Origin of the sequence: Streptomyces sp. CA-249302 (assembly GCF_050936785.1) — a bacterium.
In the GTDB taxonomy this organism is placed as follows: Bacteria; Actinomycetota; Actinomycetes; order Streptomycetales; family Streptomycetaceae; genus Streptomyces.
Genome location: NZ_JBNJMG010000001.1, coordinates 630,402 through 684,916, shown reverse-complemented (window position 1 = coordinate 684,916; position 54,515 = coordinate 630,402). Strand labels below are relative to the sequence as shown.

Sequence of the window (54,515 nt, the reverse complement as noted above, 5' to 3'; positions counted from 1 at the left end):
GAGTAGGTGTGGATGAGGGTAATCAGTCGCCGTGAGGGTGTCCACTAACCTGATGCGGATGTTCAGCCCCGAAGGCCCCAGCCTGCGTGAACTCGCCGTCCAGGCGTTGTCGTCCGTCGAGCACGGCTACGACCTGCTCGCGCCGAAGTTCGACCACACCCCCTTCCGTACGCCCGCCTCGGTGCTGGACGCCGTCGCCGCGGCGCTGGCGCGTTCGGGGCCCTACGACACCGGCCTCGACCTGTGCTGCGGCACCGGCGCGGGCGTCGAGGTGCTCGCGCGGGTCTGCCGGAGCAGCGTCACCGGCGTCGATTTCAGCGCGGGCATGCTCACCGTGGCCCAGGAGCGGGTGCGGCCCGAGGGGCCGGAGGTCTCCTGGGTCCGGGCGGACGCCCGCGCGCTGCCGTTCCGCCCCGGCTTCGACCTCGTCGTGAGCTTCGGGGCGTTCGGCCACTTTCTGCCGGACGAGCTCCCGGGCCTGTTCGGCCAGGTCCATTCGGTGCTGCGGCCGGGCGGCCGCTTCGTCTTCCCGGTGCTGGCGCCGCCCCGACCCTCGTCGCCCGCGTACTGGATGCTGCTCGGCTTCGACGCGGTGATGCGGGTGCGCAACGCGGTCTGGCGGCCGCCGTTCGTGATGTACTACCGGGCCTTCCGGCTCGGCGAGGTACGCCGGGAGCTGGAGCGGGCCGGGTTCCGGGTCGAGCTGGAGGCGCTGCCGGAGTTCGGGCGGCGTGGTGACGGGAGCCCGCGGGTGCGGCTGGTGACGGCGGTCAGGATCTGAGCCCGGCCGATCACGGGTCGGATGCGTCGAGCACCCTGCCCAGCGCCAGCGTGATCGCCGCGTCCGGGCCCAACTTCCTTCCCTCGCCCACCACTTCGGTGAAGCGAGCGTCGCCGAGCGAGGCGCGCAGGCGACGTTCGTACTCGCGGTGGAAGACCGTGCGGTCCGGCCTGCCGAGCTGTGGCAGACCCGCCGCGTACCAGAGGCGCCGGCTGACGCCGAGGAGACGGGCCGCGAGCTCGTCCTCGCCGCACGCGGCCTGCGCGGCCACCAGCAGGTCGGCGACGGCGGCGACGCCCAGCCGGTCGTTCACCCGCCACTTGGCGGCCAGCGCCGAACGGGCGTGGTGCACCGCCTCCTCCGCGCGCCCCAGACCGATCCCGGCCAGCGACACGAAGAAGTCGCCCCAGGCCCGCATCCACAGCTCCCCGCGCTCCGCGCAGTCGGCCCGCAGCCGCTCGGCGACCGCCGCGCACCGCTCGAACGCGGCCTGGCCGGCCAGCAGATAGGCCTGCACGGCGAGCGTCAGCAACTGGAAGAACTCGGCCCCGCCGTCCCCGGCCGGCGCCTGCCCGACGCTCCCGTACAGCACCGCGGACCGTGCGGACTCGCCCCGCACGGCCAGGCTCGCGCCCGTCAACGGCAGGGCGGGGACAGGGAGCTGACGCTCCTCGGCGAGCCACACATAGGCGGCGCTGACCGACTCGGCGGCCTCCAGGTCGTCCGGTACGACGGTCACCAGCCGGTGTGCCCATACCGCGAGGGTGTGCTCGGGCCCGCCCTCCTTGGGGGCACGGCGCAGGGCCCGTTCCAGATAGGCGCGGCCCTCCTCGGCGAAGCCGCAGGCGAACCAGAAGTACCAGAGGGAGCCGGTGAGTTCGAGCGCGGTCTCGGCCTCCGGCGCGGTCAGGCACTCCTCGACGGCCAGGCGCAGATTGGCGTGTTCGGCGCTGAGCCGCTCCGCCCACATACGCTGGCCGGGCCCGATCCACTCCGCCTCGCCCTGGCGGGCGATCCACCGGAAGTAGTCCCGGTGCCGCCGCCGCACTGCCTCCTCCTCGCCCAGCCCGGTCAGCCACTCGGCGCCGAAGGAGCGGACCGTGTCCAGCATCCGGTAGCGTCCCACCGGATTCTCGCCGTCCCGGGTGACGATGGACTTCTCGGTGAGTGAGGCGAGTAGCGCCAGGATCTCCTCCGCGTCCAGCGGGCCGCCGTGGCAGACGAACTCGGCCGCCTCGACGTCCCAGCCGCCCGCGAACACCGAGAGGCGGGCCCACAGCAACCGCTCGAGCGGCGTGCACAGTTCATGGCTCCAGCCGATCGCGGTGCGCAGCGTCTGGTGCCGGGCCGGCCGCGACCGGGCGGAGGAGACCAGCAGGTCGAAACGGGAGCCGAGGCCCTCCAGGAGCCGGTCCAGGGGGAAGCCGCGCAGCCGGACGGCGGCCAGCTCCAGGGCCAGCGGTATGCCGTCGAGGCGGGCGCACACCGCGGCCACGTGCGCCCGGTTGGCGTCGGTCAGCGCGAACGACGGCACCGCGGCCGCGGCCCGCGCGGCGAACAGCGCCACCGCGTCGTCCCGTTCGCCCAGCGGCAGCGGGGCCACGGTCAGCAGATGCTCGCCCGGCACCCCGAGCGGCTGCCTGCTGGTGGCCAGCACCCGTAACTGCGGGACGTGCGCGAGCAGTTCACCCACCACGTGGGCGCACTCGTCCAGCACATGCTCGCAGGTGTCCAGGACGAGCAGCACCGGTGCCCCCTCCAGGTGCTCGCACACCGCCTGCAACAGCGGACGCAGCGTCTGTTCCGCCAGCCGGGTCGCCTGTGCCACTGCGTTCGTGAGCAGATCCGGATCGCGCAGCTCCGACAGCTCCACGAGCCACGCCCCGCCGGGGAGGCCGGAACGCGCGGCATGGGCCGCCCGCAGCGCCAGCCGTGACTTGCCCACACCTCCGGGTCCCGTCAGCGTCACCAGCCGCTCGGTTCCCAACACCTCGGCGATGACGGTGAGTTCGGTGCGCCGGCCGATGAAGGAGTTCGCCTCCGCGGGAAGGTTGCCGATCCTGCCGCCCTGCACCGAGGCCGCCATCGTCCCCCCTCACCGGAACCGATGGCGGTCACCATAGCCCCTCACGGGAGCCCTGTTCCGGGCGTACCTTGGAAGCGGTCCGCACACACAGGGAGGTGCGGGAATGTCCGTCGTACCCACCCAGAAGACCGTGGGACAGATGCGACACGGCGACCATCTGCTGCTCGGGTACGACACCGACGAGGAGCGCGAGACCGTACTTGCCGCGTTCCTACTGGACGGCCTGGCCAGCGGACACCGCGGGCTGCTGCTGCCGCCCGCCGACATCCCGGCGGGCCTCGCCCTCTCCTTCCTGGAGACGCACGGCTGCCGGGTCGACGAGGAGATCGCGGCCGGGCGGCTGCGAGTGGACCCGCATCTCGCCGGGCCCGACGGGCTGTGGGACCTGGACGAGGTGATCCGCCGCGAGGCGCGGCTCGCGGTCGGCGACGGCTTCCTCGGCCTGCGCGTGTGCACGGAGATCCTGCGCGCCCGGGCCGGCAGCGGCCTCAAGTCCCTGCACGACAGCGAGCTGCTGCTCGACCCCGTGTTCGCCTCGCTGCCGGTGCTCGGCATCTGCCAGTACGACCGCCGGGTCTTCGACGAGACGGAACTCGCCCCGCTCACGGGATTGCACCACGGCCGGGTCGGCGCCGACGACATCTGGCACGACGACCTCCTCACCATCACCCGCACCTTCGCACCCCCGGGCCTCGCGCTGGCCGGCGAGGTCGACGACACCAACGTCACCGCCGTCGCCCGCGCCCTGCAGGCCGAGACCGCCCGCGCCCACTGCCACACCGCGGACGGCTTCCGCACCCGCCTCGACCTGCACGAGCTGACCTTCATAGACGTGGGCGCCCTGCGCCTGCTGGTGTTCACCGCCCTCGGCCTGTACGCGGCCGACGGCACCCTCGAACTGTCCGGAGTCGCCCCCCACATCCAGCGGGTGATGCGCGTGACGGGCTGGGACCGGGTCCCCGGCCTGCGGATCGAACCGGAGGGAGCAGGACCATGACCGGCCTCGTCCACCAGGCGCTCCGCTACCGCTCGGAGGACGAATTCCTTTACGCCACCCCCGAGTTCGTCAGTGACGGACTGGACGCGGGCGACGCGGTCCTGGCGGTCGTGGCCGTCCCCAACCTCGCCCTCAACGTCGCCTTCGCCGGCTCCGGCCACTGGATCCTGTGCCCCTACGACACCCGGACCCTCCCCGAGGCCGTCGTCCACGGCGTGGCCCGTGCTCACCCCGAGCTCGTCCACGAGCGGGGCAGCGCCTACACCGACCCGGCGGTCTTCAGCACGGAATGCGACGCCCACCGCCCGGACCGCCTGCCCGCCGGCCCGGACGGCAGCCCCTTCTCCCGCGGCCGCTCGGCCACCGTCCGCCCCGCCCTGACCGCCTACGCCCGCCGCTTGGGCCTGCCCGAGCAGCGGACGTAGGACCTCGTGGCGGCGGTGCACGAGGCCGTGGTCAACGCCGTGCGCTACGGCGGCGGTCAGGGTGTCGTACGGCTGCACGGCGACCGCGAGTACGTGATCTGCGAGGTCTGCGACAGCGGGGCACCCGCCTCGGGACCCCGCCCGCCCTTCCCCGGCCGTATGCCGCCTTCACCGAGGGCCGTGAACGGCCACGGGATGTGGCTCGTACGGCAGTTGAGCGATCTGGCTGTCGACGCCCTCGACCCCGCGGGCTCCGTCGTACGGCTGTACTTCCGGGCGCCCGCCCCCGCTCACCCCGCCGCGGGCAGCGTGAACTCGTAGACCAGGGCGTCCTGTTGGGCGTCCACCACCAGGTCGGTGATCTCCAGCGGCCGCGCGTACTGGTCGTGCACGCGCCGCCGCACCCGCACCGAGGGCGCGTCCGCAAGGGGGGTGATGGAGTCCCGGTGGTACAGGGTCAGGCCCGCCCGGCGCATCCAGTCGTAGGCGCGGCGCAGTTGGGCCGAGGCGGCTCCGTCCGTGCGGTCACGGTACCGGGCCAGTTCCTCGACCTCCGACAGGGCCACGGCCGAGAACGACGTGACCGCCGTACGCCGTCCGCGGCCGTCGGCGCCCGCCGACTCGTAGCGGTGCACCAGTGTCCGGCGGTGCGGGGCGAGCCCCAAAGCCTCGGCGTGTTCCGGCGGGGGAGGCTCCCAGGTGACTGTGGCCCGGTCGGCGGAAGCGGCGTCCGCGGTGCGGGCGCCGAGCGGGAAGGCCGGTGTGGACGGGGTGTGCACCGGCAGTCCGGGCAGCGTGGCGTGGCTGCCCCGTCGGTCGGTGGCGACCAGACCGTCCCGGCGAAGCACCTCCAGCGCCTGCCGTACGGTCTCCCTGCTGACCCCGAAGTGCCCGGCCAACTGCCGTTCGCCCGGCAGCCGTTCACCGGGCGGGACGGTGCCGTCGCGCAACTCGCCGAGCAACTGCGTCGCGACGCGCCAGTACAGCGGCCGCCCCTCGGCCGGGTCCTGATCGTGCGGAGTGGTGCGGGCCATGCCGCGCCTCCTGTTGGTGACATGCCGTAGTCGTGCGGGTCGATTGCGTCACCAGATCTAGCATTGGTCTAAACCAGCAGGGAAGGGCGGCCCGGCGGTTCGGCCGAAACCGCACCGCCCGCCGCACCCCTCACAGTGCGCTGTACAGGGCCTCGATGAGCGCCATCTTCCGCGGGTCGTTGGCGATATGGGGCCCCATACGGTTCATCACGTAGCCCAGCGAGACGTCCGCCTCGGGGTCGGCGAGTCCGCAGGAGCCGCCGAAGCCGTCGTGTCCGAAAGCCCTCGGGTTGGGCCCGTAGGAGCCGTTGGCTCCGCTCAGCCACAGGCCGAGCCCGAGCTCCGTCTCCTCGTCGAGCCCGGCACCGAGCACCAGGTCCCGGCAGCTGCCCTGGCCCTCGCGCACGCGCTCGGCCGCCGCCTCGGACAGGACGCGGTGACCGTCGTAGGATCCCCGCCCCGCGAAGATCCCGTACAGCGCGGCGACCGCACGCGCGGTGCCGTGCCCGTTCGCGGCGGGAATCTCGGCGGCCCGCCACGCGGCGGTGTTGGCCTCGTCGGCGCCAATGATCGGATTGGTCAGTGCGGCGAGGGCCGCGGGCGTCAACTGGCTGAAGATCGCGGCCTGTTCGCTGCTCGAAGCGGCAGGCGGATGCACCAGCTCGCCCGCCCGCCCGGCCTCCGTCTCCGGCAACCCGATCGTGAAGTCGATCCCGAGCGGCCCGGTCACCTCCCTGGCCAGAAAGGCCCCCGGCCGCAGCCCCGAGACCCGCCGCACGACCTCCCCGACCAGGAAGCCGTACGTGAACGCGTGGTACCCGGACGCCGTCCCGGGCTCCCACCAGGGCTCGGTCGCCGCGAGCCGCCGTGTCGTGAACTCCCAGTCGTAGAGCTGCTCCAGCGAGTGCGGCTCACGCGGCCCGGACAGTCCGGCCCGGTGCGACAGCAGATGCCGTACGAGCACCTTCTCCTTGCCGCCCGCGGCGAACTCCGGCCAGTACTCGGCCACCGGCGCGTCGAAGTCGAGCAGCCCCCGGTCGGCGAGGATGTGCGCGGCCAGCGCGACGGGACCCTTGGTCGTCGACCACACGTTGACGAGCGTGTCCCGCTCCCACGGCCGACTGCGCGCCGAATCGGCCCACCCGCCCCAGAGATCCACGACGACCTCGCCGCCGACCCGCACGGTGACGGCGGCGCCGAGCTCCCCGCGTTCCCGGAAGTTCTCCTCGAACGCCGTCCGCACCGCCGTGAACCGCTCGTCGCAGTGACCGTCCACCGCAGGCTCGTGCTCCGCCATGGCATCCTCCGCCGTCCGCCGGAAACCCGGACCGCGACGCTGCGGCCCGGGCATCCAGAACGTACCGACTGGTCGGACTGGAGGGAAGGGTTTTCAGACGTACGACTTCAGCCAGCGCAGCTTGGCCGCCTCCTGGTACGGCCCGCCGCCCTCGTGGTCGTTGAAGTCGTACACCTCGATGTTCTTGTCCGCATGGGCCCAGGAGTTGAAGGCCGCGAAGACCGTCGAGGGCGGGCAGGTCTGGTCCTCCAGGGCCGCCGAGAAGAGGGCGGGGGCGCCGGCGCGGGTGGCGAAGTGGACGCCGTCGAAGTAGGAGAGGGTGCGCAGGGCGTCCTCGGACCGGCCGCGGTGGGTCTTGAGGAACAAGCCGATCTCGCGGTACGGGTGACGGTCCGTCAGGGTCGCCGCGCGCGGGTAGTCGCACAGGAACGGGACGTCGGGAGCGGCCGCGACCAGGTCGGGGACCAGGCCGGCGACGGCGATCGTGATGCCGCCGCCCTGACTGGCACCGAGCACCACCGTGCGGGAGGCGTCGGCCAGCGGGTGGGTGCGGGCCGCCTCGACGGCGCGGACCGCGTCCGTGAACACCCGGCGGTAGTAGTAGTTCTCCGGCGCGTCGATGCCCCGCGTCATGAAACCGGGGTACGCGGGCGCGCCGCCCACCGGGTCCGCGGTGCCGCCACCGCCGCCCCAGGCGCTGCCCTGGCCGCGTGTGTCCATCACGAAGTGCGCCCGGCCCGTCGACGCCCACAGCAGGTGCTCGTGCGGAAGGCCGCGTCCGCCGCCGTAACCGATGAACTCCACGACCAGCGGCAGTGGTTCGGCCGCCGCGGCGGGCAGCCTCAGCCAGCCCTTCACCGGGTGGCCGCCGAACCCGGCGAACGTCACGTCGTACACCCGCACGGTCGTCAGACCCGTGTCGACCGGTTCGAAGCGGACGTCCAGGTCGTGCTCGCGGGCCTCCTGGAGGGTCTTGGACCAGAACGTGTCGAAGTCCTCGGGCTTGCTGGACGCGCTGCGGTACTCGTGGAGCTCGTCGAGGGGGAGGTCGAACAGGGCCATGTAGGACCGCCTTTGAGGAGGAACAGTGCCGGATGATCACACCGTACGTGTGAGGTCCGACGACTCGCCAGGCCTTCGGCGGACCACGCCTCTACGATGACGCCATGTCGTCAGTCGTGGATCTGCTGGTCAAGGACGCCGGAATGCTGGTCGTGGACGGGGACCGGGAGATCCCCGGCGGCTGGGTGGCCGTCACGAACGGTCGGGTCACGGCGGTGGGTGAGGCAGGCAGCGAACCCGAGGCGGGTACGACCGTTTCCGCAGGTGGGCGGCTGGTCACCCCGGGTCTGATCAACACCCACCACCACATCTACCAGAACCTCACCCGCTCCTACGCCCCCGCTGTGAACGGCACCCTCTTCGACTGGCTGACCACGCTCTACCCGCTGTGGTCCGCCCTCGACGAGGAGGCCGCGTACGTGTCCGCGTACGTCGGCATGGCCGAGCTGCTGATGGGCGGCTGCACCACGTCATCCGATCACCTGTACGTCCATCCCCGCCCGAACCTCGTCGACGCCGAGATCCGGGCCGCCCGCGACATCGGCTTCCGCTTCCACGCGACCCGGGGTTCGATGACCCGGTCCGTCGAGGACGGGGGACTGCCACCGAGGAGCGTCACCCAGACCACGGACGAGGTGCTCGCCGACAGCGAGCGGCTGATCAAGGCGCACCACGACCCGGAGCCGGGCGCGCTGATCCGGGTCGCGCTCGCGCCCTGCTCGCCGTTCTCGGTGACCAAGGAGGTCATGACGGCGACCGCGGAACTAGCCGAGCGGTACGACGTACGCCTCCACACCCACCTCGCCGAGGACCACGACGAGGACACGTACTGCCTTGAGACGTACGGCTGCCGGCCCGTCGAGTACTTCGAGGACTGCGGCTGGATGAGCGACCGCACCTGGGTCGCCCACTGCATCTACCCGAACGACGACGAACTGCGCCGCCTCGCGGACGCGGGTGTCGGGGTGGCGCACTGTCCCAGCTCCAACATGCTGATCGGCGGCGGCACCGCTCGCGTCCGGGAGATGCGCGAGCTCGGTCTGCCCGTCGGCATCGGCTGCGACGGCTCCGCCTCCACCGACCACGCCTCGCTCTGGATGGAGACGCGGGGCGCCCTGCTGCTGGGCCGCTACCGCGGCGGCCCCGGCGCCATGACCGCCCGCGACGCCCTGGACCTCGCGACCCGCGGCTCGGCCCGCTGCCTCGGCCGCGCCGACGAACTGGGGCAGCTGCGGCCCGGCGCCTGCGCCGACCTGGTCGTCTGGGACCTCCACGAGGTCGCCCTCGCGGGCGCGCTCAGCGACCCGGTCGAGGCCTGGCTCCGCTGCGGGCCGGCCCGTGCCTGGACGACGATGGTCGGCGGCCGGGTGCTGGTGGACCGGGGCGAACCCGTCCTGCCGGGGTTGGCCGGGGCGCTGCGGGACCACGGGCGGATCGCGCGGCGGATGCAGGAGGTCCGCTAGCGGCCTGGGCCCTCCCTCACACCGTGTCCGTCGGCCCGCTGTCCGGCCCGCCCGCCTGTCGTCGCGTCCACAGCGGTTCCGTCCGTACCCACTCCGTGTCCCACTCGGTCAGCCGACGGCCGAGGGCGACCCGCTGGACGACCGCGTTGGCCAGAAGCACCACGGCGATTGTGCCGCCCGAGACGCAGATGCCGACGGTGACCGTGTGCTGCCAGATCTGGCTCGGACCGGGTGGTGCGGGGACCGTCCGGTTCTGTGCGTCGAACCAGACGTCGACCGTGTCGCCGTGCCGGGTGCCCGCGGGGACGCGCGCCCTGGTGGTGTGTGGTCCCGTGACCGGATCCGTCCAGCGGACGTCCACCCGGAACGAGTGCTCACGCCCGCCCTGCACCGAGGGCAGCTGGTCCGGCGTGGTGCCGACGACCTCGGCCCGCACCCGGTGCCGCTCGGCCCGCTCCGCTGCCGCGACGGACCGCGCCTCGTCGTGCGCCCACCAGCCGACGAGCAGGCCCGCCAGCGGGGCGCCCACGAACAGCAGGACCGTGACGAGCAGCGCCGTCCACGCCTCGACGACGTCCGACCGGCGCCGCAGCGTATTGCGCCGCCAGCGCCAGCCGCGCACCCGGGTTCGCATTGTCGACCTCCTCGCCGTCATCGGAGCCGGAGGGGCCGTACCTGTCAGGTCCGTATTGTCTCTCCGCACCGTGTTTGCGCGCGAGTGCCCGTGACAACCGGATACCCAACCCGCGGGAGATCCCTCATGCCGCTCGACGGACCGGTATCGGACGTATCAGCTGCCGGTCAGCCGAAGCGTTCGATCCGGATCCGGTCCACGGGCTGGCCGACCGCGACGAGGAGCCGCGAGGCATGCTCGGCGAAGGCGTTCGAGCCGCACACATAGGCCTCCCAGCCATCTGCGGGCGGCTCGGCCAGGAGCGGCGCCACATGTGCGGCGGCCATACGTCCCACCGGCACACCCTCCGGCGCGCTCCGCGTGAACACAGGTGTCGTCTCGGCGCCGAACTCCCGCGCGTAGATGAGCTCCTCGGGACTGCGCGCGGACACCAGCAGCCGCAGCGGCACGTCGAGGCCGCGCGCCCGATGGTGCCGCACCATCGACATCAGCGGTACGACCCCGGAGCCGGCGCCGATCAGCAGCGCGGGCCGGTCGCCGGGCCAGGCGAAGAAGCCGCTCAGCGGGCCGCGCACCTCGACCTCGTCGCCGGGCCTGGCCAGGGTGTGGAACCAGCCCGACACCTCGCCGCCCTCGACATGGTCCAGGGTCAGCTCGACGTGCCCCGGGTCGTCGGGCGCGGACGCGATCGAGTAGTGCCGCTGGGCCGCGTAGCCGTCCTCGGCGGTCAGCCGCAGCATCAGGTGCTGGCCCGCAAGATGCCCCGCCCAGGCGGGCACCGCGAACCGGAAGGTCGAGGCGTGCGGGGTCTCACGGCGGATCTCGGTGAGCGTGGCGGTCTGCCACACCGCGGCGGCGCGGTTGCTCACCGCGATCCGGCCGGGCACGGCGAAGCGGGTGGTGGGAGTGAAGGCCTCAGTCACCGGAGTACCGCTGCTCCTCCCACGGGTTGCCCCGCGCGTGGTAGCCGTTCTGCTCCCAGAACCCCGGCTCGTCGTGGTCAAGGAGCCGGATGCCCGCGATCCACTTGGCGCTCTTCCAGAAGTACAGGTGCGGCACCAGCAGCCGCGCCGGGCCACCGTGCTCGGGGTCGAGCGGCTTCCCCTCGTACTCGAAGGCGATCCAGGCACGTCCACCGGTCAGGTCGGAGAGGGGGAGGTTCGTCGTGTACCCGGTGTGCGAGTAGGCGACGGCATGGGTGGCGGACACATGTGGGCGCACCACATCGAAGAAGGCGTCCAGTGACACACCTCCGAACCGCACCCCGAACTTCGACCAGCTGGTCACGCAGTGGATGTCGCCCTCGTACGCCGACGTCGGCAGTGCGTGCGCCTGGTCCCAGTCCCAGCTCCGCGGCCGCTCCACGAGCCCGTCGACGCGGAAGGTCCAGTCGGCGGGCGGAAGCTCGGGCGTGACCTCGGCGGACAGCACGGGCCAGTCGTCGCCCGCGTCGTACTGGCCGGGCGGCAGCCCCTGGTTGTGGACGCGGGCGCGTCCGGTGAAGCCTCGGGTGACGTTCATGCTTCAACCGTACGCTGCCGTCGTCGGTGCTCCGCCCCTGGTCAGGGCGGCGATCATTGCGGCCGTATGAACTCTCCCGTGCGCGGGGAATAGCAGCTCGCCGATCTTCCTTGCCGACTGATGCCAGGCGCGAGCGAAGGAGAGTGGGAGCGATGCCGAAGGCGTACGTCTTCACCCGGTACGGCGGACCGGAGACCGAGGAGCTGGTAGAGGTGGACCGGCCGGTGCCCGGCCCCGGTCAGGTGCTCGTCGCGGTGCGTGCCGCCGGTGTGAACCCGGTCGACTGGAAGCAGCGCACCGGCTACCGGCGGCCCGGCGAGACCGGCGAGCGGGCCTTCCCCGCCTACTTCGGCAACGAGGTCTCCGGCGTGGTCGAGGAGCTCGGCGCGGGCGTCGAGGGCTTCGCCGCCGGGGACGCGGTCTTCGGCCGCCCGGTCGTCGGCGGGTACTCCGAGTACGCGCTGCTCTCGACCGACCTGATCGCCCACAAGCCCGCGGGCCTGTCCTTCATCGACGCGGCGACCCTGCCCGTCGCGGCCGTCACCGCGTACGACGGAATCCGCCAGCTGGACCTGCCGGCCGGCGCCACCGTGCTCGTCACCGGTGCGGGCGGCGGGGTCGGTGTCGCGGCCGTGCAGATCGCCCGCGCGCTCGGGCTGCGGGTCGTCGGAGTGTCCAGCGACGGCAAGAAGGACTTCGTCGAAGGCCTCGGCGCGGTGCACGTCCCGTCCGGTCCCGGCTGGACCGAGCGGGTCCCCGGCACCGTCGACGGCGTGTACGACCTGGTCGGCGGCGAGGTCCTCGCTCAGGCGGCGACCCTGCTCACCGACCGGACGAAGCTGATCACCGCAGGGGCGCCGCCCGAGGTGGTGGAGCGGTTGGGCGGCGCACGTGTCGCCCGCTCCCGCACCTCCGAAGGCCTCGCGGCCGCCGCGGATCTCGTGGTGAACGGCGCCCTCGACCCGCACGTCACCCAGACCTTCCCGCTGGAGCGGTCCGGCGAGGCGCTGCGCACGGTCGAGGACGGCCACGCCCGCGGCAAGATCGTGATCGAGGTCGCCGGATGAGCGACATACTCGACAACCCCGCCCTGGCCTCCCTGACCGGCCCGCACGCGCACTTCGCCGAGCGGCGCGGCCGCGTGCTGCGCTACCCCGTCGACGTCTCGCCCTGGCTCGCGCTGCCCGACGAACCCGACGCCGAGGACTGGGCGGACCTGGCAGGGCTCTGGGGCCCCGGCGCCGAGGTGCCGCTGCCCGGCTTCCGGGGTGAGGTGCCGGACGGCTGGGAGGTCACCCTGAGGCTCGACGGCGTACAGCTCGTCGACGACGGCCTCGACACCGCGCCGGACCCGGAGGCCGTCCGCCTGGGCCCCGCCGACGTGCCCGAGATGCTCGACCTGGTCGCCCGCACCCGCCCCGGCCCCTTCGAGGCGCGCACCATCGAGCTCGGCACCTACCTGGGCATACGGCGGGACGGCGCCCTCGTAGCCATGGCGGGGGAGCGGCTGCACCCGCCCGGCTGGACCGAGATCAGCGCCGTCTGCACCGACTCCGCCCACCGCGGCGAGGGCCTGGCGACCCGGCTGATCCTGGCCGTCGCGCACGGCATCCGGGAACGCGGCGAGACCCCGTTCCTGCACACCGCCGCCGCCAACACCACCGCCATCCGCCTGTACGAGTCCCTCGGCTTCGCCCTGCGCCGCACCACCGTCTTCGGCGCCGCCCGCTCACCCCAACACACTTCGGGCCAGAGGGAGTTGGCCGTCTCCTAGACCTCGCCCTCCGGGGGCGCCCACGAGTTGTAGCGCACGAGACAGTCGGCGAACCGTTCCAGATCCTCCGGTGCCCAGTCCGCGAGCCGCTCCCGGAAGGCCGCCCGTCGGCTGTCGGTCACCTGGGCAAGGATTTGACGGCCCGCCCCGGTCAGATGCAGGACCTGGACGCGGTGGTCGTCCGGGTCCACACGCCGCTCGACCAGCCGGGCCCGCTCCAGCGCGGCCACCTGCCGGCTGACCGTCGACTTGTCGAGCGCGTAGTGCGCGGCCAGGTCGGTGGCCCGGCAGCCGCCGCTCTCCTCCAGGTGTCCGAGCAGGGTGTACGACACCAGGGACAGCTCGGGGTGCATACGTCCCGCCGAGGCCCGGGCCCGGCGGGCGAAGACCGTCATCTCGCGCTGGATCGTCTCCACGGCCTCGTCCGCGTCCATCGGTACCTCCCTCACTCGCTTGGTTGTATAGTACAACTTGAAGAGAGAGTTGTATAAGCCAACCATTGGAGGTCGTCAGCGATGAGGTCGCCGGCGCTGCGCCATGTGCTCACGCACCTGATCACCCCGCTCCTGATGTGCGTCGGCATGGGGCTCGCGTACATGGGGGCGTTCGTCACCCCGGAGCCCCACCACCTGCCGGTCGCCGTCGTCGGCTCCGGGCCCGAGGCCAAGGTGTTCGCGCAGACGGTCAAGGACCAGGCGGGGGACAAGCTCGACGTCCGCACGGTCGACACCCGCGACGAGGCCGTCGACCTGCTCAAGTCCCGTGAGATCACCGGCGCCTACGTCCCGAGCGCCAAGTCGCCCGAGCTCGTGGTCGCCTCCGCCGCCTCCGGCATGGACACCACGGCCGTCGAGAAGGTCTTCACGCCGGTCGCCGCCGCCCAGGGCGTCCCGCTGAAGGTGACGGACATCGCCGCCCCGGTCGACGACGACCCCACCGGACAGGGCCTGTTCTTCCTGCTGATCGCGCTGAGCATCGGCTCCTACGCCTCCGTCGCCGCGCTCGGCGCCGCCGGCTCCGCCCTGCCGATCCGGGTCCGGGCCCTGCTGGCGCTCGGCGTCTCGGCGGTCGTGAGCGGCATCGGCGCGCTGCTCGCCGGACCCGTCTTCCACCTCGCCCACCACGACCTCACGAGCCTGTGGGGCATGGCCTGGCTCTACTCCGCGGGCATCCTCTTCATCGGCGTGGGCCTGCACACCTTCCTCAAGCGCTGGACCACCCTCGCCATGATGGTGCTCTTCGTGATGCTCAACTTCACCAGCTCCGGCGGCCTGTTCCGCCCCGACCTCCAGAACGGCTTCTTCGGCACCCTGCACGCCTTCTGGAACGGCGCCGGATTCGTCGAGGGCACCCGAAGCCTCCTGTACTTCGGCAGCGACGGCCTGTCCCGCAACGTGTGGACGCTGGCGGCCTGGCTGCTCCTCGGACTCGCCCTCACCGGGATCGCGGCCGCCTACGAGCGGACCAAGGCGGCGGTGTCCGAACCCGCCGTCGCACCGGTCGTCCGCGAGGCGGCGGAGGCCGAGGAAGAGGAGGTCGAGGAGACCGTGGGCGTCTGAGGGTTGGGGTAGTGTGGCCGACGGCCGTGGATCGCCCGGCCGTCGGAAACCGAGGAGGTGAGACCCATTACCGCTGTGGCAGGTCGGGTGCTCTCACCTCGAGTCGACGCGGATCACCGCCGGTAGGCGACCGCGAGAGCGCCCTTCGAATCCCCGAAAGGCTCTCGGCTTCCATGCCCCCTCTTTCTCCGTCCGCCCGTGACTCCGTCGTCGCCGCGCTGCGCGCCGCCGGTTGTGTCTTCGCCGAGGACGAGGCCCGGTTGATCCTGGCCGCCGCCCGCACCCCGCAGGAACTGTCCGGCCTGGTCGACCGCCGGGTCGCCGGCCTTCCCCTCGAACTCGTCCTCGGCTGGGCCGAGTTCCGCGGTCTGCGGATCGCGGTGGAACCCGGCGTCTTCGTGCCCCGCCGCCGTACCGAGTTCCTCGTCGAACAGGCCCTCGCCCAGGCCCCGCACGCATCGGTCGTGGTCGACCTGTGCTGCGGCTCGGGTGCCGTCGGCACCGCCCTCGCCGCCGCGCTCGGCGAGGTCGAACTGCACGCCGCCGACATCGACCCGGCCGCGGTGCGCTGCGCCCGCCGCAATGTCGCCGGCGCCGGCGGCCACGTCCACGAAGGCGACCTGTACGAGGCCCTGCCGGCCGGCCTGCGCGGCCGTATCGACATCCTGGCGGCCAACGTGCCGTACGTCCCCACCGGCGAGGTCGGCCTGCTGCCCGCGGAGGCCCGCGACCACGAACCGCTCGTCGCCCTCGACGGCGGCGGCGACGGCCTCGACGTCCTGCGCCGGGTCGCGGCGGGGGCGCTGCGCTGGCTGGCGCCGGGGGGTTGTGTGCTGGTCGAGACGAGCGAGGCGCAGGTGCCGGCGGCCGTGGAAGTGTTCACCGGCAGCGGCCTCACTGCATGTGTGGCGACCGACGAGGAGCGGTACGCGCATGTGGTGATCGGCACCGGAGCCTAGGGCACGCGGGCCGGGCAACGCCGTCGTGCACGTTACGGCGTTGCCCGGGACGCCCACTCACTGCGGTCGTCAGTTCCCGGGCCGCCGCCCGTTCCTCACGTCGTCGCGCCGCTCCCCGAAGGGCTCGGTGCCGGGCTGGCCGGCGGCGACGGCATGCGCCAGTCCCGCGGGCCGTGGCCCGGGAACCCGCGGCGGCCGTCGCCGCCCTGTCCCTTGCCGTCGAAGGTGCCGGAGAGGACGCGGGTCGCCGTCCTGGTGCCGCTGTCCGCACGGGTGCCGACCAGGAAGACGGTCTCGTCCTTCTTCAGGTCACCGGTCCCGGTGCTCTTCGTGCCGTCGTGCAGGACGGCGGTGTCCGAGTCGACGGTCCAGGCCCACTCGGCGCCGTCCTCGCTCTTCACCGTCACCTGGTCGCCGGACACCTTCTCGACGGTGCCGCGCTGCCAGACCCGGACGACCCACTTGCCGGTGTCCTGGTCCTTGACGGTCGACTCGCCGTGCACGCCCATGCCGCCGAAGTCGAACCACCGGCCGCCGTGCCTGCCGCCGGGACCGCCCGGGGACGGCGACGCCGAGCCGGACGCGGACGGCGTGGCGCTGCTCGTACCCGATCCGGTGCTGGTCGCGGCGTACGCGACCGTGCCGCCGAGGGCCAGTACGGCGACCGTCGCCGCCGCGATCACCGCGCGGGACCGCGCGGAACGTCCACGCCAGACCCGGTCCCAGGCGGGCTCCTGCGCGCTCTCGGGACCGCCCGGGCCGGTCATCACTTCCCAGTCCGGTGTCGTCTCGCCATGCTGGTCCGGTTCGTGCGTCACGGCTCGCTCCCATCGGCCACGGCACCCGGCATCCCCATGCCATGCCTTGCTGTGATTGTGCGATGGAGGCGATAAGGGTCAGGTAATCAAAACCTGTGAAAACCGGGCGTACGCTCCCGGTCCGCGCGGAGCGTCAACTCGTCTTCTGCACGCGGGCGATGAGCAGTGCCACGTCGTCGGAGTTGTCCGGCTGGTGCAGGGTGCGCAGCAGGAGGTCGCAGACCTCCTCCAGGGGGCGGTCCGGGCCGTCCAGCAGGGCCAGCAGCGCGTCCAGGCGCTCGTCGAGCGGGTGCTGGCGGGTCTCGACCAGGCCGTCGGTGTAGAGGACGAGGCGGTCGCCGGGTTCCAGGTCGACCGTGGTGGTGGAGAACGCGACACCGCCGACGCCCAGCGGGGCCCCGGTGGGCAGTTCGAGGAGCTCCGGGGGACGCCCGGCGCGGAGCCGGACCGGCGGCAGGTGGCCGGCGTTGGCGATCCGGCACTGCCGCAGTTCCGGGTCGTGGACGGCGTATACGCAGGTCGCGATGGAGTGGTCCAGGCCCTCGGTGATCCGGTCCAGATGTTCCAGCAGCCGCGCCGGATCGAGGTCGAGCGAGGCCAGCGTGTTCGTCGCCGTGCGCAGCCGGCCCATCGTGGCGGCCGCGTTGATGCCGCTGCCCATCACGTCACCCACCACGAGCGCCGTCTTGCCGCCGTCCAGCGGGATCACGTCGAACCAGTCGCCGCCGACCTCGGTGGTCGCGCCCGCCGGCTGGTAGCGGGAGGCGACCTCCAGGCCACCGGTGACCGGCGGGTGGCTGGGCAGCAGGCTGCGCTGGAGGGTGAGGGCGGTGTCGCGGGCGTTCTGGTACCAGCGGGCGTTGTCGATCTGCACCGCCGCACGGGCCGCCAGCTCCCGGGCGAGCAGCAGGTCGTCCTCGCCGAACGGCACCGGATTGCGCGTCCGCTTGAGATCGAGGGCGCCCAGCACCTCGCCGCGCGCGATCAGCGGCACGGCCAGATAGGAGTGGACGCCGGCCCGGGCCAGCAGTTCGGCCGACTCGGGGGAGCGGGCGATGCGGGGCAGGTCCGCGGGCTCGACCTCGGCCACCATCACCGGCCGGCCGGTGCGCACGCACTCGGTGACCAGGCGGTCCGGGCCGTACCGGGCCACCTGCCCGGGCGGATCGGCCGCGCGCAGCGCCTCCGGGGCGTCGTGCGCCTCCACGGCCAGGGCCCGGATCACCGCCGACTCGGACGGGCCCAGGCTGCTGCGTCTGCCTTCGACCACGGCTTCGAGCAGGTCGACGGCGGCGATGTCGGCGAGCTCCGGCACGGCCACATCGGCCAACTCGCGGGCGGTGCGGTCCAGTTCGAGTGTGGTGCCGATGCGGGCCGAGGCGTCCGCGATCAGAGCCAGCCGCCGCCGTGCGGCCTCCGCCTCTATGCCCGCCCGGTGCTGCTCGGTGACGTCCACGACCGAGCCCGCCAGGCCCAGCACGGTCCCGGTGGCGTCCGCCAGCCGGTACAGCGAGATCACCCAGGCTCGCTCGTCCTCCGGGTCGGCCGGAGTCCGTCCGACCGTCTTGTGGTCGACGACGGGACGCCCGGTCTCCAGTACCTGACGCATGGCCGACTCGATGGCGTCGACGTCGAGGAGCGGCAGGACCTCGCGGACGGAGCGGCCGATGTGCTCGGCGGCGGGAACCCCGTTGAGCCGCTCCAGCGCCGGATTGACGGACACATAGCGCAGATCGGTGTCGAGGACGGCAAGGCCGACCGGGGACTGGGCGATGACCTGCGTGGACAGCGCCACGTCCCGCTCCAGCCGCCGTACCGTCGAACGGTCGGCACACAGCCCCAGCGCGTACACGTCGCCGTGGTCGTCCAGGAGCCGCATGTTGCGGAACTCCACCAGCCGCGTGCTGCCGTCCTTGCGGCGGATGGGGAAGGCCCCGGCCCAGCTCTGGCCGGTGAGCATGACGTCGGCGAACAGCTTGACCACCAGGTCGAGGTGTTCCTCGTGGACCATGATCCGGGCCGCGTACTGACCGAGCGCCTCCCGCGCCGGATAGCCGAACAGCTCCTCGGCCTGCGGGCTCCACAGCACGATGTGGCCACGGGCGTCCAGCACCACCGAGGCCACGCGCAGCACGTCGAGCAGGCCGCTCGGGCCCACCGACTCCTCGCCCTCGGCCACCGGAAACCCGGGTGCACTCATTCCACGCACCGCCTTCGCCCGTTCACGCGGCACGCCGTCCCCCGTGCCGACTCCCCTGTTCTACCGCGCTCAACCGTCCCTGTGACGCCTCCGTCGCCCACCTCCACCATCCCTCAACACACCCGGGACCGTCCCCCGCAGCGCTGACGACAGTACCCGGCACGGAACGTCACCGAGTCGAAAGCCCCCGTTACCTATTTGGTCTGTACATGCCTACGGTGCCGGGCCAGACTGTCCGCCGAGCACGCCCCGCGCCCACCCCCCCCCATGGAGGAGCCCTCCCATGCCCCTGCGCGCCCGGCAACGTTGTCACACGGCCCTCACCGCGGCCCTCCTCGCCACCGCCGCGGTCCTGTCGGCCGCCCCGCCCGCGTCGGCCGCCGACACCTGGACCGAGGTGGGCTCCGACCGTGCCGACCCGCTGACCGAGAGCCAGGGCCTGACCTCGGTCGAGGTCCCGGCGAACAGCGCCAACCGGTACACCGGCATCGGCACCATCCCGGTGAGCGTCTCCAGCCGTGGGTGGAACCACGTCGGCGACCCCGACGAGTCCTACGACGGCTACTACGTCGAGCCGTACCAGGCGGACTCCGGCACCGCCAAGATGTACCGGGCCCAGGCCCCCGACGGCACCTGGTCGGAATACGTCCACACGCTCGCCTCCGGCGAGGCCCTCAACAACTCCTGGGACGCGATCTCGCCCGACAGCCAGTACATGCTCTCCGGCGAGTGGGGCACGATGACCCGCTTCCTGGTCTTCCCGACGCCGGGTGCCAACAAGAGCACCTCGCCGTCCGCCAACCTCCCGCTGGCCTCCGTCGTCAACCTGGACCACGCCGTGCGCGACGTCCAGGGCTGCGACTTCACCGGCGCGACCACGCTGCTGTGCTCCTCGGACGACCCGGACGGCAGCCTCTTCGGCTACACCAAGCCGCTGCTCCAGATCGACCTGTCCGGCCGGCCCGGGACGAGCGACGTCACCGGGCATGTCACCGCCCTGCGCCAGCTCCCGCTGCGCAGCTCCTGCTCGGGCACCTTCGAGGCCGAGGGCATCGACTACGACCGCCGTACCGGGACCCTGCGCGTGATCGTGATGTCGCCCGGCTTCTGCATCCTGACGGACAGCAAGACGTACCGCTTCACCAAGAGCTGAGCTCGCGCTGGTCCCGCCGGGACAGTGGTGCTTTTCTGGGGATGTGGCGCGGTTCGCGGGGAACCCGCACGGCCGCGCCCACCCCAGGAGAGGAGCGATCACGATGGACCGTGAGCGACTGCACGACGAGTCCGTCTCCCTCGAGATCAGCGGATGCAGCAAGGAAGACGCCCGGATCGTGTTCGACACGCTGTGCGCGTGCTTCGAGTCCGACCGGGGGGCCGACGAGGTGCCGCAGCAGCTTCATGAGACGCGGCCGATGGTGTGGATCGGGACGTTCGAGGTGACCGACGCGCACACCTGTCCGGCGCCGAAGCGACTGTCGTCCTCGGTGGAGGCCGACGCGCAGGGCGGTTACTGGGCGATCGAGCGGTTGCGCACGACCCTGGACTCGATGTTCACGGTGCGCGACCTCTCGTCCGCGTCCGGGGATCAGGAGCGGGAGCTGCACGTGGTTCTGGAAAGCCGCTGAGTGTCGATCGGGCCCGCCCTCTTTTGCAACTAGTTGCATAAACCGTTCGCGGTCGTCTACAACAGAGGCACGACACCGCGACGGAGGGCCCGATGAGCCGCTACCCCCACCTGCTGACCCCGCTCGACCTGGGCTTCACCACGCTGCCCAACCGCGTGCTCATGGGTTCCATGCACGTCGGTCTGGAGGAGGCCGAGCGCGGCTTCGAGCGGATGGCGGAGTTCTACGCCGCCCGGGCCCGCGGGGGAGTGGGGCTGATCGTCACCGGCGGCATCGCGCCCAACGAGGCGGGGCGGCCGTACGACGGAGGCGCGAAGCTCACCACCGACGCCGAGGCCGAGCAGCACGCCGTGATCACGGAGGCGGTGCACCGCGAGGGCGGCCGGATCGCCATGCAGATCCTGCACTTCGGGCGGTACGCCTACCACCAGGAGCTGGTCGCACCGAGCCCGCTCCAGGCGCCGATCAGCCCCTTCCCGCCGCGCCCGCTCACCGACGACGAGGTCGAGCAGACCATCGACGACTACGCCCGCGCCGCCCGCCTCGCGCGGCAGGCCGGCTACGACGGCGTCGAGATCATGGGCTCCGAGGGCTACCTCATCAACGAGTTCATCGCCGCGCAGACCAACCGGCGCACCGACCGCTGGGGCGGCTCGTACGAGAACCGGATGCGCTTCCCGGTCGAGATCGTGCGGCGGGTGCGCGAGGCCGTCGGTGAGGACTTCATCATCATCTACCGGCTGTCCATGCTGGACCTGGTGCCGGGAGGGTCGACCCTCGACGAGGTGATCACGCTCGCCAAGGCCGTCGAGGCGGCCGGCGCGACCATCATCAACACCGGCATCGGCTGGCACGAGGCCCGCATCCCCACCATCGCCACCTCCGTGCCGCGCGGCGCCTACACCTGGGTGACGAAGCGGCTCATGGGCGAGGTTGCCGTCCCGCTCGTCACCACCAACCGCATCAACACCCCAGAACTGGCCGAGGAGTTGCTCGCCTCGGGCCATGCGGACATGGTCTCCATGGCCCGCCCGATGCTCGCCGACCCCGACTTCGTCGCCAAGGCCGCGGACGGGAAACCGGAGGCCATCAACACCTGCATCGGCTGCAACCAGGCCTGTCTCGACCACACCTTCAGCCTCAAGATCACCTCCTGCCTGGTCAATCCGCGCGCCTGCCACGAGACCGAACTCGTGCTCACCGCAACGCGGTTGAAGAAGCGAGTCGCCGTCGTCGGCGCCGGACCGGCCGGACTCGCCTGTGCCGTCTCGGCGGCCGAACGCGGCCACGAGGTCACGCTGTTCGACGCCGCGAGCGAGGTCGGCGGCCAGCTCAACGTCGCCCGCAAGGTCCCCGGCAAGCAGGAGTTCGACGAGACGCTCCGCTACTTCCGCCATCAGCTCGACGCCCACGGCGTGGACGTACGCCTCAACACCCCTGTCGAGGCCGGGGACTTGGCGGACTTCGACGAGGTCGTCGTCGCCACCGGCGTCACCCCCCGCACCCCCGACATCCCCGGCGTCGACCACCCCAGCGTCGTGGGCTACCTGGACGTGCTGCGCGACAACGTCCCCGTCGGCGACCGCGTCGCCATCCTCGGCGCGGGCGGCATCGGCTTCGACGTCGCCGAGTTCCTCACCGACGGCGGCGACAAGGCGCACGAGGACCCGGCGACGTACTTCCGTCAGTGGGGCGTCGACATGGACTACCGCGCACCCGGCGGCCTCGCCGCGCCCGAGCGGACCGCGCCACCGCGCACCGTCCACCTGCTCCAGCGCAAGACCACCAAGGTCGGCGCCGGCCTCGGCAAGACCACCGGCTGGATCCACCGCGCCGAGCTCAAGCACCGCGGTGTCACCATGGTCCCGGGCGTCAGCTACGACCTCATCGACGACGCCGGACTGCACGTCACCGTCGGCGAGGAGAGCACCGTGCTGCCCGTCGACACGATCGTGCTGTGCGCCGGGCAGGAGCCGCGCCGCGACCTGTACGAGGAACTGGTCGCCGCAGGCCGCAGCGCGCACCTGATCGGCGGCGCCGACGTGGCCGCCGAACTGGACGCCAAGCGCGCCATCAAGCAGGGCACCGAGGTCGCGGCCGCCCTCTAGGCAACGGCCGCCGTCCCTAGGATGACCGCATGTCACTCCCGCACGCGATCCTGACCGCCCTGCTGGAAAAGCCGTCCTCGGGGCTGGACCTGACCCGCCGGTTCGACAGGTCGATCGGCTACTTCTGGTCGGCGACCCATCAGCAGATCTATCGCGAGCTGGGAAAACTGGAGGCCGAGGGGCACATCCGGGCGCTGCCGACCGAGCAGCCGGCCCGTGGGCAGAAGAAGAGCTACGAGGTCCTGCCCGCGGGCCGCGCCGAACTGGCCCGCTGGACCGCCGCGCCCCAGGACCCCAAGCCGCACCGCGACCCCCTGCTGTTGCGGATGCGCGCCTCGGCCGTCGTGGGCACCGACGGCATCGAGGCCGACCTGCGCCGCCATCTCGCCCTGCACCAGCGGCAGTTGGCGGAGTACGAGAAGATCGAGAAGCGTGACTTCCCGCCCGGCAAGGACACTCCCCAGGACCGGCTCCAGCACCTGGTGCTGCGGGCCGGCATCGACCTGGAGACCTTCTGGACGCAGTGGCTCACGCACGCGCTGGAGGAATTCGACCGGCTTCCCGACGCGGACACGGCCTGAGTCCGCGGGCCCTCAGAGGCGGTACGGCTTCGCGCGGCGGCGCAGGTACCAGCCGGTCGCGATGACGCCCGTACCGACCAGGGCACTGCCCACTCCCAGCGTGAGCGGGCCGTAGTCGCGGACGGCACCGCCGAGACCGCCCATGACGCCGAGCGACGGCGAGGAGGTCGCGGAGATCGTCGGGGACGAGGCGGCCGAGACGATGACCGACTGCGAGCCCGCGGTGCTGTTGTTGGACGCACACATCACCACGACGGTGTAGGTGCCGGGGCTCACACCCTGCCAGGCCGCCGTCTGGAGGCTGGTCGTCCCCGACAGGGCGACCTGCCGGCCCTGGGCGAAGTTCGCCTGGCTGCTGTTGAGCAGCGAGGCGGTGCCCCACATGCCGTTGGAACTGGTCTGGTTGCACACCGTGGTCGTCACCGACACGGTCGAGCCGCTGGTGCTGACGGAGATCCCCGTGCCCAGGGCCGCGGCGGGCGTGGCTGCCAGGGCGACCGGAAGCGCGGCGGCCGCCACGGCCAGGCCGGAGCGGAGGAGAAGCGATGAGTTGCGCATGGGACTGCCCTCCGGCGGCACGGTCGGCGGTACATCCCTAGCGCCGCCGAGGGTCGGGAAACGCCCGTGCTGCCTCAGGGGAAGCCAACGTGCCCCGGCCCCGCCGCGCATGCGGGCGACCGCCGGGCAGGTGACGGATTCCATCGTCCGGCCCAGAGAAGGGCGCTCACCCCGTGGTCACCGTCCGCTCGGCGGAGAAGCCGCCCCAGGTCCCGTCGGGCAGCTTCGCCCTGATCCGCACCCGATGGGTCACGCCCGCATCCCGGCCGACATAGAAGGAGTACGACGCCCGGTCGCGCGGCGCCTTCCCGCCGTACACCAGCGAGGTGGCCGACTGCCCGTCCAGGCGGATCTGGTACTCGGCGATCACGCCGTCCGCGCGGGGCGGGACCCAGGCGAGGTCGAGGTAGTAGGCCCCGTCCGTACGGTGGGTCGTCGCGCGGAAGCCGGTGGGGGCGGTGTCGCGGCCGTCGTCCGTGCCCGGGGTGGTGACTCGCACGGTGGTGCCGGGGGCCGAGACGTTGTCGGCCGCGTCACGGGCCCGGACGGTGAAGGCGTAACGGGTGCCCGGCCGCAGGCCCGTCACCACTGTCGCCGTCTGGTTCCCGCCCACGCTGTGGATCTTCGAGGCGCCCTGGTAGACGTCGTACGACACCACACCCGTGTCGTCGCCGGCGGCGGACCAGGACAACTGGACGGCCCGGCTGCCGACCGCCCGGCCCTGCGCCTTGCCGGGCGCGGTCGGCGCCCGGTCGTCCGCCGCCACGGCCGCGGGCGTCGAGGCGCGCGCCTCGCGGCCGGGCGGGCCGAGGCGGCCCTCGGTGTCCCGCGCCCGCACGGTGAACACGTACCCGGTGGACGGCCTGAGCCCGATGACGTCCACCATGTGCTCCGAACCCGGCACCTCCCTCACCTTCGTACGGCCGCGGTACACCTCGTAGACGCTGATCCGGGGCTCGGCCGACACGGCGTTCCACATCACGTGGACGCTGGTCGAGCTGCCCGCCGCGGCCGTGACACCCACGGGCGCCGGCGGCACACGGCCCTCGTCGGCCTCGCTCCGCCCGCAGGCCCCGAGCAGGGCCACCGCCGTGTACAACGCGAGGGATCGGTACAGGAGAACGGCGGCTCGACGCACGGCTCTGCCTCCCCGGAAGGCGCGGCTGTAATGGTCCGTACCAATATGACGCTGCTGACGCGATCACATCAAGAGGGTGGGGTGAGGTGAGAGGGTGTTGGTGACCCCGCGCGGGAGTTACGTATGCTGAAGCTCCTCACGGCCGAACTCTCCATGAGGGCTCGGGAGTTCATGCCGGTGGCGCGGGCCGCTGTCGTCGCTGTTCCCGCGCCGTGACGCGGGTGGCCGGGCGGCCGGAGCCGACGCAGGCTCAGGTCCCCGGCCCCTGCGTGCAGTTCGTGAACCCCTGCCGTGGCGCGGGTGTGCACCGTCCGGACCCCCAGCGGTGGCCGCATGATCGGAACGGCACCACATTGGGCTGAGTGTCCGTCAGTGTCGCCCAGGAGAGGGTCCCTTATCGTGCGTGTCCAGTCGCTCACGCTGGCCGCGGCCTGCGCCGCCCTGCTCGCCCCCGCCGCGCTGCCCGCCGCCGAGTTCCGCTTCGCTCAGGAGCCGGTGGCCTGGCGCGAGGGAGACGTCCGTGCCGCCGACCTGCTGGCCAAGGTGCGTGACTGCGTCCAGATCTCCCGGGGGCGCTACCGCAGCGACGACGGGATGCCGGCGAACATCCCGGTCTGCGGCACCCGGGACGCCGTCTTCTGGAAGTCCGACATGGACATCGACTGCGACGGACAGACCGGCCCGCGCTGCAACCGCCGCAGCGACCCGCTGTTCTCCTCGCTCACGGCCTACCAGCAGTCCGACGGCCGCTATCTGAGCGCCGAACGGCTGCCGTACATCGTGGTGCCGTCCGTGAGCCGGATCTGGAACCACCGCGAGCACGGCGTGCGCGGTGGCGCGGTCGCCGCCGTCGTGTACCGGGACCGGGTGCAGTACGCGGTCGTCGGCGACGTCGGGCCGCACGACATCATCGGCGAGGCGTCCTACGCCACCGCCAAGGGCCTCGGCATCACCCCGGACCCGCGCGGCGGCGGCACGCCCTCCGGCGTCACCTACATCGTCTTCAAGGACTCGCAGGTCAAGCCGATCGAGGACCACGCCGCCGCCGTCGCGACCGGACAGCGGCTGGCGCGGATGTTCGTGAAGAGCAAATAGCGCGGCCCTCGGGTCAGACGGCCGACCAGCCGTCGTCGACGGCCAGGACCACGCCGTTGATGTTGCTCGCCGCGTCCGAGGCGAGGAACAGGATGGCGGCGGCCTGCTCCTCGGGCTGGGCGATGCGCCCCACGTTGACGAAGTGCGGGCCCAGCGCGGCCGGTCCGTGCGCGGCCTGGTCGGCGTCCACGGCGATGTTGGTCGCCGTGCCGCCGGGCGCGATGGCGTTCGCGCGGATGCCCTGCTTGCGGTACATCACGGCCAGGTTCTTGGTCAGCCCCACCACGCCGTGCTTCGAGGCCGTGTAGGCGGCACCCGCCGCGCTGCCCCGCAGACCGGCCTCGGAGGCGGTGCTCACGATCGCACCCTTGCCCGCCGCCAGCATGTGCGGCAGCACCGCCCGGGTGAGCAGGAACGGGGCCGTGAGGTTGACCCGGATCACCCGCTCCCACTCGGCGTCGGCCACGTCCGCCAGCGCCGACATGCGGTCCATGATCCCGGCGTTGTTCACCAGCACGTCCACCCCGCCGAAGCCGTCCACGGCGGTGCTCACCACCTGGTCCACCACGGCCTGCTCGCTCAGGTCGCCGGCGACGGTGACCGCCGTGCCGCCCGCCTCCTCGATCTCCGACCTGACCTTCTCCGCGCCCTCGGCGTTCAGGTCCGCGATCACGACCCGGGCGCCCTCCGCGGCGAAGGCCAGGGCGGCGGCGCGGCCGATGCCCGAGCCTGCTCCGGTGACGATCACGCTGCGTCCGTCGAATCCGCCGGCCATGTGGTGCTCCTGTTCCTGTGGTTCCTGTACGGGGCCACCATACGACTTAATGTCTTCAAGTGACATAAAGTCGTGGTGGAGAATTCCGGAGGAGTGATCACCTTCAAGCCGGAGGACCGCATGACCGCCGCCCGCGGACGCACTGGACGACCGCCGCTGACCGACGAACGCAAGGCCGAGATCCGGCTGGACATCGCCCGCGCCGCGGTGGACCTGTTCGTCACCCAGGGCGTCGCGGCGACCACCGGCGAACAGATCGCACAGGCGGTCGGCGTCTCGGCCCGGACGGTGTGGCGCTACTTTCCGAGCAAGGAGGCGTGTGTACGGCCCCTGTTCACGGCCGGCATCGACATGCTCGCCGCCCGGCTGCGGGAGTGGGGGCGGGGGCGGCCGCTGGAGGAGATCTTCGAGGGGGAGGTCACGTCGGACCTGCGGATCGTCACCGGGCCCGACCGGGCCACCGTGGGGGCGCTGGTCCGGCTGACCCGTACGGAACCGGGACTGCGCGCCGTCTGGCTCCAGACGTACGACGAGGCGGAACCGGCCTTCGCCCGCGCCCTCGCCGAGCGCGCCGGACTGCCCGCCGACGACCTGCGTCCCGCCATCCAGGCGGCGATGTTCAACGCGGCACTGCGCGCGGCCGTCGAGTACTACGCCTGGAGCAGCGCCGACACGGAGCTGGACCGCACGGCGGCGGAGGCCGAGCTGACCCGGACGATGCGGGCGGCGCTCGCCGCCGTGGCCGCCGGCCTCACCTGAGAGCCCGGTTCACACCTTCCGGTACGTGTACGCCTCCGCGGCCGCCGCCTCCACCGCCGCGAGGTCGGCGCCGGTCGACGCCGTGACGACCGCCGCCACCGCGCCCTCCACGAAGGGGGCGTCCACCAGCCGGGTGTTGTCCGGGAGTTCGTCGCCCTCGGCGAGCAGGGCCTTCACCGTGAGGACGGCGCTGCCGAGATCGGTGAGCACGGCGACGCCCGCGCCGCGGTCCACGGAGGCGGCCGCGGCGGCGATCAGCTCCGAGCTGGTGCCGAGCCCGCCGCCCTCCGTGCCGCCCGCCGCGGCGACGGGCACCGAAGTGCCGCCGCCCGCCAGCCCTTTCGCCAACTCGGCGACGGACGCGGCCACTTCGGCACTGTGCGAGACCAGCACGATGCCGACCGGATTGTCGTCACTCACCGTTCGCCTCGCTCGCTTCCCGGAGCGCGGCGATGAGCAGCGCCGACGAGGTGGCCCCCGGATCCTGGTGCCCGATGCTGCGCTCGCCCAGATAGCTCGCCCGGCCCTTGTGGGCCTGTAGCGGCGTCGTCGCGAGCGCGCCCTCCTCGGCGGCGGCGCCGGCCGCGGCGAAGCCGTCGCCGAGCGCGTCCACGGCCGGCACCAACGCGTCGATCATCGTCTTGTCGCCCGGAGCCGCCCCGCCGAGCGCCATCACCGCGTCCACCCCGGCCCGCAACGCCTGCGCGAACTGCTCCTCGCTGACCTCGGCGTCGTCCCCCAGCGCCTTGCCGGTCCGGCGCAGCAGCGTGCCGTACAGCGGCCCCGACGCACCGCCGACCGTCGAGATCAGCTGTCGGCCGGCCAGCGTCAGGACCGCACCCGGCGTACCCGGCGCCTCCTTCTCCAGCGTCGCGGCCACGGCCCGGAACCCGCGTTGCAGATTGCTGCCGTGATCCGCGTCCCCGATGGGGGAGTCGAGAGCGGTGAGCCGTTCCGCCTCACGGTCGACGGACACGGCGGTGGCCGTCATCCAACGGCGGAAGAAGTCGGCGTCGAGCACTGGATCTCCTTGCGTGGTAGGTACGTTGACACCCTCGCCCGCTGCCCTACATGCCCCAGCGCAGGCCCGCCGTCCGCACCGGCGCGTCCCACAGCCTGAGCAGCTCCTCGTCGATCTGGCACAGGGTGACCGAGGCGCCCGCCATGTCGAGCGAGGTGACGTAGTTGCCGACCAGGGTGCGGGCGACGGCGACACCGCGGTCGGTCAGCACCCGCTGCACCTCGGCGTTGAACCCGTACAGCTCCAGGAGCGGTGTCGCGCCCATGCCGTTGACCAGGGCCAGGACCGGGTTGCGCGGCGGCATGTCCTCCAGGATCGCGTTCACCGCGAACTCGGCGATCTCGCCCGAGGTCATCATCGCCCGCCGCTCCCGGCCGGGCTCGCCGTGGATGCCGATGCCCAACTCCAGCTCGCCGGGCGGCAGATCGAAGGTGGGGCTGCCCTTGGCGGGCGTGGTGCAGGCGCTGAGGGCGACACCGAAGCTGCGGGAGTTCTCGTTGACCTGCCGGGCGATGGACTGCACCCGCTCCAGCGGCTGCCCCTCCTCCGCGGCCGCGCCGGCGATCTTCTCCACGAACAGCGTCGCGCCGGTGCCGCGCCGGCCCGCCGTGTAGAGGCTGTCGGTGACCGCCACGTCGTCGTTGACCAGCACCTTGGCGACCTGGATGCCCTCGTCCTCGGCGAGTTCGGCGGCCATGTCGAAGTTCAGCACGTCACCGGTGTAGTTCTTCACGATGAAGAGCACGCCGGCCCCGCTGTCCACGGCCGCCGCGGCGCGCACCATCTGGTCCGGGACCGGCGAGGTGAAGACCTCGCCCGGGCAGGCCGCCGCGAGCATGCCGGGGCCCACGAATCCGCCGTGCAGGGGCTCGTGCCCGGAGCCACCGCCCGAGACGAGGGCGACCTTTCCGGCCACGGGGGCGTCCCGTCGTACGACCACGCGGTTCTCCACGTCCACGGTCAGCTCGGGATGGGCGGCCGCCATGCCGCGCAGTGCGTCGGTGACCACGGTTTCCGGAACGTTGATCAACATCTTCATGGGTTCCTCCTGGTGAGACGTGGGTCCGTTCCTTCATCCGTACAGTCGGAAGTATCGGCGCTCAAGGCGCGCGGGTCACGTGTCCGGCGGATCCCGGCGTGCTGCGGCCGCCGGGGGGCGCCGGAAGGCGCGGTGACAGGTCCGTCACCGCGCCCTCGTCCGTGCACCTACCGTGGTCAGCTCGTCTTGTGTCCCCACTGCGGACCGACCGTGGCCCATTCCCTGCCCCACTGGTCGACCCGCCGTCGGTTCAGCCGCCAGCGGACCGCGGCACCGCCCGCGGCCACCAGGCCGGTCACGCCGAGGCCGGCGGAGGCTCCCAGAAACGCCGCCTCGACGGCCGCCGAGGCCGGACTGGGCGGCTCGGTGGTCGGATCGCCCTGCGCATCCGTCCAGATCACCGTGTGCGACCCGGCCCTCTTGCCCGGCTCCACCAAGGTGGTGTCGGTGCGGGTGGTTCCGTCCGGGAGCGTCCAACGGACCGTGACGAGCGACCGGTAGCCGCTCGCCGCGGCCCGCGGGGCGTCCGAGAGGAGGACGGCGTTCACCGGGGTGCGCTCGGCGCGTTGCTCTGCGAACACGCCGTCGGCGGTACGGGCCGTGATCACACCGGCGACAGTGCCGCCGAGCGCCACGACCGCCCACACGGCCAGCACGAGCCACGCTTCGAGAACATCGTCACGGCGGCGCAGCGGGTTGGCCCGCCACCGCCACAGCCACCGCTTTGTCGGCCTCCCCTTACGCATCGGTCCGCACCTCCTCGTCGTCACTGCGAACCAAGGTGACGTCGGCGAGCGCGTGGCGGCATGGGCCGGACAGGGGGAGTCGTGGGGCCGACCGGGACCAAGTCGGTGACACGAATGGGCCGTTCAACCCTGTGGTGACGGCCGCGCGCGACGTGCTCCGCCCGCGCGGCGGCCGGATTCCGGGGCCTGGCCGGCCGCCTACGAGGGACCATCGGCCCCTCACCCGGGCGGCGCGGTGGGCCCACCCTCGAATGACAGCCGTACCAGTACCGAATCCGTGCGGGAGGAGGGCACCATGCGATCCGCGCCTCTCGACGCCGAGACCCTGGAAGCCTGCATCGCGGCCGCCGTGGCCGCGCCCTCGTTCTTCAACACCCAGCCCTGGCGTTTCCGGCTCGATCCCGAGGACCTGGCGTTCGAAGTGCGTGCGGCCACGGACCGGGGCCTGCGCCATCTCGATCCGGTCGGCCGGGCGCTCCATCTGTCGGTGGGCGCATCCGTCTTCAACCTCCGCGTCGCCGTGGCCCACTTCGGCTGGGCAGCCGTCGTACGACTGCTTCCGCGTCCCCAGGAGCCCGGGCTGCTGGCCACCGTACGGCCCACGGGATCCCCGAGCCGGCACGCCACGGAGCACCGCGGCGATCTGTACCAGGCGATCTGGCGCAGGCACAGCAGCCGCTTCCCGTTCTCGGACCGGGTGGTGCCGAAGCAGGTGTGCGCCGAACTGGCCGAGGCGGCTCACGCGGAAGGAGCCGCGCTGACCTTCCCCGAGGCGGCAGAGATGACCCGGCTGCTGCGCGTCACCTCCGAGGCCGAGCGCCGCAACCGCGTCGACGCCGACCGTGGCAGGGAGAGCCGCCGCTGGGTGCACCGCGATCCGGACGAGCCGAACGACACGGGACTGCCGCGTACGGCACTCGGCCCGCAGGACGCGCGCGAGCACCTCCCGATGCGGGACTTCACCGCCGCACGGCACCCCGCGCGGCTGTCGGCCCAGGACTTCGAGGCCACCCCGCTCGTCGCCCTGCTCAGGACCGAGCACGACCGGCGCACGGACTGGCTGCGGGCCGGGGAGGCACTCGAGCACGTCCTGCTCGTGGCCACCGCCCTCGGCCTGCGCGCGTCCCTGCTGCACCAGCCGATGGAGTGGCCCGACCTGCGCCGCCTGCTGAGCCCGGATCCGGAGCACACCGGCCACGCGCAGATGCTGATCCGCCTGGGTTACGGGCCGGAGGGCCCGGCCACCCCGCGCCGTGCTCCCGAGAAGGTGCTGGACGCGGAGATTCCGAACCGCTAGCCCGCACGGCCCGCCGCGACGGGGACCGCGTTCCGGCGCTCGGCCCCGGAGTGCTCGAAGAGGGCCGTGGGCAGGTCCGGCAGGAGCTCGAAGACGCCGGCCAGGCCGACGGGACGCAGGATGTGCAGCAGACGGCCGCTGTCACAGACCAGCCGGAGCCTGCCGTGCCGCGCGAGGACGTGGTTGCGCGTCCGGCACAGCAGCCGCAGGCCGCTGCAGTCGATGAAGGTCACGGGGCGCAGGTCCAGCACCAGATCGGTGCGAGCACCCGCGGTCAGGGCGTCGAGGCGCACCGAGAGCCGCGTCGCCGTGAGGATGTCGATGTCGCCGCGCAGTTCCACCACGGTGGTGCCGTCGACGACGCGTTCCGTGTGGCAGGGCGCGGGCCTGGTGTCGTTTTCGGCCATACACAGAGCAAAACCCGGGGGCCGGGACCGGTGGAAGGGCCGCTCGGCCCCGACTGGGCCGATCACCGGGACCGGACGGCCCCACGTGATCGCGGCGGGGCGTGTTCGAGGGTCGCTCTCCGGCGGGGCGGGACCGATGGCCCCGTTCCGCGCCGGGCCGTCCGCCGGAGCCTGGGAGGTAGGCCTGTGCCGGGCCGTTCCGTCCGGATCCGCCCGTACGGAAGCACCGAAGGGAGCACCGACATGACTTCCCAGCACGTGGCCGTCGGAGTGGACGGCTCGCTGATCGCCGTACGGGCCCTGGACTGGGCGGCACAGGAGGCGGAGCGCCGTGGCGTCGCCCTGCGCCTCGTCCATGCCGTGTCCGACCTGGACGAGGCCGGACCGATCCTGTCCTCGGCCCTCTCGCGGATACACGTCCATCACCCCGGCCTGCTGGTCGAGACGGTACCGGCCGTGGGTGGCGCGGTGGAGGTCCTCGTCCGCGAGAGCCGGGACGCGGTACTCACCGTCGTGGGCAACCGCGGGCTCGGCGGGCTCACCGGAGCGCTGTTCGGTTCGGTGAGTCTGCGCCTGGCCGCCCACACGCACGGCCCCCTGCTCGTGGTGCGCGGCGACCACCGGTGCGACGAGGACCGCGAGGTGCTGCTGGGACTGGAGAGCGACGCCGACACGGACGCGGCGGCCTACGCCTTCCAGGAGGCGGAGCGGCGCGGCGTCCGGGTGCGCGTCCTGCACTCCTGGTCCCACCGCCACATCACCCCCGAAACGCCGTCGTTGATCCCCGCGACGAGCCCGGGACAGCGGGAACTGGCCCGGCGGGAGGCCGCCGAAGAGGTGGTGCCGCGCTTCACCGTGGCCGCGCTCCGGGAGAAGTACCCCGAGGTCGGGGTCGAGTCGCGCACGGTGCGTACGGCACCCGCGCACGCCCTGCTGGAGGCCACCCGCGAGGCCGGTGTGGTCGTCGTCGGCGTCCGGCGCCGCACGGAGCGGCGCGGGCCGCGCCCGGGCTTGGTCGTGCACGCCCTGCTGCACCGCTCGCACTGCCCCGTCGTTCTCGTGCCGACCGGCTGACGGGACCCACCACCGGCCCGCCCGGGAGGCTGAACAGGCCTTCGCAACGGGGACGTTCGGCCCCGGACCACGGGCCGCGCAGCCCCTCCGGCGCCGGCGGCGGAAGCGGGACATTGAAAGCGCTACGACAGTCGTCAACATTCCGCGCGTCACCCCTAGAAAGGGATGAGCAATCATGGCAGTCCACGATCACCCGCAACGGCACGTGCGGTTCCACCTGTCCCTGCGCAGGTCCGGCACGGCCCAGCACTCCGCGGACGAGACGAGCGCGGTCGTCCTCTCGGCGACCAGCACGCATGTCCTCGCCACGCTCCGCCTGCTGACCGGGTTCGTCTTCCTGTGGGCTTTCCTCGACAAGACCTTCGGCTTCGGTTACGCCACCCCGTCCGGCAAGGGCTGGATCGACGGTGGTTCGCCCACCAAGGGCTTCCTGGGCTCGGTCGCCGCCGGCCCCATGGAGTCCACCTTCCACGACTGGGCCGGCGCGGGCTGGGCGGACTGGCTGTTCATGCTGGGCCTGCTCGGCGTCGGGCTCGCCCTGATCGCGGGCATCGGCCTGCGGATCGCCGCGGTGGCCGGCACCGCGATGATGGCGCTGATGTGGATCGCCGAATGGCCGCCGGCCAAGCACCTGTCCGACGGCTCGCCGAGCATGTCGACGAACCCGTTCACCGACTACCACGTCATCTACGCCGTCGTCCTGATCGCCCTCGCGGCCGCGGGCGCCGGCGCCACCTGGGGCCTGGGCAAGGCCTGGGCGCGACTGCCCTTCGTCAGCCGCAACCACTGGCTGCTCTGACCTCGTCCGACCAGCCGCCCTGCACCGGGGCACCGCCGCGACGCCGCGGCGGTGCCCCGGCTTTTCGTGCCCGGGACCGGAAGCAGCACCGGCGAGGTCCGCAAGGGGTTCCGTCCGGCCGCGTGGTGGGGACCGACCGGCCCAAGCGCGCCTTCCGGGACCGCCACAAGCTGGACCTGCGGGGCAGTCCCGGCATCGGGCCGGTGCCCGGTCGCAGGAGAGGAAGTGACGGGCCATGGCGGACCAGGCGCCGTCCCGGACGGCGGAGGAACAGGCGCTGGGCGACCTTGGGCGGCGGCTCGCCGCACGGCGGGCGGAACTCGGGCTGACCCGGCGGGAGACGGCCGCGAGGGCCGGGATGGCGCCGGGCTACGTCCAGTACCTGGAGGAGCATCCAGGAGCCGCGCCGGGCCCCGGCGTCCTGCTGCGGCTGGCAGAGGTTCTGGAGACCACCGTGCGCGAGCTCGCCGGCGGTCCGACCGAGCTGCCGTACGGACTGGGGCAGCCTGCCCGCACCGCCGGACTCGCGGAGTTGGGCGTGCCGGAGTGCCGGGAGCTGCTGGCCACGCACGGCGTGGGCCGGATCGCGGTGCCCACGGTGTCCGGGCCCGTCGTCGTGCCGGTCAACTACAGCCTCGTCGACGGCGCGATCGTCTTCCGGACCGAACCCGGCAGCATCCCCTCCCAGGCGGCCGGCTGCCAGATCGCCTTCGAGGTCGACCGCATCGACGACGCGTTCAGCAGCGGCTGGAGCGTCCTGGTGCGCGGTCGAGCGCGCACTGTGACGGACCCCGACGAGGTACGCCGGCTCGCCGACCGCGCTCGCAGCGCACCCTGGGCCGGCGGACACCGCGACCAGTGGGTGCGCATCGATCCTCTCGTGATCACGGGGCGTCGTATCACGGTCTGACGCGGGACGTTCTCCGGTCGGGCCGGGACCGATGGACCCTCACCCGGGGCCCTCGCCCGACGGACGATGGACGGAACGCTCCAGCGCTGAATCCGGCACAACGCCCCGGCGCAGCATCCAGGTGAGAGACGGGCTGGCCCATGTATCCGAACGACGGTTTCCGTGAACTCGAACGGCAGGAGTGCCTGCGTCTGATGGCGAAGGTGCCCGTCGGCCGTATCGTCCACACGCGTCAGGCACTGCCTGCCGTGCTGCCCGTCAACTTCTGCCTGGACGCGGACGGCGCGGTGCTGCTGCGCACCTCGGCGGCCTCGGAGCTGATCCGCGCCGTCGACGGTGTGGTCGTCGCCTTCGAGGTCGACGAGGTCGACGCGGCCACGCACTCCGGCTGGAGCGTCGTCGTCACCGGCCCGGCCATGGTGGTGACCGACCCCGACGAGCACGAGCGCCTGCTCCGGACCGGCCCGCGCTCCTGGGCGCCCTCGCCCCAGGAGGTGTTCGTCCGAGTCGAGCCCGAACTGGTCACCGGCCGCGAACTCGTGGGCGGACGCAGCCTGTACGGAGTGGACCTGGCGCCCTGAACGGCCACGGGCCGTCCTGGAGCGGTGCGGACCACTCCAGGACGGCCTCGGAACGGTTTCGGTCAGTCAGGACGAGTAGCCGCCCGGCGCCGGCCGCCTGCGGTACACCAGGTACGGCCTGGTCAGGTAGCCGACCGGTGCGCTCCACACGTGCACCAGGCGGGTGAACGGCCAGGCCGCGAAGAGCAGGCAGGCGCTCAGCGCGTGGAGCTGGAACAGCAGTGGGGCGTCGGCCATGGCCTCGGGCCGCGGCCGCAGGACGAACAGGCCGCGGAACCAGACCGAGACGGTCTCTCGGTAGTCGTAGCCACCGCCGAAGACGTTGTGGGCGGCGGTGGCGGAGATGCCCAGCAGGACCGCGGCCGACAGCAGCGGGAAGAGGAGCTTGTCGCTGCGGTCGGTGCGGAGCCGGATCCGGCGGGTCAGCAGCCGCCGTGCGCTCAGCATGCCCAGCCCGGCGACCATGGCCACGCCGGCCACGGAGCCCAGCCACACGGCCGTGGTGTGGTACGCGTGCTCGCCGACGCCGGCCGCCTCGGTCCAGGAGGCGGGCACCGCGAGGCCGACGACATGCCCGGCGATCATCAGGAAGGCGCCCATGTGGAACAGCGGGCTGCCCCAGCGCAGCCAGCGGTGTTCGAGGAGCTGGCTGGTCCGGGAGGTCCAGCCGAACTGGTCCTGCCGGTAGCGCCAGACGTGCCCGACCACGAACACGGCGAGACAGATGTAGGGCACGGCGACCCACAGCAGCAGGTCGGCACCGCTCGGGGAGGCCGCGAGGACCAGGGAGGCGGAGTTCATCGAGGGTCCTTCGAGCGGTCGGCCGCGACGGGCGGTATCCGGGTCGGCTGGGCGGGCGGCGGCGGTACGAACGTCTCCGGCGGGGCGAACTCTCCGGCTCCGTAGGCGCCGTAGGGATCGAGCCCGACCTCCTCCTGCGGCGGACCCTGGGCGGCGAGCTCTGCCACGGCAGCCAGATCGGCCTCCGTCGGCGGTGGCAGCAGCGTGAGCAGCGCGCCCAGCACATGTCGGTAGGGCGATTCGGCGTCGGTCAGCGCCCGGTGAATCAGTTCCAGCCCGCGCCGGTGCTGCCGCAGGGGTGCCTCGCCCCGGCCGGGTCCGACGAGCGCGGCGAACTCCAGGACGACCGGCAGGTGGTCGGGCAGCTCGCCGCCGTCGGCGTCCCAGCCGGCGGCCCGGTAGCGCTGGGCCAGGGCGAGCAGGGCCATGCCCCGCCGCCGTGTGTCGCCGTGCAGGTAGTAGGTGAGGTAGAGGCTGCTCTTGCGGCGCAGGTCGAACATCTCGACGTAGTGCCGGGCCAGGAGGTCGGGATCCCGGCCGTCGAACCAGTCCATGAAAGCGGCCAGTTCACCGGCGGCCGGGGAGGACGGCAGAGCGGCCACCGCGGCCGCCAACGAGGGCCGGGCTTCCGTGAGTTCGGGATCGGGGTACTGCAGCAGCAGCGAGAGCAGACGCAGCAGCAGTGCCCTGCGGTCCGCCTCCTCGGGCGTCATCGCCGAGCGACGCCGCACGGCCGCCCGGACGCGGGCGCGGGCGATGGCCGGGAGCGTGGTGGGCAGCGGGCTCATGAGGGGCCTCCGGAGGCGTTGCGGCGCAGCGTGGGCAGGCCGAGCATGACCCGGCGTCCGGCCGGCTGCTCGGCGGCATCCACCGGGCAGCGGTTCTCCATCGCGCTGAGCGCGGCGGCGTCCTCCTTGTGCGCGGCCGGGATGACATAGCGCTCGGCGTACTTGGCGATCGCGAGCAGCCGGTGCAGGTCCTCCGCCTCCCGGGCGGTCAGACCGACGGCCTTGAGCTCCGCCTCGTCACCCTCCTCGCCCAGCGTGCGCAGGCGCATGTACGAACGGAGCGCGGTGAGCTTCATCAATACGCCCGCGACCACGTCCGTGTCGCCCGCGGTGAACAGGCTCGCCAGGTAGTCCAGCGGGATGCGCAGCCGGGTGACGGCGGCGAAGACGTGGTCGGGGTCGTCCTGGTCTCCGCCGGCCTCGGTGACGGCGTCGAGGACGGGGGAGAGGGGCGGGACGTACCAGACCATCGGCATCGTCCGGTACTCCGGGTGCAGCGGCAGGGCGACCTTGTAGCGCATCACGAGGTCGTACACCGGGGAGCGGCGGGCGGCCGTCAGCCAGTCCTCGGGGATGCCCGACTCCCGTGCCGCCGCGATCACTTCGGGGTCGTTCGGGTCAAGGAAGACACCGCGCTGTGCCTCCAGCAGGTCCTGCTCCTCCGGGGCCGCCGTGGCCTCGCCGACGCGGTCGGCGTCGTACAGCAGCAGCCCCAGATAGCGCAGCCGGCCCACGCAGGTCTCCGAGCAGACCGTCGGCTGGCCGGCCTCGACGCGCGGGAAGCAGAAGGTGCACTTCTCGGCCTTGCCGGTGGCGTGGTTGACGTAGACCTTCTTGTACGGGCATGCCGTCACGCACATCCGCCAGCCCCGGCAGCGGTCCTGGTCGACCAGGACGATGCCGTCCTCGACGCGCTTGTAGAGGGCGCCGGACGGACAGGCCGACACACAGGCCGGGTTGAGGCAGTGCTCGCACAGCCGGGGGAGGTGGAAGAGGAAGGTCTGCTCGAACTCGAAGCGCACCTTCTCCGCCCACTCCCCGGTGAGGTTGGGGTCGGCGCCGGCGTTCTCCGGGGCGCCGCCGAGGCTGTCCTCCCAGTTGGCGCCCCAGGTGATGGCGGTGGGCCTGCCGGTGAGCACGGATCGGGGGCGGGCGACGGGGATGTCCTGGCCGGCCGGGGCGCTGACCAGGTTGTCGTAGTCGTAGGTGACCGGCTCGTAGTAGTCCTCGATGGACGGCAGGTCCGGGTTGGAGAAGATCGACAGCAGGCGCCTGACACGTCCGCCCGAGCGCAGGACCAGCCGGCCCCGCCTGTCGAGCATCCAGCCGCCCTTCCACTGCTCCTGGTCCTCGTAGCGGCGCGGGTAGCCGACGCCGGGCTTGGTCTCGACGTTGTTGAACCAGGCGTACTCGACGCCGGTGCGGTTGGTCCACGTCTGCTTGCAGGTGACCGAGCAGGTGTGGCAGCCGATGCACTTGTCGAGGTTCATGACCATCGCCACCTGCGCCATGACGCGCATCAGTACTCCACCTCCTGGCTGCGACGGCGGATGACGGTGACCTCGTCGCGCTGGTTTCCGGTCGGGCCGTAGTAGTTGAAGGCGTACGTGAACTGCGCGTAGCCGCCCGCGAGATGGGTCGGCTTGAGCAGCAGCCGGGTCAGGGAGTTGTGGATGCCGCCGCGCCGGCGGCTGACCTCGGTCTTCGGCACGTTCACCGTGCGGTCCTTGGCGTGGTACATGTACACCGTGCCCTCCGGCATCCGGTGGCTGACCACCGCGCGGGCGGCGACGACGCCGTTGCGGTTGTACGCCTCGATCCACTCGTTGTCCTTGACCCCGATCTTCTCGGCGTCCTGCGTTGACATCCAGATCACCGGCCCGCCGCGGGACAGCGCGAGCATGAAGGCGTTGTCCTGGTACTCGGAATGGATGGACCACTTGGAGTGCGGGGTGAGGTAACGCACCGTCACTTCCGCGCGCCCGTCGTGCAGTTCCTCGTCGCCGTAGTGGCGGCGAGCGTCCAACGGCGGCCGGTAGACGGGCAGTTGCTCGCCGAGCTCGGCCATCCAGTCGTGGTCGACGAAGAAGTGCTGTCGGCCGGTCAGGGTGTGCCAGGGCTTCTTGTGCTCGGTGTTGATGACGAAGGGTGAGTAACGGCGCCCGCCCGTCTCGCTGCCCGACCACTCGTACGAGGTGATGACCGGGCGGGGCTGGACGCGGGTGTCGGCGAAGGTGATCCGCTCGGCCGCCCGCTCGGCGGAGAGCTCCACCAGGCCCTCGCTGCCGGTCTGCCGCTCCAACGCACGGAACCCCTCGGTGGCCAGGCGTCCGTTGGTGGTGCCGGACAGGGCGAGGATCGCCTCGCACATGTCGGATGCGGTGGCCAGGGACGGCCGGCCGGCGGCGACTCCCTCGCGCACGGTGCCGCAGCGGCGGCGCAGCTCGGCCAGCTCCTGGTCGGGGTGGACGGTGACGCCCTTGGTCGTCGTGCCCAGCTTGTCCAGGAGCGGGCCGACGGCACGCATCTTCTGCGCGACGGCGGCGTAGTCCCGCTCGATGGTGACCAGCCTGGGCATGGTGCGCCCCGGCACCGGCTCGCACTCGCCGGCCTTCCAGTCCCGGACCACCCCGCCGGGCTGGGCGAGTTCGTCGGGCGTGTCGTGCTGGAGCGGTACCGCGAGGACGTCGGTACGGGTGCCGAGATGCTCGGCGGCCAGCTCGCTGAACCGGTCGGCGATCGTCAGGAACGCGTCGTAGTCCGTACGGGCCTGCCAGGGCGGGGCGATGGCCGGGGTGAAGGCGTGCACGAAGGGGTGCATGTCGGTGCTCGACAGATCGTCCTTCTCGTACCAGGTGGCGGCCGGAAGGACGACATCCGCGAGCAGGCCGGTCGACGTCATGCGGAAGTCCATGGCGACCAGCAGGTCGAGCTTGCCCTCCGGCGCCTCGTCGTGCCACACCACGTCCCGGGGCCGGGCCTCGGGCGGGGCCTCCTGGCTTCGCACCGCGCTGTCCGTGCCCAGCAGATGGCGCAGGAAGTACTCGTTGCCCTTGCCGGAGGAGCCCAGCAGGTTGGCCCGCCAGACGGTGAGCACGCGCGGGAAGTTGGCCGGGTCGTCCGGATCCTCGGCGGCGAACCGCAGCCGCTGGGCCTTGAGTTCCTCGACGATGTGCTCGGCGACCGGCCGGCCCGCCGCCGCGGCCTCGTCGGCGAGGTCCAGGGGATTGCGGTTGAAGCCGGGGTGGCCCGGCGTCCAGCCGAGCCGGACGGCCTGGGCCAGACAGTCCGCGAACGCCTGCCCCTTGAAGCGCCCTTCACCGAGCGGCGAGGCCAGCTCCTCGGGTCCGAAGGCCTCGTAGCGCCACTGGTCGGTGTTGAGGTACCAGTAGGAGGTGCCCGCCATGTGCCGGGTGGGCCGCTGCCAGTCGAAGGCGAAGGCCAGGTGCTGCAGGCCGGTGACCGGGCGGATCTTCTCCTGGCCGACGTAGTGGGCCCAGCCGCCGCCGTTGACGCCCTGGCAGCCGGTCATCGTCGTCAGCGCCAGGAAGGCGCGGTAGATGGTGTCGGAGTGGAACCAGTGGTTGGTGCCCGCGCCCATCGCGATCATCGAACGGCCCTGGGTGCGCTCGGCGTTGCGCGCGAACTCCCGGGCGATCCGCGCCGCCTGCTGGGCCGGCACCGAGGTCACGGTCTCCTGCCAGGCCGGGGTGTACGGCTGCGAGGCGTCCTCGTACGACGTGGGCCAGTCACCCGGCAGACCCGGCCGCGCGACGCCGTACTGGGCCAGCATCAGATCGAAGACCGTGGTCACCAGCCGGCCGCCGATCCGGCGCACGGGCACCCCGCGCACCATGACCGAACCGCCCTCCGTGGTGCCCTCGTCGAACCGCGGCAGCACGACCCCGACCGTCTCCTCGGCCCGCTCCAGCAGGCTCAACTCGGGGACCACATCGCCCAGTTCGAGGTTCCAGCGACCGCGCCCGGCTTCCCCCCACCGGAAGCCGAGCGAGCCGCCCGGGACCACCGGCTCTCCGGTGGCCCGGTCCAGGAGGACGGTCTTGAAAGCCGCGTTCTCCTCGGTCTCCTCGTCACGGCCGAGGTCGGCGGCCGTGAGGAACCCGTCGGGGACCAGTCCTCGTTCGTGCTCGCGCAGGGTGACCAGGAACGGGGCGTCGGTGAACGTCCTCAAGTACTCGCGGAAGTAGGGCACTTCACGGTCGACGAGGAACTCGCGCAGGATCACGTGGCCCATGGCCATCGCCAGCGCCCCGTCCGTGCCCGGATGCGGGGCCAGCCACTCGTCGGCGTGCTTGACGTTGTCCGCGTAGTCGGGGCTGACCGCGACGACCTTGGCGCCGTTGTAGCGGGTCTCGGTGAGGAAGTGCGCGTCGGGCGTGCGGGTGACGGGGATGTTGGAGCCCCACATCACCAGATAGCCGGCGTTCCACCAGTCGGCCGCCTCCGGCACGTCCGTCTGGTCGCCGAAGACCTGCGGGGAGGCGATCGGCAGGTCGGCGTACCAGTCGTAGAAGGAGAGGAGCGTGCCGCCGATCAGCGACATGAAGCGGGCGCCGGCCGCGAAGGACGCCATCGACATCGCCGGGATCGGCGAGAAGCCGGCGACGCGGTCGGGGCCGTACGCCTTGACCGTGTGGACGTGGGCGGCGGCGACGAGCTCGGTCACCTCGTCCCAGTCGGCGCGGACCAGGCCACCCTTGCCGCGGGCCCGCTTGTACGCCCGGGCCTTCGCCGGGTCGGAGGTGATCTCGGCCCAGGCGGCCACCGGGTCGCCCAGGCGGCGGCGCGCCTCGCGCCACAGCTTGAGCAACTCGCCCCTGACATACGGGTAACGGACCCGGCTGGGGGAGTAGGTGTACCAGGAGAAGGACGCCCCTCGCGGGCAGCCGCGCGGCTCGTACTCGGGGCAGTCGGTGCCGATGGAGGGGTAGTCGGTGGCCTGGTGCTCCCAGGTGATGATGCCGTCCTTCACGTACACCATCCAGGAGCAGGACCCCGTGCAGTTGACGCCGTGCGTGGAGCGCACCACCTTGTCGTGCGCCCAGCGGTCCCGGTAGAAGCCCTCCCACTCGCCGTCGGTCTCGCCGAACACGGCGCGTCCGTCGGCCGACACCTCACGGCGGGTCAGCAGCCTGCGCGCGGCAAGCGGCCAGCCCTCGTCGACGCGCGACGCCCGTCGCCGTACGTTGCGTTCGTTCTCCATGAGCAGGAACGCTAGGCGGCACAGGCCGCCGTGAACCGGGGCCGCCGGTCCCCGCGGGGTGACCTTCCGGCCCACCCCCGGCCCGCCGATGGGGCCCAACGGCCCCATGCCGGGAGCCGTACCGCGACGCGCTCCGCCCCGGGAGCCGGGACCGCCGGACCCGGTGAAGAGGACTGTCGGCCCACCGTGCGGGAGGGCCCGCAGCGCGCACAGTGACAGCGGACCACCGGTGCGCGGCGCGCGTCCGGAGCCTGCGCCCCCATGCCGATCCCGGGGCCGCACCACCCGCGAACAGAACGAGGAGGCGGCATGTTCCAGCCGTCGACGAGGAGAAGCGGCACCGAGGCCGAGAGGACCCCGGTGTCCGGCCGGGCGTGGCTGATGCTGGCCCTGGCCACCATCGGATTCGCCGTCAACTTCTGGGCATGGGCGCTGCTCAGCCCGCTCGGCCCGCGTTTCAAGGACACCCTGGAGCTGACCTCCTTCCAGCAGTCGCTGCTGGTGGCCGTGCCCGTCGTGGTCGGCTCCCTGGGCCGCATCCCGGTGGGTGCGCTGACCGACCGCTACGGCGGGCGCGTGATGTTCCCGCTGGTTTCGACCGCGACCATCGTGCCGGTGATCTATCTGGGCCTCGCCGGGCACTCCTCGCTCGGCGCGCTGCTGGTCGGCGGGTTCTTCCTCGGCATAGGCGGCACCGCGTTCGCCGTCGGGGTGCCCTTCGTGAGCGCCTGGTTCCCGCCCGAGCGGCGAGGCCTTGCCATCGGTGTCTTCGGCATGGGCATGGGCGGCACCGCGATCAGCGCCCTGACGACCGTGAAGCTGGTCAAGGCGCACGGCATGGCCGACCCCTTCCTGCTGACCGCCGCAGTGCTCGTGGCCTACGCCGTGGTCGCGGCGCTCTTCCTGCGCGACGCCCCCGGCCGCACGGTGCCCGACGAGCCGCTGCCGCGCCGTCTGGCGGCCACCCTGCGCCTCGGCATCACCTGGCAGGCCGCCGCGCTGTACGCCGTCGCCTTCGGCGGCTATGTCGCCTTCTCGGTCTATCTGCCGACGTATCTGAAGACCGGTTACGGCCTCACCCAGACGGACGCGGCGAACCGGATGGCCGGGTTCGTGCTGCTCGCGGTCGCCATGCGGCCGGTCGGCGGCTGGCTGGCCGACCGGACCGGCCCCGTCCGGGTGCTGAGCATGGCGCTGACGACCGTGGTCGCCGGTGCGGTGCTGCAGTCCTTCACCCCGGCGCTGGCACCTCTGGGCACCGTCGCCTGTCTGATCATGGCCGCCGCGCTGGGCGCCGGGAGCGGAGCGGTTTTCGCTCTGGTGGCGCTGCTGGCCCCGGCGGACAAGGTCGGCTCCGTCACCGGCGTCGTGGGCGCCGCGGGTGGCCTGGGCGGATTCGTGCCGCCGTTGGTGATGGGCTCGGTGTACGGCGCCCTGGGCTCGTACGCCCTGGGCCTGATCCTGCTGGCCCTGGTGGCGGGTGCGGCCCTTGTCTTCACCGGCACCGGCGTCCGCCGCACGGTGACCCGCCGGCGCCCGGCGGCACTTGCGGGCTGAGCCCTCGCACCAGACGGACGACACGGCCGCGGGCGGGACTCGAACACCGAGTCCCGCCCGCGGCCGTGTGCGGTCTCCGGCTACCCGCGGTGCATCGTCTCCAGCGCAGCGGCCAGCACGTGCGGATCGTGGTGGCCCTTGTAGACCGGGGGCGGCTGCTTGTCGAGCTTCAGGAGCCGGGCCACGGCCGTCCAGGCCGTGCGCACCGAGTACTCGACGGTGAAGACCACATCGTCGGGCACCTCCGCGAACTGCCCGATGAACGCCAGGTTGACCGACCCCTCGGGCACCACCCGGGGACGGTCCTCACGCCGGCGTACCAGGAACTGGCTGGTGATGTACGGCATCACACAGGGCACGACGGTGGAGGTCTCCAGGACGCGGGCGGCCCGCGCCTCGTCGAGGCGCAGGTGGTGCAGGACCTCTTCGAGGATCTCCCGGCCGGAGCACATCGTCATCGGCTTGCCCGTGTGGTTGCCGGCGCGGCCGGGGAAGAGGCCGTAGCCCCACCACACCGAGACGCCCTCGGGCTGGTCGCGGTAGACCGGCTGGCGGTTGGCGACGATCGTGAGCAGCCAGTTGGACCCCGTGAAGGTCATCAGCCCGCCCCGGCCGGTCTCCCGGCCGCCGAACTCGGCCAGCGCGTCGAGGAAGACGGGATCCTTGGCGGTGACCGTGAAGGACTCCCAGCGGGACTCCTTGACGTGCTTGTCGAAGGCCGCCGGGTTGCCGAACTCCTCGCGTCCGCGGGCGATGCGGTGCCACAGCAGCCATGCCTGCGAGCGGTGCGCGGGCGGGGGCGGCGGGGAGGTGTGCGAGCCGAGGCTGGAGGCGTCGGTCATGGAACCGTTCGTCACCAGGACCAGGTCCTGCGGAGATACGGCGATCTTCTCCTCGATGCCGTTGCGGGAGAGGTGGATGGTCTCGACGGTGCCGCTGTGCTGTCCGGCCGTGAACCCGAGGCCGGTGACCCGGGTGCCGGTGTGCACGGTCACACCGCGCTCGCGCAGCCAGGCCGTCAGGGGCCGCACGATCGAGTCGTACTGGTTGTAGCGGGTCCGGTGGATGCCCCGCATCGACGCGAACTGCGGGAAGAGGTGGATGAACCGCCGCAGGTAGCGGCGGAACTCGATCGCGCTGTGCCAGGGCTGGAAGGCGAAGGTCGTGCACCACATGAACCAGAAGTTCGTGGTGAAGAAGTGCTCGCCGAAGCAGTCCGTGATGCGCTTGCCGTCCAGGTGCCCCTCGGGGGCGGCCAGGCAGCGGACCAGGTCCAGCCGGTCGTGCTCGGAGAACCCCATGGCGGAGGTGTCGACGATCTTCCCGTCCGCGTCGACGAGCCGTGCGATGTCGTCCCAGGCGAAGTCCTCGTGCCCGGCCAGGATCTCCTCGGTCACCGACAACGAGGGGTCGTCGAGCGTGGGGATGCCGGACAGCAGGTCGTATGTGCACCGGAACTCGGCCTCGAACATCCGCCCGCCGCGCATGGAGTAGCCGGCGTCCGGGGTGCCGCCCGCATCCAGGCTGCCGCCCACGGACCGCTGCTCCTCGAACAGGTGGATGTCCGCACCGTCGAAGCCACCGTCGCGGATCAGGAACGCGGCCGCGGCGAGCGCCGCTATGCCACTGCCCACCAGATAGGCCTTCGCCATCACACAACTCCTCGTTCTCGCAGGTCGATCGGGAACCACGCCTGCCACGCTGTCGTGCCTGCCGGGGGCCGGTCTGTGGGCCGTTGGTCACCCACGGGGCCCGGTCGGCCCGCGTCCGGACGAGGGGCGCGCACGGCGGAGGCCCGGTCGGTGGTGTCCACCGACCGGGCCTCCGCCGTGTCCGGAGCTATGCCGAGCGCCGGCTGCCTCCCCGCCATGGCGGTGCGGTGGTCCGGTGACCGTCGTCCCAGGCGTGGGCCGCCTTGTCGGTCTGCCGGCGCAGCCGGTCGTGGAGCTGGTCGACGACCTCGTGCCCGGTGGCCTCTTCGGCCACGACGACGACCTGCCGGCGCCCGACGTGCAGGTCGGCCGTGGCCAGCCAGGGGCGGTCCGCGTGGCGGGTGGCGGCCTGCACGATCCGCACCTCACCGGTGACGGCGGGCAGCCCGGAGCGGCCGAGGACGGTGTCGATCTTCGTCCGGGCGTAGGCGCGGGTCTCCTCGTCCACCGGACCGTCGAAACGCAGCCGCACCGCGGGTATGGCCTGGGTGTTGTCGCTGGTCATGGTGACCCCTTTCCTGGAAGGTACAAGGCGGATCAGGCGGCGGTGGCGGGCAGCCACAGGTCGGGGCCGAAGACCTCGTACCGGATGCGCTGTGCCGGAACACCGGCGCCGAGCAGTTGGGCGCGGAGGTCGCGCATGAAGGGGAGCGGCCCGCACAGGAACACCGTGGCGTCCTCGGGGAGTTCGACGCCGGTGAGGTCCATCAGGCCCTCTCGCGCCGTCGGCTCCTCCGGTCCCGGCTTCTCGTACCAGAAGTGGGCCTGGGCGGCGGGCAGTTGGCGTACGAGGTCGCGGGTCTCGGCGCGTAGCGCGTGGTCGGCGGGGGAGCGGTCGGCGTGCAGGACCAGCACCGGGCGGGTCGAGGCCTCGGCTTCGAGGTGGGCCAGTATGGCGGTCATGGGGGTGCCGCCGATGCCCGCCGAGATCAGCACCAACGGGCCGGTGTCGTGGGCCCGGTCGTCGAGGAAGACGTCCCCGAAGGGCGCGGAGAGATAGAGCCGGTCCCCCTCGCGCACCCGGCTGTGCAGCAGGTTGGAGACCTCGCCCCCGGGCGCGACGGCGGTGGCACCCACCCGCTTCACGGTGATGCGGCGCAGTTCCCGGCCCGGGTCCGAGGACAGGCTGTACTGACGCAGCTGGTGCACCCCGTCGGGCATCCACACCCGCACGCTCACGTACTGTCCGGCCCGGGCCCGCGGGGACCGTCGGCCGTCCGTCGGACGGAGCAGGAAGGACACCACGTCCGGGGTCTCCGCACGGCGCTCGACGACGGTCCACGGCCGCCAGATCCGCCCCGGCTCGACACGCGCTTCCTGGTACAGACACGCCTCCCGGCCGATCAGGGCACCGGCCATCAGCCAGTACACCTCGTCCCAGGCGGCCGCCACCTCCGGGGTCACCGCGTCCCCGAGGGTCTCGGCAATGGCACCGAACAAATACTTGTGCACGATCGTGTACTGGTCGTCGGTGACGCCGACGGACGCGTGCTTGTGTGCGATCCGGGCGAGGAGTGTGTCGGGCCGCACGTCCGGGTTGTCCAGCAGGGCCGTCGCGAAGGCGGCGATCGAGCCGGCCAGCGCCTGACGCTGCGCCCCGCTGGCCTGGTTGCCGCGGTTGAACATCCCGTCGAGCAACTCCGGTCGGTCCCGGAACATCGCCTCGTAGAAGCGTGTCGTGATCTCGTCGAGCGCGCCGGCCACCGCGGGCAGGGTGGCGCGGACCACGGCGGCGGAATCTGCGGACAGCATGGGGCCTCCCGGGTGAGGGTGGGGTGGGGTGGAGGGAGCCACGTCGAGTGCGCGGCGGGTTCTGTCTAGCAGGTGACAGAGCCTGATCCGGGGCCGTTTGCGGCCCGTGGGTCGAAGAGGGGCCGGGCGGCCCCACGACTCGGGCGCATCGGCCCTCCGGCCTTCGCGGACCTGGGGACGTACGGCACTTCTCACCTCCCCGCCCGGCCCTGCCCGTCCGCGAGCGACCGCATCCGTTCCCGGTATGCGGCCGCGTCGATCCGGCCGAGCAGTCGCTGCCGCACCAGCCGCCGCTCGGCCGCCTCCAGCACGGCACGGCGCCGAGCGGCCGGGTCGGGGTCGGTGCGCCGTCGGCGCCGGAGCCAGGAGGCGCGTCGGTCGCCGGTCGGTGCCAGCAGGCGTGCCGTGTCGTACAACGCGCCCGCGACAATCAGCAGTTGGAGCAGTGCGGCTGCGGTGATCATGGCATCGGCCCTGTGGAGTCGGGTCCGCCCGGTCCGAGCGGTCGTCTTCAGGGTGGCTTCGTGCGGGCGGGGACGGCAGGGGTCGCCCGGGCCAACGCGGGAGCCGAGCGGCCCGTGGCGTGCCGTGCTCCACGGGAACCCGCCGCGGCAGGGCCGACAGGGGATCCGGCGGTGGGGACCAACGGGTCCGCACGGGGACCTGTGGCCGCTCACCAGGGCGCGGGGCGCGCAGAAGGATCGATCACGGAGAGACCGATCCGCAGCCACCGCACAAGGAGTCCCGACATGCCCACATCCAGACGCAGCGGCGCAGGGCCCGTTCCCCGCGCGGCACTTGGACTCCCCGCCGCGTCCGCCCTCGTGATCGGCAGCATCATCGGCACCGGAGTCTTCGCGCTGCCGTCCGCCCTCGCGCCCTACGGGCCGATCTCGCTGGTGGCGTTCGTCGCCGTCACCCTCGGCGCCCTCGCGCTCGCGGTGACCTTCGGGGCGCTCTCGAAGCGGGTGCCGGCCAGTGGCGGCCCCTACGTCTACGCCCGCGAGGCCTTCGGCGAGTTCGCGGGATTCCTCAACGCCTGGTCTTACTGGATCACGGCGTGGGCCGGGAACGCGGCGATCGTGGTGGCCTGGGTCGGGTACGTCGAGGTCTTCGTCAACACCGGGCACAGGACCGGGATCTCGGTGCTGATCGCGCTGGTCGGGCTCTGGACACCCGCCGCGATCAACCTCACCGGGGTACGCAGCACCGGCGCCTTCCAGGTGATCACCGCGGTGCTGAAGTTCGTACCGCTGGTCTTCATGGCCACCGTCGGCCTGCTGTTCGTCGACCCGGACAACTTCGGCCCCTTCAACGCGAGCCACCAGTCCGCGCTCGGCGCGATCTCGGCCGCGGCGGCCATCGCCCTGTTCAGCTACCTCGGCCTGGAAGCCGCCTCGGTGGTCGCCGGCCGGGTCCGCGAGCCCGGGCGCAACGTCCCGCGTGCCACCGTCTACGGCACCCTCGCCTGCGCCGTCATCTACATCCTCGGCACCCTCGCCGTCTTCGGCACCGTCTCGCACGGCGAACTCGGCGCCTCCACCGCGCCGTTCACCGACGCCGCCAACAACATCATCGGCGGCACCTGGGCCGGTGACGCCGTCGCCGTGGCCGCCATCGTGTCCGGCATCGGCGCCCTCAACGGCTGGACCATGCTGTGCGCCGAGATGCCGTACGCCGCCGCCCGCGACGGGCTCTTCCCGGGCGCCTTCGCGAGGCTGCGCGGCGACAGCGGCGTGCCCGGCTTCGGCATCGTCGCCTCGACGGTGCTGGCCTCGCTGATCACCGTGTTCAGCTACACCCGCTTCGAGGACGTCTTCACCAAGATCGTGCTGCTGAGCGTGCTGACCGCAGTGATCCCCTACCTGTTCTCCGCCGCCGCCCAGCTGTACTGGCTGCTGGTGCGCGGCCGGGAGGGCCGCGGCCGTGGCCGCCTGGCCCGTGACGTCACGGTGGCGGCCCTGGCGATGGCCTTCTCGTACTGGTCGATCCAGGGCAGCGGCTACCAGACCGTCTACTACGGCCTGTTCGTGCTGCTGCTCGGACTGCCGGTCTACGTCTGGCTCAAGCGCGACCGCGGCGAATACGGCGAGCGGGCCGCGGCGCAGCCCGGGACCGCCGACGAGGTCCGGGCGCCGGAGACCCCGCCTGCCGCCGGTGTGTTGCGCCGACCGAGGCAGAGCCGGCCCGGCGGCTCCTGGAAGAACACGCTCCACCACCACGACTGATCCCCGGACTTCGAGGAAACCTCGCCATGAACACGTTCCACGTCGACTCCGAAGCCGGGCAGCTCCGCCAGGTGATCCTGCACCGGCCCGGACTCGAACTGTCCCGACTGACCCCGCGCAACGTCGACGCCCTGCTCTTCGACGACATCCTGTGGGCCAAGCGGGCCCGCGAGGAGCACGACGCCTTCGCCCAGGTGCTGCGCGACCACGGAGCCCGGGTGCACTACTTCGCCGACCTGCTGGCGCGGACCCTCGACGTCCCCGAGGCCCGGACCTGGCTCCTGGACCGCGTCGTCACCCCCGCGAGCGTCGGCCCGGCACTCGTCGACCCGGTACGCGAACTCTGTGCCGGACTGGACGGCGAAACCCTCTCCGGCTACCTGATCGGCGGACTCCTCAAGAGCGACCTGCCGCTCGCCACCCCGCACAGCCTGGTCTGGAGCGCCCTGGACGCCGACGACTTCGCGCTCGCCCCGCTGCCCAACCACCTCTTCCCGCGGGACAACTCCTGCTGGATGTACGACCGGCTGTCCGTCAACCCGATGGCCAAGTCCGCGCGCCGCCGCGAGAGCCTGCACGCCGAGGCGATCTACCGGTTCCACCCGATGTTCGCGTCCGTCGCGCCCGAGCCCGTCCTGGACGGACCGGTGGGGACGCTCGAAGGCGGCGACGTGCACGTCCTGGGCAACGGCGCCGTCATGGTCGGCATGGGCGAGCGGACCACCGCCCAGGCCGTGGAGAACCTGGCCGCCCGGCTCTTCGCGAGTGGCACGGCGAACCGGCTGATCGCGGTCCAACTCCCCGCCGCCCGCGCCTACATGCACCTCGACACCGTACTGACGATGGTCGACCGCGACGCCTTCGTCGTCTACCCGGGCCTGGCCGGCTCGCTGCGCTCCTGGACCCTCCGGCCCAGCAGCCGGTACGAGGCCGGGTTCGACGTCACCCCGGACCAGGACCTCGCGGCCGCCCTGGCCGAGGCGCTCGACCTGGACAAGGTCCGGATGCTGTCCGCCCCGCAGGACATCCGCAACGCCGAGCGCGAGCAGTGGGACGACGGCAGCAACTTCCTCGCCCTGGCCCCCGGAGTGATCGTCGGCTACGAGCGCAACGTCACCACCAACACCTACCTGCGCAAGCAGGGCATCGAGATCGTCACCATCGCCGGCGCCGAACTCGGCCGCGGCCGGGGCGGTCCCCGCTGCATGAGCTGCCCGATCGAACGCGACCCGGTCGCCTGAGCCGACCCGACGAGGACCCGACATGACCATCGACCTGCGAGGCCGCTCCTTCCTGAGCGAACTCGACTTCACCGCCCACGACATCCACGGCCTGCTCGACCTCGCGGCCGGCCTCAAGGCGGCCCGCCGGGCCGGCACCGAACAGCCCCGGCTGACCGGGAAGCACCTCGCGCTGATCTTCGAGAAGACCTCGACCCGGACCCGCTGCGCCTTCGAGGTGGCCGCTGCCGACCAGGGCGCCGTCACCACCTATCTGGGCCCCGGCGACACCCACATCGGCACCAAGGAGTCGATCACCGACACCGCCCGCGTGCTGGGCCGGATGTTCGACGGCATCGAGTACCGCGGCAGCGACCAGTCGATCATCACCGAACTCGCCGCGCACGCCGGGGTACCCGTCTACAACGGCCTGACCGACACCGCGCATCCCACGCAGAGCCTGTGCGACGTCTTCACCATGCGCGAGCACAGCCCGAAGCCGCTGACCGACATCGCCTACTGCTACCTCGGCGACGCCCGCAACAACATGGGCAACTCCCTTCTCTCCATGGGTGCCCTGCTCGGCATGGACGTACGGATCGCCGCACCCCGCAGCCTGTGGCCGGACCCGGGACTGGTCGCCGACTGCCGCTGGTTCGGCGAGCGCAGCGGGGCCAGGATCACCCTCACGGAGGACGTCGAACAAGCCGTGCACGGCGCCGACTTCCTGCACACCGACGTCTGGGTCTCGATGGGGGAGCCCGCGGCGGCCTGGCGCGAGCGCATCGAACTGCTGCTGCCGTACCAGGTGGGCGAGAAGACCCTGGCGGCCACCGGGAACCCGGACGTGAAGTTCATGCACTGCCTGCCCTCGCTGCACGACGACCGGACCGTGCTCGGCCGGTCGCTGCTGGACCTCTACGGCCTCAGCGCCCTCGAAGTCACCGACGAGGTCTTCTCCTCACCGGCCTCCCTGGTCTTCGACCAGGCGGAGAACCGGCTGCACACCATCAAGGCCGTTCTCGTCGCCACCCTGGAGGACTGAACCATGCGCATCGTCATCGCCCTCGGCGGCAACGCCCTGCTGCACCGCGGCGAACGCCCGGACGCCGACATCCAGTTGGCGAACATCGACCGGGTCACCACCGCGATCGCCGCCCTGACCCAGGAGCACGAGGTCGTCCTCACCCACGGCAACGGCCCGCAGATCGGCCTGCTCGCCATGGAGAGCGCCGCCGACCCCGCCCTGCGCGCCCCTTACCCGCTCGATCTGCTCGGCGCCCAGACCCAGGGGATGATCGGCTCCCTGCTGGTGCGCACCCTGCACGACGCACTGCCCGGGCACCGCATCGCCGCGCTGGTCACCCACACCCTCGTACGCGGCGACGACCCCGCCTTCCGGCATCCGACGAAGTTCGTCGGCCAGATCTACCCCCTGGAGGTCGCCCGGGACCTCGCCCGCAAGCGCGGCTGGCGCATCGCCGGGGACACCACGGGCTGGCGGCGCGTCGTCGCCTCCCCGGCACCCGAACGGATCCTGGAGACCGACACCATCCACGAACTGCTGGCCGGCGGCACGATGGTGATCTGCGCCGGCGGCGGAGGCATCCCCGTCACCGCGGACAAGGACTCCGGCGCCCTGAGCGGCGTCGAGGCCGTCGTCGACAAGGACCTCACCGCCGCCCTGCTCGCCGAGGACCTCAAGGCCGACTTCCTGCTCATCCTCACGGACGTGCCGAACGTCTACGCCGACTACGGCACCTCGAAGCAGCGGCCCGTCCTCGACGCCACCCCCGCGGAACTGCGCAAGGCCGGCTTCCCGGCGGGCTCGATGGGACCGAAGGCCGAAGCGGCCGCCCGGTTCGTCGAACGCACCGGCGGCCTGGCCGCGATCGGCGCCCTCGACGCGGCGTACGAGATCGTGCACGGCCGCTCCGGGACGCTCGTGCGGCCCGCGCTGCCCGCCGCCTGAGCGCGGTCCACGTCGCCGAAGCGATGCCAAGTTGCGGTGGGGCGTGGGCCGTTCGGTCCCCGGCAGGGACATGAGACCCCTCCTGTCCCACCCGCGCCGGGCCGGAGACTGGCCTGGCATCCCCGAAGGAGGTCCCCACATGTCCACCATCACCGTCGGCCTCGACGGATCCCCGCAGAGCCTCGCCGCCGTCGACTGGGCCGCCCGCGAGGCGGAGCGGCGCGGGGCGGACCTGCGCCTCGTGCACGGCTGGGAGCAGCTCCCGTACGCGTATCCGGCGCTCGCCGGTATGCCCGCACCGGGCGCGATCGACACCCAGCGCACCTGGTCGGAGAAGCTGCTGCGCGAGACCCTGTCCAGGTTCGCTGAGCGTCACCCGGCGCTGCGGATCGTCGCCGAACAGAGCGGGGACCAGCCGGTCGCGGCGCTGCTGGACGCCGCGGCGGACGCCGACCTGCTGGTCCTCGGATCCCGCGGCCTCGGGGCCGTCGCCGGCTTCCTGGTCGGATCGGTGGCGCTCGGCGTCGTCGCCCGGGCCGAACTGCCCGTCGTCCTCGTACGGGCCGGCGAGCAGGCCGAGGACGAGCATCTGCCGGACGCCACGGGGAGCGCGGCCACCACCACGCCGCACCGTGAAGTGGTGCTGGGGCTGGACCTGGAGCACCCCGACGAGGCCGTCGTCGGCTTCGCCTTCGAGGCCGCCCAGCGCCGTGCGACCGGCCTGCGGGTGGTCCACGGCTGGAGTCTGCCGACCGCCTACGGGTACGGCGCGGCCATGGACGCCGGGCTCGACGAGGAACTGGCCGAGGAGGTGCGGGAGCGGCTCACCGAGGTGCTGGAGCCGTGGCGGGAGAAGTTCCCTGGCGTGGCGGTGCGTGAGCAGGCCGTGGTCGGCAGCGCCGGACGCCATCTGGTGCACGCCTCGCACGACGCGGCCCTGGTCGTCGTCGGCCGCAGGAACCGGCGGACTCCGGTCGGCGGCCACATCGGCCCGGTGACCCACGCCGTGCTCCACCACGCCGCCGCACCGGTCGCGGTCGTACCGCACGACTGACGGTCGCCGGGTGGCCGGGTCAGCCAGGGGTCGAACCAGACCGTCTTGAGGACCAGTCCGACCGACGCGGCGACCAGGGCGGCCACGGGCCACCAGCCGGTGCCGGCCAACACGGCGACACCGGCGAGCGCGTACCCGAGGGCCACGTACCAGGCCGGCACGAGTGCCGCTGTTGCGGCGACGTCCACACCCCGGGGTGCAGCAGCCCGTGCACGACGAGGAACGCCGCCACCAGCAGGGTGATCACGCCTGGTCCTGCGGAGCGTCGGGCTCGGTGGGCGGGCAGGGCTCGGTGCCGCCCATGTCGAGCCGGAAGGGCGGATAGACGTCCGTCATCAGGGAGACATAGGCGGCCACCCGCAGCACCCACCGGTTGAGTCCGAGGATGAGGTCGAACAGGCTCTTCGGGTACTGCTCGGTGAAGGCCAGGGTCACCGCGGCGATCAACGCCAGTACGGCGACGAGTCCGCCGTCCCACCAGCCGAGGTGCCAGCCGCCGAGGAAGAAGCCGATGACGATGTAGTGCGGGACGGCCAGCAGCCACCACTTCACCAGCACCAGCCCTCGGGAGAGGTGCTCGGGGTAGGCGATGTCCAGCCGGGCCGGATAGTCGGCCTCCTCGCCCAGGCTGAACGGTGGATACCGGTCGGTGCCTAGCGCGCCGTACGAGTAATAGGCGACTCGCCAACTCCAGCGCAGCACACCCACGTTGAAGTCGAACAGGGACCGCGGATAGCGCTCGGTGAACAGGATGGCGAAGAACGCGACCACGCTCACCGCGGTGAAGGCGATCCACAGGAAGAACAGCACCACGTAGTGGGGGATCACGAGGATCCACTTCACCAGCCACAGCCACCGGGACAGCGGCGCGTCGAGCACCGCGTTCACCCGCACGGGACGGTCCGGTGTTCCCGCCAGGGTCGTCATGGCGATCAACTCCTTCGGCCCGTGACACCGCGGCGGCGACTCCTGGGCCCAGGTCCAGCGTGGTCGCGCGGTGCGGGTCCGTGCGAGGGCCGCCCGGGGCCCGTTCCGGGACCATGGGTCCCCGGCGCGCAGCCTGTCTCAGACGCCGGGGCGCGGG

At 72.3% G+C, this 54,515-nt stretch carries 54 protein-coding genes (1 of these 54 only partly in view); 26 read left to right on the top strand and 28 right to left on the bottom strand.

The window, feature by feature from the left end:
- The first annotated feature begins 58 nt into the window (after positions 1 to 58).
- Positions 59 to 781 (top strand): class I SAM-dependent methyltransferase, encoded by a 723-nt coding sequence (locus tag ACQEWB_RS03070; RefSeq protein WP_432826735.1) that lies wholly within the window; start codon positions 59 to 61, stop codon positions 779 to 781.
- 10 nt (positions 782 to 791) lie between these two features.
- Here ACQEWB_RS03070 and ACQEWB_RS03065 read toward each other — a convergent pair whose 3' ends face one another.
- The gene (locus tag ACQEWB_RS03065) at positions 792 to 2,867 is read right to left on the bottom strand and encodes an ATP-binding protein (RefSeq protein ID WP_432826733.1); all 2,076 of its coding nucleotides are present in this window, start codon (positions 2,865 to 2,867) and stop codon (positions 792 to 794) included.
- 103 nt (positions 2,868 to 2,970) lie between these two features.
- Here ACQEWB_RS03065 and ACQEWB_RS03060 point away from each other — a divergent pair, with 103 nt between their 5' ends.
- Genes ACQEWB_RS03060 through ACQEWB_RS03050 form a run of 3 tightly spaced genes read left to right on the top strand, consistent with a single transcriptional unit; the run spans position 2,971 to position 4,610 of the window.
- Entirely contained in the window at positions 2,971 to 3,864 is an 894-nt protein-coding gene (locus ACQEWB_RS03060) for an MEDS domain-containing protein (protein WP_432826731.1), read from the top strand.
- Positions 3,861 to 4,289: a hypothetical protein gene (locus ACQEWB_RS03055; RefSeq protein ID WP_432826729.1), complete on the top strand. Its 429-nt coding sequence runs from the start codon at positions 3,861 to 3,863 to the stop codon at positions 4,287 to 4,289. Before ACQEWB_RS03060 ends, ACQEWB_RS03055 begins: the two co-directional genes overlap by 4 nt.
- 6 nt (positions 4,290 to 4,295) lie before the next feature.
- The gene (locus tag ACQEWB_RS03050; RefSeq protein WP_432826727.1) at positions 4,296 to 4,610 is read left to right on the top strand and encodes an ATP-binding protein; all 315 of its coding nucleotides are present in this window, start codon (positions 4,296 to 4,298) and stop codon (positions 4,608 to 4,610) included.
- Here the strand turns inward: ACQEWB_RS03050 and ACQEWB_RS03045 are convergent.
- The 3 genes from ACQEWB_RS03045 to ACQEWB_RS03035 form a co-directional block, all read right to left on the bottom strand.
- Positions 4,580 to 5,323: a GntR family transcriptional regulator gene (locus tag ACQEWB_RS03045; RefSeq protein ID WP_432826725.1), complete on the bottom strand. Its 744-nt coding sequence runs from the start codon at positions 5,321 to 5,323 to the stop codon at positions 4,580 to 4,582. The genes ACQEWB_RS03050 and ACQEWB_RS03045 overlap by 31 nt on opposite strands.
- 130 nt (positions 5,324 to 5,453) lie before the next feature.
- Positions 5,454 to 6,620, bottom strand: a complete 1,167-nt coding sequence (locus ACQEWB_RS03040; protein WP_432826723.1) for a serine hydrolase domain-containing protein — start codon at positions 6,618 to 6,620, stop codon at positions 5,454 to 5,456.
- 93 nt (positions 6,621 to 6,713) lie between these two features.
- Positions 6,714 to 7,682: an acetylxylan esterase gene (locus ACQEWB_RS03035; protein WP_432826721.1), complete on the bottom strand. Its 969-nt coding sequence runs from the start codon at positions 7,680 to 7,682 to the stop codon at positions 6,714 to 6,716.
- A 104-nt stretch (positions 7,683 to 7,786) separates the two neighbouring features.
- Here ACQEWB_RS03035 and ACQEWB_RS03030 point away from each other — a divergent pair, with 104 nt between their 5' ends.
- Positions 7,787 to 9,145: an 8-oxoguanine deaminase gene (locus ACQEWB_RS03030; protein ID WP_432826719.1), complete on the top strand. Its 1,359-nt coding sequence runs from the start codon at positions 7,787 to 7,789 to the stop codon at positions 9,143 to 9,145.
- A 16-nt stretch (positions 9,146 to 9,161) separates the two neighbouring features.
- Here the strand turns inward: ACQEWB_RS03030 and ACQEWB_RS03025 are convergent, their stop codons facing one another.
- The 3 genes from ACQEWB_RS03025 to ACQEWB_RS03015 form a co-directional block, all read right to left on the bottom strand.
- On the bottom strand, positions 9,162 to 9,779 hold the full coding sequence (locus ACQEWB_RS03025; RefSeq protein ID WP_432826717.1) for an Rv1733c family protein: 618 nt from the start codon (positions 9,777 to 9,779) through the stop codon (positions 9,162 to 9,164).
- A 167-nt stretch (positions 9,780 to 9,946) separates the two neighbouring features.
- Positions 9,947 to 10,702 carry a ferredoxin reductase gene (locus ACQEWB_RS03020; protein ID WP_432826715.1) on the bottom strand — a complete coding sequence of 252 codons (756 nt, stop codon included), beginning with the start codon at positions 10,700 to 10,702 and terminating at the stop codon, positions 9,947 to 9,949.
- Positions 10,695 to 11,300, bottom strand: a complete 606-nt coding sequence (locus ACQEWB_RS03015) for a sulfite oxidase-like oxidoreductase (protein WP_432826713.1) — start codon at positions 11,298 to 11,300, stop codon at positions 10,695 to 10,697. Before ACQEWB_RS03015 ends, ACQEWB_RS03020 begins: the two co-directional genes overlap by 8 nt.
- Positions 11,301 to 11,452: 152 nt before the next feature.
- Here ACQEWB_RS03015 and ACQEWB_RS03010 point away from each other — a divergent pair, with 152 nt between their 5' ends.
- Complete coding sequence (locus ACQEWB_RS03010; RefSeq protein WP_432826711.1) at positions 11,453 to 12,367, top strand: NADP-dependent oxidoreductase; 915 nt, start codon at positions 11,453 to 11,455, stop codon at positions 12,365 to 12,367.
- Positions 12,364 to 13,074 (top strand): GNAT family N-acetyltransferase, encoded by a 711-nt coding sequence (locus ACQEWB_RS03005; protein ID WP_432826709.1) that lies wholly within the window; start codon positions 12,364 to 12,366, stop codon positions 13,072 to 13,074. The genes ACQEWB_RS03010 and ACQEWB_RS03005 overlap by 4 nt, the downstream gene beginning before the upstream one ends.
- On the opposite strand, the gene ACQEWB_RS03000 is transcribed toward ACQEWB_RS03005, so the two are convergent.
- The gene (locus ACQEWB_RS03000) at positions 13,071 to 13,508 is read right to left on the bottom strand and encodes a MarR family winged helix-turn-helix transcriptional regulator (protein WP_432826707.1); all 438 of its coding nucleotides are present in this window, start codon (positions 13,506 to 13,508) and stop codon (positions 13,071 to 13,073) included. The genes ACQEWB_RS03005 and ACQEWB_RS03000 overlap by 4 nt on opposite strands.
- Positions 13,509 to 13,589: 81 nt before the next feature.
- On the opposite strand from ACQEWB_RS03000, the gene ACQEWB_RS02995 reads away from it, so the two are divergent.
- Together ACQEWB_RS02995 and ACQEWB_RS02990 are read left to right on the top strand one after the other, a co-directional pair.
- Positions 13,590 to 14,633, top strand: a complete 1,044-nt coding sequence (locus ACQEWB_RS02995) for a hypothetical protein (protein WP_432826706.1) — start codon at positions 13,590 to 13,592, stop codon at positions 14,631 to 14,633.
- 173 nt (positions 14,634 to 14,806) lie between these two features.
- Positions 14,807 to 15,592, top strand: coding sequence for a putative protein N(5)-glutamine methyltransferase (locus ACQEWB_RS02990; protein ID WP_432826704.1), 786 nt, complete (start codon positions 14,807 to 14,809; stop codon positions 15,590 to 15,592).
- A gap of 95 nt (positions 15,593 to 15,687) precedes the next feature.
- Here the strand turns inward: ACQEWB_RS02990 and ACQEWB_RS02985 are convergent, their stop codons facing one another.
- Positions 15,688 to 16,410 carry a hypothetical protein gene (locus ACQEWB_RS02985; RefSeq protein ID WP_432826702.1) on the bottom strand — a complete coding sequence of 241 codons (723 nt, stop codon included), beginning with the start codon at positions 16,408 to 16,410 and terminating at the stop codon, positions 15,688 to 15,690.
- Between the two features lie 133 nt (positions 16,411 to 16,543).
- The gene (locus ACQEWB_RS02980; protein ID WP_432826700.1) at positions 16,544 to 18,610 is read right to left on the bottom strand and encodes a SpoIIE family protein phosphatase; all 2,067 of its coding nucleotides are present in this window, start codon (positions 18,608 to 18,610) and stop codon (positions 16,544 to 16,546) included.
- A gap of 283 nt (positions 18,611 to 18,893) precedes the next feature.
- On the opposite strand from ACQEWB_RS02980, the gene ACQEWB_RS02975 reads away from it, so the two are divergent.
- From ACQEWB_RS02975 to ACQEWB_RS02960, 4 genes are all read left to right on the top strand, one after another.
- Positions 18,894 to 19,763 (top strand): hypothetical protein, encoded by an 870-nt coding sequence (locus ACQEWB_RS02975; protein ID WP_432826698.1) that lies wholly within the window; start codon positions 18,894 to 18,896, stop codon positions 19,761 to 19,763.
- Between the two features lie 103 nt (positions 19,764 to 19,866).
- Positions 19,867 to 20,235: a hypothetical protein gene (locus ACQEWB_RS02970; protein ID WP_432826696.1), complete on the top strand. Its 369-nt coding sequence runs from the start codon at positions 19,867 to 19,869 to the stop codon at positions 20,233 to 20,235.
- Positions 20,236 to 20,327: 92 nt separating this feature from the next.
- Positions 20,328 to 22,343 carry an FAD-dependent oxidoreductase gene (locus tag ACQEWB_RS02965; protein WP_432826694.1) on the top strand — a complete coding sequence of 672 codons (2,016 nt, stop codon included), beginning with the start codon at positions 20,328 to 20,330 and terminating at the stop codon, positions 22,341 to 22,343.
- A 29-nt stretch (positions 22,344 to 22,372) separates the two neighbouring features.
- The gene (locus ACQEWB_RS02960; RefSeq protein ID WP_432826692.1) at positions 22,373 to 22,924 is read left to right on the top strand and encodes a PadR family transcriptional regulator; all 552 of its coding nucleotides are present in this window, start codon (positions 22,373 to 22,375) and stop codon (positions 22,922 to 22,924) included.
- Positions 22,925 to 22,936: 12 nt separating this feature from the next.
- On the opposite strand, the gene ACQEWB_RS02955 is transcribed toward ACQEWB_RS02960, so the two are convergent.
- Together ACQEWB_RS02955 and ACQEWB_RS02950 are read right to left on the bottom strand one after the other, a co-directional pair.
- Complete coding sequence (locus tag ACQEWB_RS02955) at positions 22,937 to 23,482, bottom strand: hypothetical protein (protein WP_432826690.1); 546 nt, start codon at positions 23,480 to 23,482, stop codon at positions 22,937 to 22,939.
- Between the two features lie 166 nt (positions 23,483 to 23,648).
- Positions 23,649 to 24,620: a fibronectin type III domain-containing protein gene (locus ACQEWB_RS02950; protein ID WP_432826688.1), complete on the bottom strand. Its 972-nt coding sequence runs from the start codon at positions 24,618 to 24,620 to the stop codon at positions 23,649 to 23,651.
- A 399-nt stretch (positions 24,621 to 25,019) separates the two neighbouring features.
- Between ACQEWB_RS02950 and ACQEWB_RS02945 the strand changes: the two genes are divergently transcribed.
- The gene (locus ACQEWB_RS02945) at positions 25,020 to 25,715 is read left to right on the top strand and encodes a glycoside hydrolase family 75 protein (protein ID WP_432826686.1); all 696 of its coding nucleotides are present in this window, start codon (positions 25,020 to 25,022) and stop codon (positions 25,713 to 25,715) included.
- A 13-nt stretch (positions 25,716 to 25,728) separates the two neighbouring features.
- Here the strand turns inward: ACQEWB_RS02945 and ACQEWB_RS02940 are convergent, their stop codons facing one another.
- On the bottom strand, positions 25,729 to 26,490 hold the full coding sequence (locus tag ACQEWB_RS02940) for an SDR family NAD(P)-dependent oxidoreductase (RefSeq protein ID WP_432826684.1): 762 nt from the start codon (positions 26,488 to 26,490) through the stop codon (positions 25,729 to 25,731).
- A gap of 120 nt (positions 26,491 to 26,610) precedes the next feature.
- Here ACQEWB_RS02940 and ACQEWB_RS02935 point away from each other — a divergent pair, with 120 nt between their 5' ends.
- Positions 26,611 to 27,249 carry a TetR/AcrR family transcriptional regulator gene (locus ACQEWB_RS02935; protein WP_432843623.1) on the top strand — a complete coding sequence of 213 codons (639 nt, stop codon included), beginning with the start codon at positions 26,611 to 26,613 and terminating at the stop codon, positions 27,247 to 27,249.
- Between the two features lie 9 nt (positions 27,250 to 27,258).
- Here ACQEWB_RS02935 and ACQEWB_RS02930 read toward each other — a convergent pair whose 3' ends face one another.
- The 4 genes from ACQEWB_RS02930 to ACQEWB_RS02915 all read right to left on the bottom strand — a co-directional run bounded on the left by ACQEWB_RS02930 (position 27,259) and on the right by ACQEWB_RS02915 (position 30,055).
- On the bottom strand, positions 27,259 to 27,669 hold the full coding sequence (locus ACQEWB_RS02930; RefSeq protein ID WP_432826682.1) for a PTS-dependent dihydroxyacetone kinase phosphotransferase subunit DhaM: 411 nt from the start codon (positions 27,667 to 27,669) through the stop codon (positions 27,259 to 27,261).
- Positions 27,662 to 28,270 (bottom strand): dihydroxyacetone kinase subunit DhaL, encoded by a 609-nt coding sequence (gene dhaL, locus ACQEWB_RS02925; protein ID WP_432826680.1) that lies wholly within the window; start codon positions 28,268 to 28,270, stop codon positions 27,662 to 27,664. The genes ACQEWB_RS02930 and dhaL overlap by 8 nt, the downstream gene beginning before the upstream one ends.
- Before the next feature lie 46 nt (positions 28,271 to 28,316).
- The gene (gene dhaK / locus ACQEWB_RS02920) at positions 28,317 to 29,309 is read right to left on the bottom strand and encodes a dihydroxyacetone kinase subunit DhaK (RefSeq protein WP_432826678.1); all 993 of its coding nucleotides are present in this window, start codon (positions 29,307 to 29,309) and stop codon (positions 28,317 to 28,319) included.
- A 176-nt stretch (positions 29,310 to 29,485) separates the two neighbouring features.
- Entirely contained in the window at positions 29,486 to 30,055 is a 570-nt protein-coding gene (locus ACQEWB_RS02915; protein WP_432826676.1) for an Rv1733c family protein, read from the bottom strand.
- A gap of 295 nt (positions 30,056 to 30,350) precedes the next feature.
- Here ACQEWB_RS02915 and ACQEWB_RS02910 point away from each other — a divergent pair, with 295 nt between their 5' ends.
- Entirely contained in the window at positions 30,351 to 31,352 is a 1,002-nt protein-coding gene (locus ACQEWB_RS02910; protein ID WP_432826674.1) for an Acg family FMN-binding oxidoreductase, read from the top strand.
- On the opposite strand, the gene ACQEWB_RS02905 is transcribed toward ACQEWB_RS02910, so the two are convergent.
- The gene (locus ACQEWB_RS02905) at positions 31,349 to 31,759 is read right to left on the bottom strand and encodes an STAS domain-containing protein (protein ID WP_432826672.1); all 411 of its coding nucleotides are present in this window, start codon (positions 31,757 to 31,759) and stop codon (positions 31,349 to 31,351) included. The genes ACQEWB_RS02910 and ACQEWB_RS02905 overlap by 4 nt on opposite strands.
- Positions 31,760 to 32,002: 243 nt before the next feature.
- Here ACQEWB_RS02905 and ACQEWB_RS02900 point away from each other — a divergent pair, with 243 nt between their 5' ends.
- From ACQEWB_RS02900 to ACQEWB_RS02885, 4 genes are all read left to right on the top strand, one after another.
- Complete coding sequence (locus ACQEWB_RS02900) at positions 32,003 to 32,833, top strand: universal stress protein (protein WP_432826670.1); 831 nt, start codon at positions 32,003 to 32,005, stop codon at positions 32,831 to 32,833.
- Positions 32,834 to 33,008: 175 nt separating this feature from the next.
- Positions 33,009 to 33,632 carry a hypothetical protein gene (locus ACQEWB_RS02895; RefSeq protein WP_432826668.1) on the top strand — a complete coding sequence of 208 codons (624 nt, stop codon included), beginning with the start codon at positions 33,009 to 33,011 and terminating at the stop codon, positions 33,630 to 33,632.
- A gap of 235 nt (positions 33,633 to 33,867) precedes the next feature.
- Positions 33,868 to 34,542: a helix-turn-helix domain-containing protein gene (locus ACQEWB_RS02890; RefSeq protein ID WP_432826666.1), complete on the top strand. Its 675-nt coding sequence runs from the start codon at positions 33,868 to 33,870 to the stop codon at positions 34,540 to 34,542.
- Between the two features lie 140 nt (positions 34,543 to 34,682).
- On the top strand, positions 34,683 to 35,123 hold the full coding sequence (locus ACQEWB_RS02885; RefSeq protein WP_432826664.1) for a pyridoxamine 5'-phosphate oxidase family protein: 441 nt from the start codon (positions 34,683 to 34,685) through the stop codon (positions 35,121 to 35,123).
- A gap of 66 nt (positions 35,124 to 35,189) precedes the next feature.
- Here the strand turns inward: ACQEWB_RS02885 and narI are convergent, their stop codons facing one another.
- Genes narI through ACQEWB_RS02865 form a run of 4 tightly spaced genes read right to left on the bottom strand, consistent with a single transcriptional unit; the run spans position 35,190 to position 41,936 of the window.
- Positions 35,190 to 35,924 carry a respiratory nitrate reductase subunit gamma gene (narI, locus tag ACQEWB_RS02880; protein WP_432826662.1) on the bottom strand — a complete coding sequence of 245 codons (735 nt, stop codon included), beginning with the start codon at positions 35,922 to 35,924 and terminating at the stop codon, positions 35,190 to 35,192.
- Positions 35,921 to 36,712 (bottom strand): nitrate reductase molybdenum cofactor assembly chaperone, encoded by a 792-nt coding sequence (gene narJ / locus ACQEWB_RS02875; RefSeq protein WP_432826660.1) that lies wholly within the window; start codon positions 36,710 to 36,712, stop codon positions 35,921 to 35,923. Before narJ ends, narI begins: the two co-directional genes overlap by 4 nt.
- Positions 36,709 to 38,232, bottom strand: a complete 1,524-nt coding sequence (narH, locus tag ACQEWB_RS02870) for a nitrate reductase subunit beta (protein ID WP_432826659.1) — start codon at positions 38,230 to 38,232, stop codon at positions 36,709 to 36,711. The genes narJ and narH overlap by 4 nt, the downstream gene beginning before the upstream one ends.
- Entirely contained in the window at positions 38,232 to 41,936 is a 3,705-nt protein-coding gene (locus tag ACQEWB_RS02865; protein WP_432826657.1) for a nitrate reductase subunit alpha, read from the bottom strand. Before ACQEWB_RS02865 ends, narH begins: the two co-directional genes overlap by 1 nt.
- Positions 41,937 to 42,245: 309 nt before the next feature.
- Between ACQEWB_RS02865 and ACQEWB_RS02860 the strand changes: the two genes are divergently transcribed.
- Positions 42,246 to 43,493, top strand: a complete 1,248-nt coding sequence (locus ACQEWB_RS02860) for an MFS transporter (RefSeq protein ID WP_432826655.1) — start codon at positions 42,246 to 42,248, stop codon at positions 43,491 to 43,493.
- 80 nt (positions 43,494 to 43,573) lie between these two features.
- Here the strand turns inward: ACQEWB_RS02860 and ACQEWB_RS02855 are convergent, their stop codons facing one another.
- The 4 genes from ACQEWB_RS02855 to ACQEWB_RS02840 form a co-directional block, all read right to left on the bottom strand.
- On the bottom strand, positions 43,574 to 45,184 hold the full coding sequence (locus ACQEWB_RS02855; protein WP_432826653.1) for an oleate hydratase: 1,611 nt from the start codon (positions 45,182 to 45,184) through the stop codon (positions 43,574 to 43,576).
- A 148-nt stretch (positions 45,185 to 45,332) separates the two neighbouring features.
- Positions 45,333 to 45,710 (bottom strand): hypothetical protein, encoded by a 378-nt coding sequence (locus ACQEWB_RS02850; RefSeq protein ID WP_432826651.1) that lies wholly within the window; start codon positions 45,708 to 45,710, stop codon positions 45,333 to 45,335.
- A 32-nt stretch (positions 45,711 to 45,742) separates the two neighbouring features.
- Positions 45,743 to 46,957 carry a globin domain-containing protein gene (locus tag ACQEWB_RS02845; RefSeq protein WP_432826649.1) on the bottom strand — a complete coding sequence of 405 codons (1,215 nt, stop codon included), beginning with the start codon at positions 46,955 to 46,957 and terminating at the stop codon, positions 45,743 to 45,745.
- Between the two features lie 191 nt (positions 46,958 to 47,148).
- On the bottom strand, positions 47,149 to 47,421 hold the full coding sequence (locus ACQEWB_RS02840; protein ID WP_432826647.1) for a hypothetical protein: 273 nt from the start codon (positions 47,419 to 47,421) through the stop codon (positions 47,149 to 47,151).
- Positions 47,422 to 47,706: 285 nt separating this feature from the next.
- On the opposite strand from ACQEWB_RS02840, the gene ACQEWB_RS02835 reads away from it, so the two are divergent.
- From ACQEWB_RS02835 to ACQEWB_RS02815, 5 genes are all read left to right on the top strand, one after another.
- On the top strand, positions 47,707 to 49,185 hold the full coding sequence (locus ACQEWB_RS02835; RefSeq protein WP_432826645.1) for an APC family permease: 1,479 nt from the start codon (positions 47,707 to 47,709) through the stop codon (positions 49,183 to 49,185).
- A 26-nt stretch (positions 49,186 to 49,211) separates the two neighbouring features.
- Entirely contained in the window at positions 49,212 to 50,426 is a 1,215-nt protein-coding gene (locus ACQEWB_RS02830) for an arginine deiminase (RefSeq protein WP_432826643.1), read from the top strand.
- Between the two features lie 22 nt (positions 50,427 to 50,448).
- Positions 50,449 to 51,450, top strand: a complete 1,002-nt coding sequence (argF, locus tag ACQEWB_RS02825) for an ornithine carbamoyltransferase (RefSeq protein WP_432826641.1) — start codon at positions 50,449 to 50,451, stop codon at positions 51,448 to 51,450.
- Between the two features lie 3 nt (positions 51,451 to 51,453).
- The gene (locus tag ACQEWB_RS02820) at positions 51,454 to 52,377 is read left to right on the top strand and encodes a carbamate kinase (RefSeq protein WP_432826639.1); all 924 of its coding nucleotides are present in this window, start codon (positions 51,454 to 51,456) and stop codon (positions 52,375 to 52,377) included.
- Positions 52,378 to 52,516: 139 nt separating this feature from the next.
- The gene (locus ACQEWB_RS02815) at positions 52,517 to 53,431 is read left to right on the top strand and encodes a universal stress protein (RefSeq protein ID WP_432826637.1); all 915 of its coding nucleotides are present in this window, start codon (positions 52,517 to 52,519) and stop codon (positions 53,429 to 53,431) included.
- Between the two features lie 243 nt (positions 53,432 to 53,674).
- Here the strand turns inward: ACQEWB_RS02815 and ACQEWB_RS02810 are convergent, their stop codons facing one another.
- Entirely contained in the window at positions 53,675 to 54,358 is a 684-nt protein-coding gene (locus tag ACQEWB_RS02810; RefSeq protein ID WP_432826635.1) for a DUF4389 domain-containing protein, read from the bottom strand.
- Between the two features lie 138 nt (positions 54,359 to 54,496).
- On the bottom strand, positions 54,497 to 54,515 hold the end of the coding sequence (locus tag ACQEWB_RS02805; RefSeq protein WP_432826633.1) for a pyridoxamine 5'-phosphate oxidase family protein. 452 nt of this gene lie beyond the right edge of the window; 19 of the gene's 471 nt are visible here — the last part of the coding sequence; its start codon lies off the right edge, out of view; it ends in the stop codon at positions 54,497 to 54,499.

Bases quoted from the DNA above. Each gene is read 5' to 3' on its own strand.
- ACQEWB_RS03070 (WP_432826735.1), top strand. From the start codon at position 59: ATGTTCAGCCCCGAAGGCCCCAGCCTGCGTGAACTCGCCGTCCAGGCG.
- ACQEWB_RS03065 (WP_432826733.1), bottom strand. From the start codon at position 2,867: ATGGCGGCCTCGGTGCAGGGCGGCAGGATCGGCAACCTTCCCGCGGAG.
- ACQEWB_RS03060 (WP_432826731.1), top strand. From the start codon at position 2,971: ATGTCCGTCGTACCCACCCAGAAGACCGTGGGACAGATGCGACACGGC.
- ACQEWB_RS03055 (WP_432826729.1), top strand. From the start codon at position 3,861: ATGACCGGCCTCGTCCACCAGGCGCTCCGCTACCGCTCGGAGGACGAA.
- ACQEWB_RS03045 (WP_432826725.1), bottom strand. From the start codon at position 5,323: ATGGCCCGCACCACTCCGCACGATCAGGACCCGGCCGAGGGGCGGCCG.
- ACQEWB_RS03040 (WP_432826723.1), bottom strand. From the start codon at position 6,620: ATGGCGGAGCACGAGCCTGCGGTGGACGGTCACTGCGACGAGCGGTTC.
- ACQEWB_RS03035 (WP_432826721.1), bottom strand. From the start codon at position 7,682: ATGGCCCTGTTCGACCTCCCCCTCGACGAGCTCCACGAGTACCGCAGC.
- ACQEWB_RS03030 (WP_432826719.1), top strand. From the start codon at position 7,787: ATGTCGTCAGTCGTGGATCTGCTGGTCAAGGACGCCGGAATGCTGGTC.
- ACQEWB_RS03025 (WP_432826717.1), bottom strand. From the start codon at position 9,779: ATGCGAACCCGGGTGCGCGGCTGGCGCTGGCGGCGCAATACGCTGCGG.
- ACQEWB_RS03015 (WP_432826713.1), bottom strand. From the start codon at position 11,300: ATGAACGTCACCCGAGGCTTCACCGGACGCGCCCGCGTCCACAACCAG.
- ACQEWB_RS03010 (WP_432826711.1), top strand. From the start codon at position 11,453: ATGCCGAAGGCGTACGTCTTCACCCGGTACGGCGGACCGGAGACCGAG.
- ACQEWB_RS03005 (WP_432826709.1), top strand. From the start codon at position 12,364: ATGAGCGACATACTCGACAACCCCGCCCTGGCCTCCCTGACCGGCCCG.
- ACQEWB_RS03000 (WP_432826707.1), bottom strand. From the start codon at position 13,508: ATGGACGCGGACGAGGCCGTGGAGACGATCCAGCGCGAGATGACGGTC.
- ACQEWB_RS02995 (WP_432826706.1), top strand. From the start codon at position 13,590: ATGAGGTCGCCGGCGCTGCGCCATGTGCTCACGCACCTGATCACCCCG.
- ACQEWB_RS02990 (WP_432826704.1), top strand. From the start codon at position 14,807: ATGCCCCCTCTTTCTCCGTCCGCCCGTGACTCCGTCGTCGCCGCGCTG.
- ACQEWB_RS02980 (WP_432826700.1), bottom strand. From the start codon at position 18,610: ATGAGTGCACCCGGGTTTCCGGTGGCCGAGGGCGAGGAGTCGGTGGGC.
- ACQEWB_RS02975 (WP_432826698.1), top strand. From the start codon at position 18,894: ATGCCCCTGCGCGCCCGGCAACGTTGTCACACGGCCCTCACCGCGGCC.
- ACQEWB_RS02970 (WP_432826696.1), top strand. From the start codon at position 19,867: ATGGACCGTGAGCGACTGCACGACGAGTCCGTCTCCCTCGAGATCAGC.
- ACQEWB_RS02965 (WP_432826694.1), top strand. From the start codon at position 20,328: ATGAGCCGCTACCCCCACCTGCTGACCCCGCTCGACCTGGGCTTCACC.
- ACQEWB_RS02960 (WP_432826692.1), top strand. From the start codon at position 22,373: ATGTCACTCCCGCACGCGATCCTGACCGCCCTGCTGGAAAAGCCGTCC.
- ACQEWB_RS02955 (WP_432826690.1), bottom strand. From the start codon at position 23,482: ATGCGCAACTCATCGCTTCTCCTCCGCTCCGGCCTGGCCGTGGCGGCC.
- ACQEWB_RS02940 (WP_432826684.1), bottom strand. From the start codon at position 26,490: ATGGCCGGCGGATTCGACGGACGCAGCGTGATCGTCACCGGAGCAGGC.
- ACQEWB_RS02935 (WP_432843623.1), top strand. From the start codon at position 26,611: ATGACCGCCGCCCGCGGACGCACTGGACGACCGCCGCTGACCGACGAA.
- dhaK (WP_432826678.1), bottom strand. From the start codon at position 29,309: ATGAAGATGTTGATCAACGTTCCGGAAACCGTGGTCACCGACGCACTG.
- ACQEWB_RS02915 (WP_432826676.1), bottom strand. From the start codon at position 30,055: ATGCGTAAGGGGAGGCCGACAAAGCGGTGGCTGTGGCGGTGGCGGGCC.
- ACQEWB_RS02910 (WP_432826674.1), top strand. From the start codon at position 30,351: ATGCGATCCGCGCCTCTCGACGCCGAGACCCTGGAAGCCTGCATCGCG.
- ACQEWB_RS02905 (WP_432826672.1), bottom strand. From the start codon at position 31,759: ATGGCCGAAAACGACACCAGGCCCGCGCCCTGCCACACGGAACGCGTC.
- ACQEWB_RS02900 (WP_432826670.1), top strand. From the start codon at position 32,003: ATGACTTCCCAGCACGTGGCCGTCGGAGTGGACGGCTCGCTGATCGCC.
- ACQEWB_RS02895 (WP_432826668.1), top strand. From the start codon at position 33,009: ATGGCAGTCCACGATCACCCGCAACGGCACGTGCGGTTCCACCTGTCC.
- ACQEWB_RS02890 (WP_432826666.1), top strand. From the start codon at position 33,868: ATGGCGGACCAGGCGCCGTCCCGGACGGCGGAGGAACAGGCGCTGGGC.
- ACQEWB_RS02885 (WP_432826664.1), top strand. From the start codon at position 34,683: ATGTATCCGAACGACGGTTTCCGTGAACTCGAACGGCAGGAGTGCCTG.
- narI (WP_432826662.1), bottom strand. From the start codon at position 35,924: ATGAACTCCGCCTCCCTGGTCCTCGCGGCCTCCCCGAGCGGTGCCGAC.
- narJ (WP_432826660.1), bottom strand. From the start codon at position 36,712: ATGAGCCCGCTGCCCACCACGCTCCCGGCCATCGCCCGCGCCCGCGTC.
- narH (WP_432826659.1), bottom strand. From the start codon at position 38,232: ATGCGCGTCATGGCGCAGGTGGCGATGGTCATGAACCTCGACAAGTGC.
- ACQEWB_RS02865 (WP_432826657.1), bottom strand. From the start codon at position 41,936: ATGGAGAACGAACGCAACGTACGGCGACGGGCGTCGCGCGTCGACGAG.
- ACQEWB_RS02860 (WP_432826655.1), top strand. From the start codon at position 42,246: ATGTTCCAGCCGTCGACGAGGAGAAGCGGCACCGAGGCCGAGAGGACC.
- ACQEWB_RS02850 (WP_432826651.1), bottom strand. From the start codon at position 45,710: ATGACCAGCGACAACACCCAGGCCATACCCGCGGTGCGGCTGCGTTTC.
- ACQEWB_RS02845 (WP_432826649.1), bottom strand. From the start codon at position 46,957: ATGCTGTCCGCAGATTCCGCCGCCGTGGTCCGCGCCACCCTGCCCGCG.
- ACQEWB_RS02840 (WP_432826647.1), bottom strand. From the start codon at position 47,421: ATGATCACCGCAGCCGCACTGCTCCAACTGCTGATTGTCGCGGGCGCG.
- ACQEWB_RS02835 (WP_432826645.1), top strand. From the start codon at position 47,707: ATGCCCACATCCAGACGCAGCGGCGCAGGGCCCGTTCCCCGCGCGGCA.
- ACQEWB_RS02830 (WP_432826643.1), top strand. From the start codon at position 49,212: ATGAACACGTTCCACGTCGACTCCGAAGCCGGGCAGCTCCGCCAGGTG.
- argF (WP_432826641.1), top strand. From the start codon at position 50,449: ATGACCATCGACCTGCGAGGCCGCTCCTTCCTGAGCGAACTCGACTTC.
- ACQEWB_RS02820 (WP_432826639.1), top strand. From the start codon at position 51,454: ATGCGCATCGTCATCGCCCTCGGCGGCAACGCCCTGCTGCACCGCGGC.
- ACQEWB_RS02815 (WP_432826637.1), top strand. From the start codon at position 52,517: ATGTCCACCATCACCGTCGGCCTCGACGGATCCCCGCAGAGCCTCGCC.
- ACQEWB_RS02810 (WP_432826635.1), bottom strand. From the start codon at position 54,358: ATGACGACCCTGGCGGGAACACCGGACCGTCCCGTGCGGGTGAACGCG.